This window comes from Acinetobacter sp. NIPH 2699 (assembly GCF_022549355.1).
Classification (GTDB): Bacteria; Pseudomonadota; Gammaproteobacteria; order Pseudomonadales; family Moraxellaceae; genus Acinetobacter.
This window is the reverse complement of the sequence record NZ_JAKZGL010000015.1, coordinates 1-57,671: the sequence shown is the minus strand read 5'-3', so window position 1 is coordinate 57,671 and position 57,671 is coordinate 1. Positions and strand designations below refer to the sequence as shown.

The window sequence follows — 57,671 nt, the reverse complement described above, 5'->3', positions numbered from 1 at the left end:
TTGATGAAGCGTTTGGTAGCTATGAAAAGTTTGCAGAGGAATTTACTGCTGCTGCAACAACTCAATTCGGTTCAGGTTGGGCTTGGTTAGTTGCTGATGAAATCAATGGTAAATTATCAATTACTAAAACTGCCAATGCAGATACACCACTTGCTCACGGTCAAATTGCAGTATTAACAATCGACGTTTGGGAGCATGCTTACTACATCGACTTCCGTAACTTACGTCCAAAATACATCGCGACTTTCTTAGAAAGCTTAGCTAACTGGGATTATGCAAATGCAAAACTTGCAGGTCAACCAGCAGGTGTTGAGAAATAAGTTTTATTTCTTGAGTAAAAAACTGCCCACACTGGGCAGTTTTTTTATCTCTAAAATCCTAAAAGAATATTTATCAAGCAAACGATTCATTTTATTTACTATTCTTATTGACGCATGAATGTTTCATGCCTAAAATGCGCATCAGATTCTCCAATAGCTCAGTCGGTAGAGCGACGGACTGTTAATCCGCAGGTCCCTGGTTCGAGCCCAGGTTGGAGAGCCAAGCTAATCTCCCATAGCTCAGTCGGTAGAGCGACGGACTGTTAATCCGCAGGTCCCTGGTTCGAGCCCAGGTGGGAGAGCCAAGTTTTTATTGGTTCGCTTGACCGTTAGTACCGATATGCATAGAATGCATATCCAGATTCTCCCATAGCTCAGTCGGTAGAGCGACGGACTGTTAATCCGCAGGTCCCTGGTTCGAGCCCAGGTGGGAGAGCCAAGATTCTAAAAACCCACTCATATTTATATCGAGTGGGTTTTTTATTAACACTTTGATAAGAACATGTCTGAATCAACTCAACTGGTTTTTCTGCTCATTGGTAGTATGAGCACAGCACTGCTACTCATCAGCTATCTGCGCCCTTTTTTCCTAAAACAAGATTTTTTCGCTCGCCCGGTCATTACTGCATTTGAATCACAAATGTTCTCTAGGCTTCAACAAGCCTTCCCTCATCACAACATATTGGCACAAGTTGCCTTTAGCGCACTGATTACCAGTAAACACTACAAGATCCGCAATCGTTTTAATCGCAAGGTGACTGATTTTGTGGTTTTAGATAAAGAAATGAAAGTTGTCGCGATTATTGAGCTTGATGACCCAAGTCATATCGGAAAAGAATTAGAAGACCAAAAACGTGATCAAATGCTACAACAAGCAGGATATCAAGTACAACGCTATACTCAAATTCCATCTATAAAGCAGTTACAGATGGATATTCGATAAATCAACAAGATCAGAAGTTCTCACTCAGCTTTCGCTGCTTGCTCTTCATTTTTCTGCTGTTCAAACTTTTTAGCTATTGCTGCCCGTTGTTGATCATATTCTTTCTTGGTTTTTGCATCGCTCTTGGCAGCTAAAAAAGCCATCCCTACAATAAAAATTGGAATCAACAACCCCAATCCCATCAACACCCACGGTACAGATTTTTTCTCAACAGCATTTTGACTCATAGCTGATTCAAACTCAAAGTTAACAATCTTAAAGAGGCAACAATATAACAAAAAAGAGCCTCTATAAAGAGACTCCCTTATTAAAATTCAAGTCTAAATAAACCTTAAGAGTTCCCCTTACAATGCAGACTTTGACTTGCATCTTTATCTTCGTCTGTCAGCACAACACCTGTAGCCGCTGACATATTTTCCTGAATAAAATCTACCGCAAGCTTATTACGACAAACGATTGCTTGAGTATGCGTTGCATTTGGTACAAGTTCAAATTTATACCCACTTGCATACTCTGGTGCTTTTAATCTCATATTTTTGAACAAATTCTCTGTAACATTAGGCAAAACAGCCTGATCTTTTTCGCCTTGAATAATGAGCACTGGCGTTTTAATGATTTGTGCGGCTGTAGCATTTGTGGCTGGCTGAGTTTTAACTAAGAAGTCACTAACAACAGGATCAGTTTTGAATTTATCCAAATCAATACCATACTGAGAAACTTTATGCGTAGGATCAGCCAAGAAAGCAAGAATTCCTGCCTTAAATTTCGCTTGTAAACCATCTGCACTATCAGGAGCAGGATAGCTTAAACATGAACCATCATCACCTGTACGACCATAAGCCAACTCTACAATTTCAGCTGCATTTGGTGTATAGATACGCTTAAAATCATAGTCAGTTTGTTGCGCTTTAATTCCAACGCTTGTAAACGCAGCATATGCCAACAACTCAGCATATCCATCAGCGAGTTGAGCAGTCAGAAATTCACCCTGCTCTGCCGTTATCTGATTGTGCGCAACCGCATTACGTATGCCCTGTAAATTTTCATCTAATCTATTTAAGCCATGGGCTTTTGGTTGCCCCTCATCATCAAGATTGAACTGAGGGTCGATATAAATTTGAATAATTTGCCCTAAACTCGATGCTGGTGCGCCAGCCACTGCCCCTTTAAAACTTGTATCTGTATTAGCAAACTCAGCTATGCCCAATGAAGCATGCCCACCTTGTGACTGCCCAATAGACATCCAACCACCTTGCAGTTGTGAACGATAATGATCTTTCACCGCTTGTACTGCCGCAATTGCAGAAACCGCTTCACTCTTTAAGTTTAAATAAGGATGAATACCTTTTGTTCCTAACCCCTCATAATCAGGTGCAACAATCACATAGCCTGCTTTTAACAGTGTTTGTGCCAAGATTGAAAAACGAGGATTCAACACATTTTGACTTGGTGCACAACCATCTCCCACACCAACCGTGCCATGAGCCCAAACAACAGTACGATAACCATCAGTTGGTCGCTCAACTTTCGGAAACATAACCAGTGCAGTCGCTTCTGAAGTTTTCCCTTGTACATCAACCATGTTATAGGTCATTACACTAATTGATTTTGCACCAATACTCTCTGCCGCCTCCACTGGAAGTTGAGTTTTATTGGCATCATAAGGCGTTTCAGATAAATAGGTTGGTGTCGCACTATCATATTGGTTTTTGCTATCACTCCCACAAGCAGCAAGCAATAAAGTTGTTGTTGAAAATGCTGCCAAAGCAATATTAGACCGTTTCATAAAAATATCCTTTTAGTCTTTGTCTTATTTTTTGTGCATGAAACTACATGCGATCTTATTAAGACATAAAAAAAGTGCCCTGCATAGGACACTTTTCAACTAATAAGTCATTTTTAAATCATGAATTCTAAAAAGATTCCAATAAAAATAATCATGCCAACCCAACGATTGTGACGGAATGCCCAAAAACAAATTTGAGGATCACGATCTTTAGTTTTTATTGCTTGATAAACAAAATCTGCTGCAACTACGAATAATGCAATCAGTCCAAATGGAATTAAAAGATTTTCCAAATAAAGTGCAGCACCAATTAACCCCAAGCTTGCAAGCTGCAATAATCCTATAATTTGTATATCAAATCGACCAAATAAAATTGCAGTAGATTTCACACCAATTTTCAAATCGTATTTACGGTCTGTAATTGCATATTGAGTATCATAAGCTACTGTCCAAGCCAAATTACCAAAATACAAAAGCCAACAAATCAAATCAGGAGTTTGTCCAACTGCGGTATATGCCATTGGAATCGACCAAGAAAATGCAGCCCCCAAAAACACTTGTGGCAAATGAGTATAGCGTTTCATAAAAGGATAAATAAACGCTAAAAGCAATGCACCAAATGACCAATAAAAAGTTTCAATAGGCAAGAAAAACAATAGACAGGCACTTGCCGCAACCAACCCCAAAAATACAAAAACAGCTTCGCGCGCTCGAATAACACCTGTGGCTAAAGGACGGGTTTTAGTGCGCTCAACATGGGCATCAACTTTACGATCTGCAAAATCGTTGATCGCACAACCTGCAGCTCGCATAAAGAGCACACCCAGCGTCATCACCAACAATATTTTTAAATCAGGAATGCCTTTTGATGCAATCCATAACGCCCACATGGTTGGCCAGAACACCAATTCTGTACCAATCGGCTTATCAAAACGACACAAATAATAATATGCCGCTAAACGCTGTCGCCATGTTGTTTGTTGCACTGTTTCCATGTTGCCCCTTAGAGTCAATGCTGTCGAATAAACTGTTCAAATGCAGGCAAGAATGTTTCCTGTACGATAAATTTGCAACCATGCCACGTATAGCAACTTTGCCGCGTCCAGCCATCCGTGAGATAAATCACGCGACGTTCGCAGGCTGGGTTAGTTCGCTGAAATAAAAACCAACCAATTGGCTTATTTCTAATATGTTTAAATAATCGTGCTTTTTTTTGTAAGCTTAAAATTGGAAAAATACTTTTTGCTTTCACCCAAGCCTGCTGTTCTGAACCATATAAGTAAGTTTCTCGAACCCATGAAATATGCGTATGTGGCATTCTCATCCACTGACTATCGGCAAATAATAAGCGTTGATACTGCTCTTTAATTCGTTCAACACGAAACTCTCCTGCGCCAAGGCCAGTGAGCTGTTGAGTGAGTGAACCCGATGCATACAACCATTTTTTTAATTCAGGTGGAATATCCCTGCCCTTTATTCTACTTGGTTGTAAATTACGCATGCTCAGCTCACTAAAAACATCGCAATTAGTTTACATGAATTTTTCAATAAAAAAGCCCGCCGAAGCGAGCTTTTTGAATCGGAATGTATTACAAGCTGTAGTACATATCGAATTCAACTGGATGAGTCGTCGTGTTAAGACGGCGTACATCATCAGTTTTAAGTTCGATGTATGCATCAAGCATTTCTTTAGTGAATACGCCACCTTTCAACAAGAACTCATGATCCGCTTGAAGTGCTTCAATCGCCATATCTAAGCTATGCGCCACTGTTGGGATTTTCGCTTCTTCTTCAGGAGGAAGATCGTACAAGTTCTTATCAGCTGCTTCACCTGGATGGATTTTGTTTTGAATACCATCAAGACCCGCCATTAACAATGCCGCGAAACCCAAGTACGGGTTCATCATTGGATCTGGGAAACGTGCTTCAATACGCTTACCTTTAGGGTTAGAAACGTATGGAATACGGATAGAAGCTGAACGGTTACGTGCTGAGTAAGCAAGCATAATCGGTGCTTCATAGTGAGGAACTAAACGCTTATACGAGTTTGTAGAAGGGTTAGTAATCGCATTTAATGCACGAGCGTGTTTGATTACACCACCAATGAAGAATAATGCCATTTCAGATAAACCAGCATATTCGTCACCAGCAAACAAGTTCTTGCCATCTTTAGCGATAGACATGTGAACATGCATACCAGAACCGTTATCACCAACCATCGGCTTTGGCATAAATGTCGCAGTTTTGCCATATTGATGAGCAACGTTCCAAACTGCATATTTGAACTGTTGAACTTCGTCCGCTTTACGAACCAAAGTATTGAAGCTCACACCAATTTCTAACTGGCAAGATGCAACTTCGTGGTGATGTACTTCAACACGACCTGGGCCCATGATGTCTTCGATACGTGCACACATTTCAGCACGCATATCTTGATGAGAATCAACTGGAGGAACTGGGAAGTAACCACCTTTCACACGTGGACGGTGGCCAGAGTTACCTGCTTCAAAATCTTTACCTGTAGACCAAGCAGCTTCTTCAGCGATCAATGTATGGCGAGCACCAGACATGTCGATATCCCATTTTACTTCGTCAAAAACGAAGAATTCTGGTTCTGGACCAAAGAATGCAGTATCACCGATACCTGTAGATTTTAAATACTCTTCAGCACGACGAGCAATCGAACGTGGATCACGCTCGTAACCTTGACCAGTAGATGGCTCGATTACGTCACAAGTCACAACAACTGTTGGCTCAGCAAAGAACGGGTCAAGAAAACCTGTTTCAGCATCTGGACGTAAGATCATGTCAGATGCTTCAATGCCTTTCCAGCCAGAGATTGAAGAACCGTCAAACATTTTACCGTCTTCAAATGTATCTTCATCAATTGTATCGGCTGGGTAAGTTACGTGTTGTTCTTTACCTTTCGTATCAGTAAAGCGAAAATCGACCCATTTCGCGCCGCTTTCTTTGATGAGTTGAAGGACCTTGTTCGCCATGCTCATTTGCTCCAATGAATTTTTATGCACTCGTTAAGTGCGTGTTAGTTGTTGGTGTATAAATAGCAATTATCATACCAACAATTTAAAATCATTCCTAAAACATTGAAATTCTTTGCAGAAAAAATGATTTAAGCTCCATGTTCAATATTTATATATCTTGCCCATTATTTGCAAATGCACCATATTTAAACATTTCTATTTTAAGGCATCCCCAAAATAGACAATGCGATCCAAAATGGTGCAAAAATATATATCAAAGAACTAATGTAGTGCCAATTACGCCATTCGTTAGCATAAACTGAGTTTTTATATCATTCTTTTCAACTTGATTCCATTCAATTCATTTAGACTTTCCATTCACTGGTCACTTATTTTTACAAACCCTTCAATTATAAAAATTTATTGTTCATTTTAAACACGATTTTGCTCAGTCACTTTATGCGTGTGGAAATCGTATTTTCTCGAAATATTCAACATTGATCATTTGTTTTTGTTATGATTATTTCCTACGATCTGTATCGCAATCCTTTTCCATATAAGTGGATACTGGACAATGCAAAATTTTAGATAGATTCATCGAAATCAAAAACACAATAAAGTGTTTATTTTCAATAAGGTTATAGTCATGCTTCTAATGGTGGATAATTACGACAGTTTTACTTATAACATCGTTCAATATTTTGGCGAGTTAAATCAAGAAGTAAAAGTTGTTCGCAATGACCAAGTTACATTAGAGGATATTGAGCGATGGCAGCCTAAATACCTCGTGATTGGTCCTGGTCCATGCTCTCCAAGTGAAGCAGGGATTTCTATTCCAGCCATTAATCATTTTGCAGGGAAAATTCCTTTGCTCGGTGTCTGTTTAGGTCATCAAGCCATTGGACAAGCCTTTGGTGGTCATATTATTCGTGCAAAAACAGTCATGCACGGACGTTTATCAGATATGCATCATAGTGATAAAGGGATTTTTAGCGATTTACCATCACCTTTTGCTGCCACACGTTACCACTCATTGGTGATTGAGCAAGAAACGCTTCCTGATTGTTTAGAAATCACTTGCTGGACCAATCAAACAGATGGCACGATTGAAGAGATTATGGGCGTAAAACATAAAACACTTCCAGTTGAAGGTGTTCAGTTCCACCCAGAGTCTATTTTGAGCCAACATGGTCATCAGATTTTCAAAAACTTCCTAGATATTTACGCTTAAACTGAAATTTTATTTCAGATTTAATCCTTAAACAGCCTATTTAAATGAATAGGCTGTTTTTATTTTGAACATATAAAGAATATATGCAACTTATACATACAGGTGAATTTTTCAGTTTTAAAATGAATGAGGAAAGTTCCATTTAAAAACAAATCATTATTTTTCAACAATTAATACACTTTTCATTCTTTTAAAAAGCGAGCTTCTCAAAAAAATTTAAGCTAAATCAGCTTCTTCTTTATTTTTTAGATTAAGTATAGTGATAGGAATGATTAAGTTTAACAACAATCGAGTGCTAAAATCCGAAATCATTTTTTAGCACACTTCGCCTGAAGCAAAGATCAGGATACTTATTGTGAATACATTAGTTTTATTGAATATTCTTGTTTTTATCTTGCTATTAGCAGGATTGTTTTTCACGTACAGGCATGACTGGAGTCTTGCCAAAAAAGTACTGATCGGTATGGTGGTTGGTATTTTCTTCGGTTTAGCGCTCAAAACCATTTATGGTGATGGTCTAATTCTGGAACATTCGGTCGCATGGTTCAACATCGTCGGTAATGGTTATGTGCAACTATTACAAATGGTGATCATGCCACTCATTTTCATTTCAATTTTAAGTGCGGTCATCAAATTACACCAAACCACCTCACTCGGAAAAATCAGTGTATTGGTGATTGGTATTTTATTAGCAACCACTGCAATTGCTGCTTTTGTTGGTGCAAGTATTACCAATTCATTTGGCCTAACCGCAGAGGGTTTAGTCCAAGGTGCCCAAGAAACCGCTCGTTTAGCAGCAATTGAAAGCCAATATATTGGACAAGTTGCTAATCTAGATGTACCCAAATTATTGCTTTCTTTGTTTCCACAAAACCCTTTTGCTGATTTAACTGGCATTCGTCCTACAGCAATCATTAGCGTCGTCATCTTTTCTGCATTTCTAGGCGTTGCAGCATTAAAACTCATCGAAAAAGATACCGTGAATGGTGAACGAATTCGTCATGGAATCGAAGCACTACAGGCGCTCGTCATTAGCCTCGTCCGCTTGGTTATGCAATTTACCCCTTACGGTGTACTTGCCTTGATGACCAAAATGGTCGCTACTGCAAACCTAGCTGACATTATTAAATTAGGTGAGTTTGTAATTGCATCGTATTTAGGACTGGCAATTATGTTGCTTGTGCATGCGCTTATTTTGCTGTTGGTAAGAGTTAACCCAATCGACTTCTTCAAAAAAGCATTCCCTGTTTTAAGCTTTGCATTTATTAGTCGTTCGAGTGCAGCCAGTATTCCACTCAATATTGAAACACAAACCAAGCAACTCGGTGTACCTGAAGGGATCGCCAGTTTTTCTGCATCGTTTGGCGCAACGATTGGCCAAAATGGTTGTGCTGGCTTATACCCCGCGATGCTTGCAGTGATGGTCGCACCAACAGTCGGGATCAATCCACTTGATCCTTTATGGATTGCGCAACTGATCGTCATTGTTACGCTCAGCTCGATTGGCGTTGCAGGTGTGGGTGGCGGAGCAACCTTTGCAGCACTGATTGTGTTACCAATCATGGGCTTACCCATTACGCTTGTTGCCTTGCTGATCTCAATCGAACCGCTCATTGATATGGGACGTACTGCCTTGAATGTCAATGGCTCTATGACTGCTGGCACAGCAACCAGCCAACTATTGGGCGTCAGAACGCCTGTAGAAGAACATTCTCAATAACCATGAGTAACAATGCCAATCCACGCAAATCGGATTGGCATTCTCTTATTTAACTGATATATAAAATATAAATTCTAGTCAATTACACCGTCTTTATAATTTGGACTTCTTGTCCAAGTGCAATCGTCCCTTCTCCTCGATGCAAAGCATTTTGCCCCATCATGACTTTATTACCTTGTTTTCGATAAGCCAACATGGCTTGCATGACTTCGGGTTGCTTTTGACTTGTCTCTAAATCAATGGTTGGAATAACACAACGCGAGCATGGTTTAACCAAATCAAATTTCACCTCACCAATTTGAATCTGCTTCCATTGATCTTCGGCAAAAGCATCACACCCTGAAATCACAATATTAGGTCTAAACCTTTGTACATCGAGCCTATAACCAACTTTATCGGAAAGAAAATCAACTGAAGCCTCACTGATGATCAAAAATGGAAAACCATCTGCAAAACCAACTCGATCACCGACCTGAGCATAGTCTAAGTCAACTTGTCTAATGGTTTCTTGTGGCATGTAAATCAATCGCACGTGTCGCTCGAGTATCAAACTTAACCAATCATTGACTGCATGTTCAATGCAATTTCCTTTTAATTGATCTTGCCAAACCGAAACCAATCGATCATCGGCCTGCCCTTGTGCCTCAGTCAGGCTCAGTTCAATCTGTTCAGATTGATAGTCAAACCGCACCACATCAGATGAAATCGTTACACCAATTTGCCCCATCTTTGCCACTTGTCTTTGTGTAATAAAACGACCATCTTTATCAACAATCATCCATCGGCGATCCCACTTTGGTCCAAAGGAATCTATTTCCATTTCAAAGCATTTATTAGCTCGACAGGACTTCACTGGGTAATGAAAAAGTTGACTGATGCGCATGTTAAAATTCCCACAAAGACAAACAAAATAGTTCAGTAAAGAAATTCATTGATCATAATAGTTGAATATTATAGCAATATGTCTAAATTTAAGGCACAGCATAGTTTTTATCTAAAGCGTATAAAATCTGCATTATTTTCTGATAACATAACTCGCTCGCTTTTAGATTATGTATCAGACCAAAGTCATACCAAACCGATTGCGATCAAACTATTTCATTCTCAAACTTTTAATCCATCATAATGCTGTAACTCATGACTATGAACATCCAACAGGCACTCAATCACATTACTAAAAATATTCATCTTACCCAGCCTCAAATGGAAGATGTCATGCGCGGCATCATGCAAGGTGAAGCAACCGATGCTCAAATCGGTGCGCTGATGATGGGCTTGCGTATGAAAGGTGAAAGTATTGATGAAATCACTGCCGCAGCTCGTATCATGCGTGAGTTCGCCATTAAAATTGATGTAAGCGATATTCCTCATCTCGTAGATATTGTTGGAACTGGTGGTGATGGCCAAAACTTATTTAATGTTTCTACTGCATCAAGCTTTGTGATTGCCGCTGCGGGTGCAACCATTGCCAAACATGGTGGACGTGGTGTTTCCAGCAAATCTGGCTCGTCTGATTTACTGGAGCAAGCAGGAATTCACCTAGATTTAGACATGCAACAAACTGAACGCTGTATCCGTGAAATGGGCATTGGCTTCCTCTTTGCTCCCAATCACCATAAAGCAATGAAATATGCTGTTGCGCCTCGTCGTGAGCTAGGTATCCGTAGTATTTTTAATTTACTGGGCCCTTTAACCAATCCTGCTGGCGTGAATCGTTTTGTGATTGGCGTATTCTCAGATGAACTTTGCCGTCCAATTGCAGAAGTTTTAAAACAGCTTGGCGCGGTACATGTGTTGGTTGTCCATTCTAAAGATGGTCTAGATGAAATTAGTCTCGCAGCACCGACAGCAGTTGCTGAATTAAAAGATGGTGAGATCACTGAATGGATGCTGACCCCTGATGATGTCGGGATTCCATCTCAAACGCTGACAGGTTTAGTGGTCAACAGTTCTGAAGAAAGCTTAAAACTGATTAAAGATGCGTTGGGTCGAGACAAATCAGATATCGGTGAAAAAGCAGCCAATATGATTGCACTGAATGCTGCCGCAGGGATTTATGTTGCTGGCGTTACCAAGACCTATAAACAAGCAGTTGAACTGGCACAAGATATTCTGTATGGCGGACAAGCTTTAGAAAAAATGAGTATCTTGTCAGAATTTACCAAGACATTGAAACAATATCAGGCAGACTAAGGATTTCTCATGATCGATATTCAAAATACCATTCTCGGTAAAATTGTTGACCGCAAACATGAGGAACTTGCTGCACGTTTAAAACAACGTAGCTTGCATGATGTTGAACAATGGGCAGAAGAAGCAACACCTGTGCGTGGTTTTGCCAATGCACTTCAATATAAACGCCCTGCTGTAATTGCCGAAATAAAAAAAGCATCACCCTCTAAAGGTGTGATTCGCGCAAACTTTAATCCTGCGGAAATTGCACAACAATATGAACAAGCAGGTGCAGCATGTTTGTCTGTGCTGACGGATGTAGATTTCTTCCAAGGTGCTGATGAAAATATCGCAATTGCACGTAATCACTGTGCTCTACCTGCTTTACGTAAAGATTTCTTGGTTGATCCGTATAACGTGGTTGAAGCACGTGCTTTACAGGCAGACTGTATTTTATTGATCGTGGCATGTTTATCTGATCAACAACTTGAAGAAATGTCTAAAACCGCATTTGAGCATCAACTTGATGTCTTGGTTGAAGTACATGACGAATATGAATTAGAACGTGCATTCAAGCTGTCTGAACAATGTATTCTAGGTGTGAATAACCGTAATCTAAAAACCTTTGATGTTGATTTAGAAACCTCATTGCGTTTAAAAAAATTACTGCCCGCTTCTCGTGTATTGGTCACTGAAAGTGGTATTGCCACGCCTGCGGATGTTGAAATGATGCAAGCCAATGATATTCATACTTTCCTTGTTGGTGAAAGTTTTATGAAACAGCCTCGTCCTGATCGGGCATTTGCTGAATTGTTTGGAAAGCCTGAACAAATTTAAGTTGATCAATTCAGGGTGAGAGCTCACCCTGAATACCATTACTTAAGCTGTCAATCATTCAATAATTAATCATCATTGTACTGATCAAAATAATGTATCTCTTTTAAAAAATTCTTAAAAATAATATTTTTAAACATTGAAAAATACTTTTTATAAAATCGTTTCTTATGTTCATTCACTATATCTTTTTGACCGTTTAAGCTTTGTATTTTAGGAGGACCCATTGATTATTCAATTTGACCGTTTAAGCAACATTCATTATGCCGAAATTATTGAATTAAATACCAATAACCTTGTCCTGCAACAAATGCCCTTAGCAAAAGGTATCATTTTTGATAAAGAACAATGTATTGCTTGGGTTGATGCTAAAGAGAAGCATTGGGAAGAATACGGTTACGGTGTTTGGGCATTTTTAGTTGACAATAAATTTGCTGGATGGGGTGGATTACAATATGAAGATGGCGATGCAGATTTAGCCTTAGTCTTACATCCTCGATATTGGGGGCTAGGAAAACAGATTTTTAATCGAATTATCAATAAGGCTTTTAACGAACTAAACTTTAGATCAATAACGATTTTATTACCCCCGACAAGAAATAAACTCAAAGCGATTTACTCATTAGGATTTAAATTAGAGGGTGAGATTACAATAAATCATGAACCTTTTATCAAATATAGATTGTATAAACATCAATCTAATGAAAGAAGCGCTTCACCAATTAGAGAATCATCCAATCAGGCATGATTTATTTCTTAGCTTAGACTCCATACAACATCGCATGAATGCAATTCAGTTCAAATCACAGCAGATTCAGACTATAATTTCCCACCTATCTCGTATCTTGCATATTTTACTGAAATTATGAGCAAACATGATTCATCGCTTTCTAAAGATCAGTTTAATTTACTGAAGCAATTTAAAAAGCAAATCTCCCAGCCACAGGCCAACAAGATCACACCACAAGCTGAATCGAAAAAGGCTGTCGCTGAAGAACTGGAAGACACCGAGCTTTTTAAAACAGCACTACAGGGTGTAAAGCCTATCGCCAATGACAATATTGCCGATATTAAGCCTGCTCGTCGCAAAAAAGTAGATGCACAAACATTGGCAAAACGCGCCGCGGCTGAAGGTGCGGCTGAGCAAGAGTTCACTGAAATTTCAGATACCCAAGCCATTTTAAATCCTGTCGCAAGCCAAGCAGCTCTGAGCTACCGTATTGCCACTTTGCAACACAAAGTCTTTGAAGATTTAAAAGCAGGTAAAATTCGTTGGTTTGAAGCAGTTGATTTACATGGTTGTACCGTTGAACAAGCACGCGCTGCGGTTCTGCAAATCATCCAAATAGCAAAAGATGAAAATCAAAATGTCATTAAAATTGTACATGGTAAAGGCCCTGAAGCCATTTTAAAAACCTATGTCAATGGATGGCTCAGACAGCATCGTGATGTACTTGCTTTTGTCAGTGCACCTGAGACTCAAGGCGGTACTGGCGCGGTGCTCGTGCTGCTTAAACGTGCAGAAAAGAACCCAAAGTACAAACAATAATCGGCATTTGGTTCAAAATTAATTTTTTCAATCGTTTTCTGATACAATTCCCGTTTTGTTCAACCCACCTAAGTGAACATTTATATGTCTATGCAGCAATCGTACGCAAACATCTTAACTGCCGTTGGTGAAGATTTAACTCGCCCAGGCTTACAAGATACTCCAATGCGTGCGGCTAAAGCTTTTTCTTTTTTAACCTCTGGTTATAGTAAAACGCTTGAAGAAGTGACCAATAATGCGGTTTTCCCTTCCGATAACCATGAAATGGTGTTGGTTAAGAACATCGAGTTTTACTCGCTTTGTGAACACCACCTGCTGCCATTCTATGGTCGTGTGCATATTGCTTATCTGCCTGAAGGTCAGGTTTTAGGTCTATCAAAATTTGCGCGTATTACTGAAATGTTTGCACGTCGTTTGCAAATTCAGGAAAACTTGACCCAGCAAATCGCAGAAGCCGTGGCTGAGGTCACTCAAGCGCGTGGTGTGGCTGTTGTCATCGACTCAGCACATATGTGTATGATGATGCGTGGTGTTGGCAAACAAGAATCAACTACCCGTACCGTCTCTTTCGTCGGTGAGTTTAAAACGGATAAAGATGCTCGTCGTGAGTTTTTGAGCGCTGTTCCTGAAAGTTATTAATAACCGATCTGAGCATTCAGAAAATGTCATCTATTTACTTAGCAGGTTATGGTGATTTAACACCGAATCAAGCCAGCATTGACTACCCTCGTCCTGACCGTTTAATCAAAGGTAATCCTGAACGTCTGACCTATAGCCTATATGAACACGCACATATGAGCTGTGGTATTTGGCAATGTGAAGTCGGTGCTTGGAATATCCAATTTGCAGACAATAAACAAGAGTTCTTTCAGGTCATTGAAGGTGTGGTGCGTATACACGATGCCAAGACCCATTCTTTTATTGAAGTGACGGCTGGCAGCGCAGGCATTATTCCGCCTGCATTTATCGGTACATTTGAAGTGATTGAAGCGGTTAAAAAATACTATGTTATTGTGGAAGTGTGATCATTAATGACCACACAATCACTTCTAAACCGCTAGAAGAACCGAACATAACCTAAACCTAGTTTTGTCCAATCTTTACGGTCCTGCTGTTCATATTGCCAATTCAAACGCAGTGCGTTATTCGCATTCAAACTATACTGAACATGTGTTCCTACTCTCAGATTCCATTGACTTTGATCCTGCCAATAAGGCAACTCAACTTGTAGCAGACTATTCCATTGATCTGACCATTGATTCATACAACCTAGCGTCGGTCCGACACCTATACGCCAACCTTTATCTAAAGCTTGTCCAGCTTGTAGATGACCTTGCAATTGTGCATAACATAGATGCTGACGATCATAATCCGCCAAACTATATCCCGCTTGCATATTCAAATTCATGACACCGTGTTGCTGATCTTCGCTAAACTGTCCTTCATCGACAGCTTCTTGCTTCCACCCCAAATTAAATCCCCATGTGAGTGGTGCTTTAAAGGGTTGAATCGGATTATAAGAATTCACAGCCAATACATCTAAGTGTTCAAGTTTCGGTTTGTCATCACGGTATTGTAGTGCACCATTTAAAAAGAGCAGTTGTGTACCTAAACGATAGCCACCAGATGGATCTATTAAATCGTGATAGGCCTGCCGATGTCCTAACTCAACGAACTTTTGTCCTTGCACCTCGCCAACATTAACAGAGAGATTACGTGCACGATGACCTTCAACAGGCTGAATCTTGGGTCGTTCAGGTTCTTGACGTTGCTTATCAATTTGGATTTGACTGCGTTTAGCTAATAATTGTCGCAAATGAACTTGAGCTACATCACCATCGGCTTTATGGCTGATATATTGCAAATACAAGTCATCGTAAGCCATTTCTAAGATTTTAGCCTGATCTTGTGGGCGGTAAGATGCCAAGATAGTCGAAACCTGTTCCATCTGTGCAAATGCAACTTGATGTGCTGCCTTCGCTAAAGCAGTGCCGTGCTGTTTTGCTTGAGCAAGCAATTGTGTTTCTAAAGCTGGACGATAGACCACATCTTTAACCAACTGTTGCTGATCGACCGCTTTTAATGTTTCGATGGGAATCGCAGCATAATTAAATTGGTCTTTTAGGTTTAAGTTTGGGCGAACCAAATCAATTAAACCGAGCAAACGATAAGCACAATTATCACTGACAAAATAATATGGAAAACTCACGTGTTGCATTTCCCAAATATGTTCAACCAAGAAACGGGTTTCTTCAGCAGTTAAATTAAGCTCATATTCCCACAGATCACGACTTTCAAAATCACCATACTCTTTTACTTTACGATAGTACGGCATCAATGAATATTCACCAGGATACTGCCCTGTTAACCCTTTCCAAGCATAGGACCAGTTATCTTGATTATTGACAGTTGCAGCATAATTCACTGCATAAGAAACCAAATTTAATTCTTTTTGATCTTTTGGGTCTAAACGCAATAGCGTATGTCCAAACATTGAGCTTGGATTTCCCATAAAATCGGTTGCATAAATCAGTGTCGCTTTATAAGGATTAATCTGATTGATCCATTCATCAAATTCAGGACAACTCACTACTGGAAGTTGCTTGGCATCAATATTTAATTGTTGCATTAACCAACGACTGCGTGCAGGAAATTTGCATCGAAAAGACTGATTATCTGCTGACGCTAGAAATAATGCTTTTATATCTGCTTTTAATTCTTTATTTAAATTGCTTTTACCTTCTTCTGCATAAAAGTAACCTTGATAGTCAACCTCACTTTTTCCAGAGCGATCTGCATACATTAAACGTTGCCAAGTCACCTGTTGATCTAATCGTTTTTGTTCAGCAAGATTAAGGTAGTTTTGAATATTCGGTTCAATCGCAGCATGTGCAATATGAGATAAAAAGGCAGTAATCGCAAAGGTTAAAAATTTCATTCAGCAACAAATATTTTAAATATAATTAAGTATTATAAGAAAACCCTGTCACGAGGACAGGGTCTCATCATGCAACAAGTTAAACGTATGCTTTTAATACGTCATCATTTGCCATTACATTCTGTAAAGAATCTAAAACTTGAAGTGTATGTTGATTTTCACTTGAATAAATCTCAGCAAAGTTTGCTTTAGATACAGCGAAGAAGCGCGCTTTGTCTTCTGATTTAATTTGCATGAGTTCAGCCAGTACATTTAAGCTTTCGCCTTGGCCTACTGCCATATCACGCGCTAAAGACTCAGCATTTTCATTGGTAAAAGTCACCACTTGTGCAGTAACAGTTCCACCTTGACGGCAACCTAAAGTACCAAAAGTAATCCCTAACAATTGGTTGGTAAAGATACCATTAGTGGTTGCAGCAAGAATTTTTGGACCAACACCTTTTTTACCAGCCCATACTTGGGTACCAACACCACAACCGACATCATTATCAGCCATTGCCATGGTTGAACCAGCAGCGAGTAATGCAGCTAATGCAATTTTTTTTAACATAAGAAAGTCTCCAGTATCAATTATTCTTTAGTATTTGTTATTACAATTGTGCAGTGAAAGCTCACGCACAGGAGTTAAAATAACGAGGTTAGCTCGCTTTAGCAAATAAATTTTGAAATATATCTGAAATATTCATAATAAAGGGAAATCAAAAAAGTCTGTTAAGAGAACTTAGCGGGTCTAATTTAACTGCCAAGACCCATTTTTATCTCTCGTTCCCAAGATTTTTAATACCAAGACCAAACTGAGTAATAATAAAAGATACCATGAACCGAGCTTGCCCCAACCCACCATATGCCAAGCACTCACCTGACTTGGATAAAGCCAAATTTTATAAAAGGTACTGATATTTTCCGCAATCCATATAAGAAATGCGAGCAACAGTAAAATAGGCAACATTGGCACTTTAAAACGATACTGATCAAGCTGGAAATACAATTTAGTTTTCCAAAAAATCACCACACTCCAAATAAACAGCCCCATCCGAATATCTGGAATAAAAAATTTGCTCATAAAATTGAAATAAGACAACACTGCTAGCAACATCATATTGCCGAAAGTCGGTAAATTCGCAAAAGAAACTTGATATAATCGCAAGGATCGAGCAAAAAAACTGCCTACGGCTGAATACATAAAACCAGCAAATAAGGGCACGGTTAATAATTTAAACACGGCAGGTTGCGGATAGTGCCAAGATGCGATCGCAGGATGGGTCAGAAAAATCTCCATTCCCATTGCCATGATATGAAACAAAGCAATAACCTTAGCTTCTTCCCACGATTCAAGCTTTAAATATAGTAAACAAATCTGAATCGCTATGGCATAAAACAACAGATAGTCATATCGAAAGAAACCATAATATTCATGACTACCCATCGGGGCGGTGAATGCAAATGCAATTAAAAGCAACAAACCAAATAAGGCAGCCGAAGCTGCCTTAGTCATAAAATTGAGTGGAAATAGGATTAATTGCACAAAACCAGCCCTTCAAATGCTTTTAAAATATCAGCCTAAATATTTGCTACTGTATTCATGTACAGTATCAACGAATATTTTAGGTTGTGCTGGATCTACCCATTGCGTAATGCCATGGCCTAGGTTTGCAACATAACCCGTTTTTTCACCATTGGCATAAGCATCATCCAGCATGGCTTTCACAGCCTTTTCAATTGAAGCTGCTGAACCATAAAGTACCGCTGGATCTAGATTTCCTTGTAAAGCAACACGACCTGCAACCACATCACGCGCTGTATAAAGGGGTGTCGTCCAATCCAGACCCACCGCATCTGCGCCAGTCGTAAGGATCGTTTCTAACCATTGTCCACCACCTTTAGTGAACACAATAATTGGAATACGACGTCCGTCTTTTTCACGTTGCAGTCCAGCGATGATTTTGGTCATGTAGTTCATTGAGAACTCGACATATTCGCGGTGTGCAAGTGCACCGCCCCAACTGTCAAAGATTTGAATTGCCTGTGCACCCGCATCAATTTGCGCATTGAGATAATCAATCACGGAATCGGCAAGATGATCCAGCAAAGTATGTAACACTTCTGGTTGGGCATACATCATCTGCTTAATGAAACGAAACTCTTTGCTTGAACCACCCTCAACCATATAGGTGGCCAAAGTCCAAGGGCTACCTGAAAATCCGATCAGAGGTACTTGCCCATTTAATGCTGATCGAATGGTCGATACCGCGTTCATCACATAAGCGAGATCTGATTTGGCATTTAGCTTTGGTAAATTTGCGACATCTTGTTCGGTACGTATGGTTTTATGAAACTTTGGACCTTCTCCAGTTTCAAAATACAGACCTAGACCAAGCGCATCAGGTACAGTCAAAATATCCGAGAATAAAATCGCAGCATCAAGCTCATAGCGACGTAAAGGCTGTAATGTTACCTCACAGGCAAATTCAGCATTTTTACATAAGGAAAGGAAATCCCCTGCTTGCCCACGAGTTTCACGATATTCTGGTAAATAACGCCCTGCTTGACGCATCATCCATACAGGCGTGGTGTCTACAGGTTCACGTAATAAAGCTCGTATAAAACGATCATTTTTCAACGTTGTCATTACCAATCTCTAAATTTTTCAGATGGAAGGCATGATAGCAAAAATCGAACAAGATATATAATTCTATACCGTACATCCGTTGAGCTGACGAAAAAATCGCTTGGTCACAAAATTGCTACTGCAAGCGTGTTCATTTTCTGTAATACTTGCAAAGTCTTATATCTCAATATGAATAATTCTTAAGGTTGAATTACATGTTTGTTCGCTCATTACTCGCTATGAGTTTAAGTTGTATTCTTGCTAATGTTGCTTTTGCTGCGCCAACAACTGAGCAAGCATTAAATCCCCAAAAGATTTCTGCAGTCCAAGATCCGATTGATCCTTTGGCAATTGATTTCGCAGCATCAAGTAGCAGTGCTGTTGCACCCGCTGCATCTGAACCACAGCTCAGTCAAAACCCAGCAGCAGATGTCGCTCAAGAAATAGAAAATAGACCAGAAGTTGCTGTTACAGCAGCTCCAGCTCGTGAAGCGACATTAGATACCGCAACCACAGTATCCAAAACGCCATCACAAGCACCCGAAGTTCCTGCATCGTGGACAATGGATGCCATTAACTCGGCTGAATGGTATGAAGATATGCCAAGACGTCAATTGCCAGCCTATGCTCGTGCACATGTGATGTTAAACAATGCACATGCATCACCTGGTGCAATTGATGGTTCTAACGGTCAAAATACATTAAAAGCGATTGCGTCATTTCAACAAATGAATGGATTAGCGCCAACAGGACAGCTCACCAAAGAAACGTGGGATGCTTTAGTTGCAAAACAAACTAAACCTGCATATGTTGAATACACTATCACTGAAGCCGATCTAAAAGGCCCTTATGCGGACTCAATCCCTTCTGACTATGCTCAACAAGCAAAAATGAAAGGACTGTACTACACTCGTGTCGCTGAAATGCTCGCTGAAAAGTTCCATATGGATGAACGATTCCTCAGACAACTAAACCCTAAAGCAAACTTTAACAAAGCAGGCGAAAAACTGGTTGTTGCAAATGTTCGCAATGATTTACCTGAAGATATTCATTTAATTGTGGCACACAAAGGTGCAAAACAACTTTACCTGTTTAATAGCCGTAATCAAATGATTGCGTCATTTCCTGCAACAATTGGCAGTACAAGTACGCCTTCTCCGACGGGTACTTATAAAGTAACAGGTGTTGCTAAAAATCCTTGGTACAGCTATTCACCATCGAACTTTGTACAAGGAAAAAATCTTAAACCATTATCACTTCCACCAGGTCCAAATGGTCCTGTCGGTAATATTTGGATTGGATTAAGCAAGAAATCTTTTGGTATTCATGGCACACCAAACCCGTCACTCATTTCTAAAACTGCATCGCATGGTTGTATCCGTTTAACCAACTGGGATGCCAATGATTTAGGTGGTAAAGTACGTTCTGGTGTAACTGTAAGATTCCTAGAATAATCTTCAATTATTCTGATTCAATGAAACCGAAGATCATGCATATGATCTTCGGTTTTTTAATTTTCTATATTTTCTTCGATATTTGGTAAAGGTTGATAATAAATCTGATTGCGTCCTAATTGTTTAGCGCGATATAACGCTTTATCAGCAGTGTGAATTAACACTTCTTGGCTAATTTTTGGATTTCCATTAAAAACCGTAATACCCAAACTGATAGTCACGTGATTTGAAACTAAAGACTTTTCATGTGGGATCATCTGCCGATCAATGGCACGATAAATATTGGTCGCAACAGCATAAGCGCCTTGTGCAGATGTCTGTGGTAAAAGCACCACAAACTCCTCTCCGCCATAGCGTGCAATAAAGTCCATATGTCTAATTGAACCTTTTATTGTTTTAGCAATTTCAGAAATAACTTGGTCGCCCATCTGATGACCATAAAAATCATTATAATTTTTGAAATAATCAATATCGATAAACAGTACGGATAAAGATGTCTGCTCTTGACAGGCTAAATCATAATAATAAGAACACATCTCTTCAAAAGTACGACGATTTGACACATTGGTAAGTTCATCATGCTGACTGAGGTGCAACAACTCAGATGCTTGTAAGCGTAGGATTTTTTCATCTATTTCAGAGATTTTTGACTTTATAAATATTCTTCGCTCTTTGGAATTGAGCATTACACTGATTGAGAAACCAAGCAATATACTGCCAATTAACGTTCGCCCAATCATGAGGAAATCACAAGGAATATTAAATAAATACAGGAAGAGTAGAATCACAAAGGCAGCAAAAGTGCCTATCGCCAACATATGTAATGGTTTAATGCCACTTAGAATAAAGCCCAACATATATAAGAAAGCAATCAGGACCATCGCCTGATTTTGAAGAACCATATTTGAAACACTCATCATCAATAATGAGGTGAAAACAATGGTGCAAAAAACAAGAGAACACGATGCAGAATAGAATAAAGCGTTCAAACTTTTAAAACGTGCAAATACCCAAAATAAAAACAGTGATATACCGACCACAATTAAACTCAAAATGCTATATACAAAATCCGAGATAAAATCGACACTTTCACGGATCACAATAAAGTTCGAGGGTAAAATCAGTAATATAAAAATGGCATAGGTGATCACACCTTGACCAAAAAATTGAATCGCATTGACCCGTGTTCGATCAATATTAAACGCCCAGAACTCATTTTCTAGTTTTGCAGGTAAAGCCTGATGCGTTTTTTTTGACTTAAAATGCTGGACAATAAGCTGCTCCAGTGCTTCTTTAGACCTCCTTAACTGCTCAAGATCATATTGATTTTCCATCCTTTTTACTCTTCTTATAATGCGCTATTTTTATGCTGGATAAAAATAGCATAAATTCTCATTCCGTCGTGCACTTTACTTAACCACTTATCCGTAATTGTAGTTACCATTTTCACACTTTATGCATTATTATTTGTATTATTTTTAAGTTTGAAGTACACCTTGAATACTCTTACACTTTTACAACCAGATGATTGGCACGCACACCTGCGTGATGGTTTAGCTTTAAAACGCACAGTACCAGATTTAGCAAAACAATTTGCCCGCGCGATTTGCATGCCAAATCTTGTTCCACCAGTCAAAACTGTAGAAGAAGCTTTAGCGTACCGCGAGCGTATTCTTGCCCATGTTCCAGAAGGAATCAATTTTGACCCTCGTATGGTGCTTTATTTTACCGACCACACCTCTCCTGATGAAGTTCGTAAAATCAAAGAATCTGAATATGTAAATGCCATCAAACTCTACCCTGCTGGTGCAACGACCAACTCAGATAATGGTGTAAGTGATATTCGTAAAGTCTATGCTGTGATTGAGCAACTTGAAGAACATCAAGTCCCGTTACTACTTCATGGTGAAGTCACGCATCATCATGTGGATATTTTTGACCGTGAAAAAAGATTTCTAGATGAAGTACTTTCACCGTTACTTAGACAATTTCCAAAACTAAAAGTTGTTTTAGAACATATTACCACCAGTGATGCCGCAAACTTTGTCGTTGAACAAGATCGTAATGTTGCAGCCACGATTACCCCTCAACATTTATTATTTAATCGTAATGACATGTTGGTGGGTGGTGTAAAACCGCATTTCTATTGCTTGCCGATTTTGAAACGTCAAACGCATCAAACCACGTTATTAGAAGTCGCGACCAGTGGTAGCCCTAAATTTTTCTTGGGTACTGACAGTGCACCGCACGCCCAAGATGCTAAAGAAAATGCTTGCGGCTGTGCAGGTTGTTATAGCGCACCAACAGCAATTGAATTATATGCCCAAGCCTTTGATCAAGTCGGAAAATTAGAGCGTCTTGAAGGTTTTGCCAGCCATTTTGGTGCTGATTTTTATGGATTACCACGTAATACCACCACGATCACATTGGTAAAAGAAGAACATACCGTTCCTGAGTCTCTTGATTATCTCGCAGACCAGAAAATCATTCCACTTCATGCAGGTAAAACGCTGCAATGGAGAAAAGTGTGACACAAGAAAATAAAGCCCCCGTTATAGGTCAGCGCTTCCGTGGTTTTTTGCCTGTTGTGGTTGATGTTGAAACAGCAGGTTTTAACTGCCAGACCGATGCGCTGCTTGAGATTGCGTGCATTCCAATCGTGTACGATGAACAAGGTCAGTTTGTACCGGGTCCATCTTTTCATGCACATATTAACCCTTTTGAAGGCGCAAATCTTGATCGCCGCTCATTAGACTTCATTGGTATTGATCCATTTAATCCAATGCGTGTTGCAATGGCTGAAGATGAACGTAGTGCTTTACGTCGTATTTTCAAATCACTCACGGAAGTACGCAAAGCACAGCATTGTACGCATGCCGTACTGGTCGGTCACAATGCGCACTTTGATTTAGGTTTCTTACAAGCAGCTATTGCACGTACTGGAACTAAAAATCAGAATCCGTTTCATAGCTTCTCTGTGTTTGATACCGTTACGCTCAGTGCAGTGATGTTTGGTCAAACCGTTCTAGCAAGAGCGTGTATTCAGGCTGGGATCGAGTTTGATGGTAAAGAAGCGCACTCTGCTTTATATGACACCCAGAAGACGGCTGAACTGTTTTGCTATATTTTGAACAAACTGTCTCCTCATCTTCTTGACAGTTTGGTGACAGAACCCTAATATACACCCACCTCAAGAAGTCCCTATCGTCTAGAGGCCTAGGACATCGCCCTTTCACGGCGGTAACCGGGGTTCGAATCCCCGTAGGGACGCCAAATTCTAAAAAGCCACTGCCCAACTTGAATAAAAAGTTAGACAGTGGCTTTTTTTATTCCCCAAAATAAAAAGGACTCCGAAGAGTCCTTAAAACATTATGCTGATTTTCGAGAATTCACACGTCCTTTCACCACTGCTTTGATATTTCCTTTTGCATAATTCAAGAATACCAATAATGGTGACAGTTTAGGATTTGGCTTTTTGCCCTGTCCAATCGCTTTGAACTGTGCGGCATACCAAATGATTTCCATGATTGCCATTTTATCGACAAAAGGAATCCCTGTTTTGATTTGATTGACGGCATAACGAACATCATGACCAGCGATCAAACGATCTGTTAAATCTGTTTCTACCGCCAATGGACGAGCAATACCAATAAAATCACATGCACCACTCTCAAGTGCTGCATTCATGCCTTCCACCGTACGGAAACCACCTGTCACCATTAACTGACAAGAGACATGCTGACGAATCTTTTCCGAAAACTCTAAGAAATAAGCTTCACGTGCAATCGTGCTAGCCTTACGAGATTCAGCTTTTGCACCTGCCATTGCAGGCGCTTCATAAGTACCACCAGAGATTTCGATAATATCAATACCAGCGGCATCAATGACCTTGAATACTGTAATCACATCTTCTTCAGTAATCCCACCACGCTGGAAATCAGCTGAATTGAGTTTTACAGAAATGATAAAGTTTTCAGAGGTTGCTGCACGGACTGCCTTATATGCTTCAACCAAGAAACGCATACGATTTTCAACCGAACCGCCCCATTGATCGGTCCGTTTATTGGTGAGTGGCGATAAAAACTGACTAATAAGATAACCATGTGCGCCATGTAATTGCACACCCTCAAAGCCTGCTTTCTCACAAATTGCAGCAGCAGTGGCAAAACGCTGAATAATATCTAGAATTTCCTCATGCTTAAGTTCACGCGGTGTACCAAACATGGTGGCCAACATTGGACTAAATGGAACAGCAGAAGGTGCAACGGTTTCTTTATTCAAACCTTTTGGACATTGACGACCCGGATGTGACAATTGAACTAACTGCACCATACCGTATTTTTTACCGACCGCAGCCCATTGTTGTAATCTTGCCAAATCACGTTCAGTTTCAATTGCAACGACACCCGGCTCATTCTTCGCGCCAATATTGACCATTACATTTCCTGTAATGGCGCAGCCTAAACCGCCTTTCGCCCATGCTTCATATAAGCCAATATGTAAATCATTGGGTTGCCCTTCATAATTGGCCAATCCTTCACTCATCGCACCTTTAATGATACGGTTTTTGAATATGGTATTACGAATCGTGATACTGTCTGCAATCTGACTCATGGTCATCCTCTGCTACAAAAGTTAGAGTACTTATTCAAGTATAATCTGATCGTTTGACAATACCACATGTCAACTTAATTACAAGTTAGTACTGACTGGCAGCAATCAACTGACGGGTATATTCTGTTTTTGGTTGCGAAAAAAGTAACTCAGTGGCTTGATATTCCATTACTTTTGCATGCCGCAACACCATGACTTTTTGGCATAAGGCTTTGATGACTTGTAAGTCATGACTGATAAAAATATAGCTGATCTGCTCTTGCTGTTGTAATCGTCTGAGCAATTTCACGATTGCACGTTGTGTTGTTCGGTCTAAGGCTGAGGTTGGTTCATCCAAAATCATGAGCTTAGGTTGTAAAACCAATGCGCGTGCCAATGCAACACGTTGTCGTTGTCCTCCCGACAGCTCATGCGGATAACGATTTTTAAAATCAATCGGAAGTTCCACTTTCTCAAGTGTTTGCTCAATCTGCTGATCTACAACAGATTGATTCAGCTCTTTAAGCGCCAATCCCTCACCGACAATCTGTCCAATCGTCATACGAGGATTTAAGCTACTAAATGGATCTTGAAACACGATCTGAAAATCGCTACGTAAAGGGCGTAATTTTTTCTCATTGAGTTGATTCAGATCTTTCCCTAAGAAAACAATCTGTCCTTCACTCTCGATCAACCGTGTAATTGCCAAGGCTAAGGTCGATTTACCTGAACCACTTTCCCCTACAACACCTAAAGATTCACCCTGCGCCAGCATCAAATCAAGTGGTTCTATCGCAATAAAATAATCTTTCACACGATTTAATAGACCCTGTTTAATGGGGAACTTCACGGCGAGTTGTTTTATTTCAAGAATGGTTTGCTGATCTGCGGATGGTAGTGCTTGACCAAAATCATGATCCAGTAAATGCTGCGTATAAGCGGCTTCTGGTCGGGCAAAAATTGTGGTGACTGCACCTTGCTCCTCCACTCGGCCTTTGTTCATTACAATCACATCATCGGCATAGTGCTTGACCAGATTTAAATCATGGCTAATCAAAATCATCGCCATATTGCGTTGCTGCTGGAGCTGTTTCAGCAAATTCAAAATTTGTGTTTGCAAGGTAACATCTAATGCAGTTGTCGGTTCATCTGCTATTAAAATATCAGGCTCTAGCGCCAAAGCCATCGCAATCATCACACGTTGCCGTTGTCCACCTGACAACTCATGCGGATAGCGTCTTAATTTCTGTTCAGGCTCAGTTATTCCAACGTCATTCAACAAAGTAATAACTTTTTCTCTAACTTTGGTCTTCGACCATCCTTGCAATAACAAACTTTCTCCAATGATTTTTTCGACTCGATGCAAAGGATTTAAAGCGGTCATCGGTTCTTGGAAAATCATGGCAATTTTTTGTCCACGAATTTGTCGCAAAGCTGGCGTGTCTAAAGCCAATAGGTTTTGATCATTTAACCAAGCTTGTCCTTGAATGTTTAAATGGCTTGGCAATAGACCTAATAGTGCTAAACTACTCACAGATTTGCCTGAACCGCTTTCGCCAACGATTGCCACGGTTTCACCAGCAGCTAAGTTGAAGCTCAATTGATCAACAAGAATCTGACCTGTCACCGTAGAAACAGTCAATTCTTTAACGTTGAGCACATCATTTTTTATAGCGCTATTGTCTTGGATCGAATGCATCACGTGTCGCCTCCCCAATATAAATCAATAATGACAACACGATTGCAAGCGTAAAAAAGCCAGACAATGCCAACCAAGGCGCATTGAGATTATTTTTACCCTGTAATAGTAATTCACCCAACGAAGCAGCATCAGGAGGCAAACCATAGCCTAAAAAATCCAATGCAGTTAATGCCGTGATATTGGCAGTCAACATAAATGGCAATTGCGACAAACTCGAACTCATCGCATTGGGTAAAATATGCCGAAAAATAATCGTTCGATCAGTCACTCCAAGCGCTCTTGCGGCACGAACATAGTCAAAGTTTCGGGCGCGTAAAAACTCTGCACGAACCAATCCCACTAAAGCCGTCCAGCCGAATAACAGCATAATCAGAAACAGCCAATACACATTGGGTGTAAACATACTGACAAGGATCATCACCATAAATAGCATCGGCAGTCCCCCCCAAACCTCAAGAATACGCTGTCCAAGTAAGTCAATCCAACCGCCATAATAGCCCTGAATTGCACCAACGATGATGCCCAAAACTGCCGCACAAAGGGTTAAGGCAAAACCAAATAATAGAGACACTCGTAAACCGTACAGCACCCGTGCCAATACATCTCGTCCCTGATCATCGGTTCCCAACCAGTTTTGTGCCGTTGGTTGAGATGGTACAGGTACCGTTAAATCAAGGTTCGGTGTCTGAAATGAAAATGGAACGATTGGGGAAATCATCCAGCCTTGGGCCGAAATTAATTCACGTACTACAGGATCTTGATAATCGGTTGCTGTCTCAAACACACCACCATACGTGGTTTCTGGATAATTTTTAAAGACTGGAAAATAAAAGCTGTCTTGATACTTCACGATCAATGGCTTGTCATTGGCAATAAACTCAGCCGCTAGTGACAAAGTAAAAATGATCGTAAATAGAATAAAACAGCGGAAGCCTAATTTATTTTTCTTAAAACGCGCTAAGCGTGCTTGCATCACAGGCGACATTACTTCATTCCTCGCGCATCAAAGTTAATACGAGGATCAATCACCTGATACAATACATCACTGACCAGACGTAAAATCAGACCAAGTAAAGTGAATAAGAACAAAGTACCAAAAATCACAGGATAATCGCGTTGAACGATGGCCTCAAAACCCAATAATCCAAGCCCATCCAAATTAAAGATGATTTCGATAAATAAATTACCGACAAAGAAAATTCCAATCAAGGCTTCAGGCAATCCAGCAATCACAATCAACATCGCATTACGAAAAACATGTCCATATAACACCCGATTTTCGGTGAGTCCTTTAGAACGTGCTGCAAGTACATATTGTTTATTTAACTCTTCCATAAAGGAATATTTAGTGAGGTAAGTTAAACCTGCAAAACCACCTAATACGATGCTGAGTAAAGGCAAACTCATATGCCAGAAATAATCTTTAATTTTTTCTAGTGTGCTGAGTTGAGTAAAGTTTTCAGAGACAAGTCCCTGTAAAGGAAACCATTGAAAATAGCTGCCACCTGCAAAAAATACAATCAATAACACCGCAAAAACAAAAGACGGAACCGCATAGCCAACGGCCAACAATAACGATGTAGATTTATCAAATATTAATCCATGCTGTTTGGCCTTACGGATTCCCAATGGAATAGACACCAAATAAATGAGCAGCGTACTCCATAACCCCAGCGAAATGGTGACGGGCATTTTTTCGTAAAGCAATTGGGTAACAGGTTTATCTTTAAAAAAACTGGTGCCAAAATCAAAAGAAAGATAGCCTTTGAGCATGAGCCAAAAACGCTCAGGTGCTGATTTATCAAAGCCGTATTGTGCCTTAATTTGCTCCACCATCTCAGCACTCAGACCTCTTGCCCCTTGATACTGAGTTTGAGAACTCTGTGCGGTTTCGCCCCCAGACAATCCCATCCCTTGAAAAGTTTGCGCTTGCTGGATTGCTTGCTCAACTGGCCCACCTGGCGCAATTTGAATCACGGCAAAATTGATCAACAGAATAAAAAACAAAGTTGGAATAATCAGCAGTAGCCGTTTAAATATATATGTTCCCATCAATCTTATCCCTATTGTTTAGACTGATTATTTTTCCGCAAATATTGATCTACTTTTTTTGCTTTTTCAGCATCCACCCACCAATAATCGGTGCCGACTGATAGTTTAGGTTTTACTTTAGGTTGTTGGTACATATCCCAATAGGCTAACCACGTTTCTGCCTTACCATAGGTCGGAATATGATAATAACCTGCTCGTAATAACCGATCCAATACACGTGTATGTAGTACCACTTGTTCTCGACTATCAGATACAATTATTTTTTGAATCACTTGATCAATGACGGGGTTTTTTATTCCTGCAAAATTATAGTTCCCTTCTTCATCAGCAGCTTTACTACTCCAAAATTGTGCTTGCTCTTTACCTGGGGAAATCGATTGGGGTAGTCGCATGGTGATCATATCAAAATCATTACGGCGGCGTCTTTCAATATATTGTGGCACATCCACATGTCGAATATTGACCGTAATACCTAGGCGCTTCAAATTACGAACAAAAGGCATTAATGTTCGTTGTAGCCCATCTTGGTGAATGAGAATCTCAATTTTAATTGGCTTGCCTTTGCTATCAAATAAATGCCCATCTTTAACAACATAACCTGCATCTTTTAGAACCTGACGGGCTAAAAGTAAATTTTTCCGATTAAAACCACTAGCATCTGAAGCTGGAAACTTCCAATCTGCCAATACACCTTTTTGCATCAGCGGATTTAATTTTGCGACATAAGGCTGTAAAACAGCACGTTCTGCCGGAGATGGCTGCCCTACTGCCGCCAACTCACTGTTGGCGAAATAACTTTGTAAGCGTTGATATTGACCGTAGAATAGCGCTTTATTTTGCCATTCAAAATCATAGGCATAACTCAATGCTTTACGTAAATAAATATCATCTAAAGGTTTACGTCGCGTATTGAAAACAAAACTCTGAAAATCTAAAGGTTTCGCTAAATTGGCATTGTATTTCTTGACCAAACCGACCTGAACCGCAGGAAATTTATATTCAGTCACCCAGCGACGCGATATATTTTCTTCGTGTAATGTGAACTGCCCAGATTTGAAGCCTTCAAAGGTCACATCCAAGTTACGGTAGTACACATATCTGAGACGATCGAAATTATGACGCCCACGATTTACAGGTAAATCTTTCGCCCAATAATTCGGATTACGTTTGTAGGTAATACTTCTCCCCGCATCAATACGATCAATCAAATAGGGTCCAGATCCTAAGATCGGTTGCATAGTCACACGGGTAAAATCTTTGTCCTTCCAATCCTGTTTAGAATAAATAGGCAGACTGGCGACGATTAAAGGCATTTCGGCATTATCATCAGATTTAAAAGTAAATTTGACTTGGTACTTAGACAACACTTCGGTTTTTTCTAAATCTGACAAATACATTTTTAAGCCTGGATTGGCTTTTTCTTGATAGGTATCAAAGGTAAATTTGACATCTTCGGCTGTCACCGCTTGAGCATTGCTAAACCGAGCCTTGGGATTAAGATAAAAAATAACAAATTTTGGTTTATGTGGATCGTAGGTTGCCTTCTCAGCAAGCAATGGATACATGACATTTGGTTCATCCAGTGAATGATCCATCAAGGTATCAAATAAATAGTTGACCCCATCTGTTGCATTGCCTTTACCATTCATGCTGTTTAGGTTATCAAATGTTCCATTACTTGCTTGGCTAAGCACACCGCCTTTTGGTGCTTGAGCATTGGCATAAGGCATAGCCTGCAAATGCGTATATTGAGGGTTGGCATGTACAGCCAAAAAAGGGGTGGTTTGTTGAGCTGCCAAACTATATTGACAGCCAAACCCTAGACCAAACAAAAGGATGAGGTGTTGTGCTCTTCCATGAGACCAATTCATATATATCCTTATAAATTTGGTACTTTGATAACATCACCAATACGGAGTTGAGTGTTCGGCTTCAGATCATTCATTTCCGCAAGGACATTGGTTTGCATACCATATCGACTGGCTAAACCAATCAACGTATCCCCCCGTTTGACTTTATATTCAGTCACGGTTTTAGGTATTAAAATCGTTTGACCACGTTGTAAACCAGCATTGGCACGCAATTGATTTAAATCAGCAAGTTCACGACCAGACATGCCTATACGACTGGCAATACTGTTCAACGACTCACCTGCTTTAACAGTATATTGCTCTGTGTTTGCAGTGTTTCGGCTTACAGGTGCACTACTTACTCTGCTTGATTCAGGCTGTGCTGGTGCTTCTGCCTTAGCAACATCGCCTGTTAATTTCAAACGTTGACCTATACGTACACCTGAAGTCTGTTGCAAACCATTCAGGTCTGCAAGATAGCTCACTTGTAAGTTGTATCGACCTGCAATTGCATTCAAACTATCACCTGACTGAACCACATACTGATCAGGAACAGTTGAACCAGCAGGAATCTTTAAACTTTGACCTAAACGAACACCACTATTTGATTTCAAATTATTCAGTTCAGCCAATTCATTCAATGTAATTTTCGATTTAGCTGCAATACTAGATAATGTATCACCACGTGCTACGGTGTAATTTTCCGTCTTATAGCTGGTCGATGCAGTTACATTGTCAAATTTAACGGTATTTTTAGTCTCAGCAACTTCTTGCAGAGGCACATTAATTTTTTGTCCGACGAATAAGCTACTACTTGCTGTTAAACCTGAAGTTAGATCAGCGAGTTCCTGATTAGATAATGCATATCGATCAGCGATCAATTTCAAATATTCGCCACGTTTAACAGTATAAGAGGTGGTGGCAACTTTTTGTGTCGGAGCCGCTTTTGTCTCAGTCGCACGGGCTGTTTGTTGTGGAGCACGCGTATTACTCTTTGACTCTTTAAGCGTTAATTTTTGCCCTACAAATAAACCATCTGTCACCGCCAAGTTATTGTAGTCGGCCAATTGCTTTAGCGTTAAATCAAAACGAGCAGCTAAGCTCGTTAAACTATCTCCTGATTGCACAACATAGCTCTCAGGTTTGGTTTCAACCGCTTTTACAGCTTCAGCTTGTGGTTTTGCATCATATAAATACAAACTTGTACCCACAAATAAAGTTCCTGCTGGATCAATTTGGTTCCATTTGGCGATATCACGCCAACTCACCCCATTTTTCTGTGCAATTACAGCCAAAGTATCGCCAGGCATGACCGTATAAGTACTGCGTTTACCTTTTGGTGCGACCACCACAACATCGGTGTCAGTGCTGATATAAGGTTTACCCTGATTACGTTTCGCGTCATCACTATTGGCAGTCGCCTTGTCTTCAACCAAATTTTTCGGGTAAGCAAAACCTCGACTCACCTCTTGGCCTTTTTCATCAGAGACAGATTGGCTGGTCTGAATCGCAGTTAACTTAATCTTGCCATCAAATGGATCTACGATTTCGGTACCTTTCGGCGCAATGGCTTTGATTTCAGCAACAACCTGATCTTTTTCAGCTTGCGTTGCTTGAGGTTCTAATACTTGTGTAACTGATTTCGGCTCACCTTCAACTTTCATCGCTGCAACAATTTGCTCACGCTCTGTAGTTGAAATTGGCGGCTCAATGTTTACAGGTTTCACATTTGCGGCTGGTGTGATTGCAACAGGAATACGTGGTGCACTGGGTACATTAGCGGCAGCAGCAAATGATGCCAAAGCATCAGATCCGCGCGGGGTATTCACCTTAACATTGGTCGCTGCTGTGGCTGACGGTGATCGCGGAGTATTACTTGCACTTGCAGTCAATGGTGCTGTGGTCTTTGCCGTTGTGCTGACTGACTGTGCTGGCGTGGTTGTGGTACGAATCGTGGTTGACGCTGCTGATGAATTATTCAACACAGGAGGTGGCGTTTTACTTGCCCAGAAACCACCTGAACCTGCTTTATTAGAACGTAATCTCGCATCTATTGAAGGACTGAGATCAGCTGGGATTAAGATCCGCAATGGACTCATAGGGTCCATCGTCTCGCCACGATGTGCAGGGTTTAAAGCATACAATTCCGAGCGGCTTAAACCTGTAATGGATGAAATTTCATTCAATGACAAAGGTGCAGCTAAATTAACTTCGCGAAAGTGAGGTCGATTGGCAATCGGTGGCAAAGCGACACCATAAGCATTTGGATTTTTAATAATTTGTGCCACTGCCAAGAAACGAGGTACATAATTCATGGTTTCTTGTGGTAGTTTCAAAGACCAGTAATCTGTCGGCAAACCTGCGGCTTTATTACGGTTAATCGCTTGTTGAATACGTCCTGGTCCTGCATTATAAGCCGCTAAAGCCAGTTCCCATGAACCAAATTGATTATAAAGACTGCCTAAAAACTCGTATGCGGCACGCGTAGATTCCACGACATCACGGCGACCATCATATAAGCTGGTTTGTTGTAAACCATAAATACGTCCAGTACTTGGAATAAACTGCCATAAGCCTGCTGCTGCTGCACTACTGGTGGCTGCTGGATCATATGAACTTTCAATCACAGGCAATAATGCTAATTCGGTGGGCATGCCACGACGTTCTGCTTCTTTCACAGTGTGATATAAATATCGGCTGGCACGCGCACTCAAACGATCTAAATAAGGCTGGCGTGAAATAAACCAACCACGCTGTGCTTCAATCCGAGAATCCCGACGATTCAAATCCATCTTGAAGCCTACGGTCATCCGTTTCCACACATCACCGTGTTTCAATACCAGTAAGCGATCACCTTCTACTGCTCGCATATCCGTCGCAGAAAGTAAATCTTCAAGTGAATCTAAACTACTTGCATCTAAATAACCTGAACTGAGTTGCTTCGAAGACGAAGCCTTATTTGAATGAGGTGTTGAGGAACATCCCGTTGTAATTCCCAACGCAGCCAGAGCAGAAGTAAGTACAGTAATTTTGAATAATGATGTTGCAGATGCTTGCCACACCAATGTGTTCGATTTATACATAAAATCTTCCAGTCCACTTACGCTAGTTTATTACTTTGATTTGCCATTGTAGTAAAGCATGTCACTTAGACAAGGCAATAATTTAACGTGATTTGCATGGAAATGTTACAAGAAATTAAAAAAGATGAGTTTTGTAACGCTCACAATCAAAATTTAGCATTTACAATGCACGTTCTCATGTGGGAATGCTAATATTCCCTATTCACTTGATGTCTCTTTATGTGTATTGGCATACGGAGATACGTCAAGCTTTTCATCGGTTTTATTGTTCAGGTTCAAATATGTCACAGACAATCACGCTTTATATTGATGGCGCATGTAAAGGTAACCCAGGTCTCGGGGGTTGGGGGGCATACATCATTACGGAACAAGGTGAACATAAAATCTGTGGTGGCGAGCCTGAAACCACCAATAATCGCATGGAGCTTCAAGCTGCCATTGAAGGTGTTTCTTTTTGTCCAATCGATGCCCACCTGATCATTTGGACAGACTCTAATTATGTAAAACAAGGCATTACCGAATGGATCCATGGTTGGAAGAAGAAAAACTGGAAAGATGTTAAAAATCCAGATTTATGGAAAAAACTCGATGCTGTTTGCGCCAATCGCAACATCGAATGGAACTGGATCAAAGGTCATGCTGGGCATGAAGGCAATGAAATGGCAGACCAATTGGCAAATTTGGGTGCTGAACAAACGGCCCAACAATTGAAATCACCCACACAGGCTAACGCTGATACAAAAAAGCCTGAAGCTGATTGGCTCTTAAATGATCCGTTTGGATTAGATATAGACGCTGATACGAATGATGAGATGATTGAAACGTCAGAGATTGAAGAAATAGTGGACGATGTAGAGGAAACCGAAGTATCTACTGATGTGGTGCTAAGCACATCGCCCTCAAATCAACACCCACATATTGTGATTACAGAGGCAAAAGTACAGCTTCAAGGCCCTCGCCAACTTATTCTTGATACAGAAACCACGGGTTTTTATTATCAAGATGGTGATCGTATTATCGAAGTGGGTGCGATTGAGATGATCAATCGTAAACTGACAGGCAGCTCGATCCACATCTATATCAACCCAGAAAAACCTGTCGGTGACTCAGAAAATGTGCATGGTATTAGCGATGACTTTTTAAAAGACAAACCTAAATATGCAGAAATTGCCGATACACTATTCGCCTTTTTAAAAGGTGCTGAAATTATCGCGCACAATGCCGCATTCGATATGAACTTCTTAAATATGGAGTTTAAACGCGTTGGCTTGCCTTTACTCTCTGATGTGTGTGAGGTTACAGATACCTTAGCGTTAGCGAAAAATAAGCATCCTGGACAAAAGAACTCCTTGGATGCATTGGTAAGACGTTATGAGATTCCTGCACGTGATCGTACCTTCCACGGTGCGTTACTCGATGCTGAAATTTTAGCAGATGTCTATCTAGCGATGACGGGTGGACAGGTCGCTTTTGATATGGATACCCTCACTCAAGCAGAGCAAGATGAAAAGAAAATAACGCGTCAGCGTGTTCAAGTTGACTTAGCGATTATCAAACCATCAGAACATGAATTAAATGAACATGAGACCTGGGTCAAACAATTCGAAGAAAAACATGGAGAACCTTGCCTTTTCGCAAAATAAATTTTCTGATCAAGCTCGGTTTTTATATTTCAAGTGCTCAAAGTTAAGTTATATTAACGATTAGGGTCTGATGACGTTTCATAGATGCTTGCGACAGAAGACATTTTTTAGACGATACCAGGCATGGTTTGTGAAATTTAGTCATTCTAAATAAGCAAAGCATAACGCAGTAGCGGCAAAAAATATCCCTGTCCCGCAGGGTTATGGCTAAAACCTCCCCAAACTTCGTTATGAAACTTGATAAGGGGATAACCATTACCTGCGTTTCATGCCTTGTTTGAGTCGTTTTAGCCTATAACGCAAGACATATATGAAATGTCAGCAGCCCCTAAATGATTTAGACCTCCTGCAAAGGAGGTACATGGATATAACAACTCAGGAAAGGTGTAGGTCATATGTCTTACCAAACCTCGATTCATTTCGACCCAACGGCATTATTAATAATAAAAAATGAGATCGATAATTCGATTAAATTGGTAGAAACAGCAGTAAATACGCTTGCCGAAGAACAAGCCCTACCCTTTGGGATTGATGACGCGCTCAATCAATTTGAACAATGTACGCAAGTACTTGCATTGATTGATATGCCACATTTGTCACAAATTACTCAATATTCTGCTGAGCTTATGCGTAAAATCATGACTCAACCTGAACAAATCAAAATTAGTGATGTCGTTGCGCTCAGCGAGGGAACAACGATGCTGAGACGTTATATTGAATTTATCTGTCTCCGTGAAGTTAAAGTTCCACAATTCTTACTGGATACGCTCAATCGTTTAGAGCTCGCGTTGGGTAAACCAATGACCAAAGAAGGGCAAACCATCCAACCCTTACTTGGTTTCATCACACCAAGCTTCAATCTGCCCCAAGCACCAAGTTTAGAACAATCCCAATACATTCATCAGCTTTATAAATTATGTTTAAACAAACTGATTAAACAAGTCGAAACACCATTAGACTTACAAGGGATTAAAATCGTTGGTGTTTATCTCGCTGGCTTAGCTTCAAACCTTCCAAGCCAACAGTACTGGCAACTGGTGAATGTTGGCCTAGGTCTCATTGATGAACTTTCGATTACAGAAGCACGTCTGCGTACTCTTATTCAAATCGAAACCAATATTGGTAAATTTTTAGCAGCACCACCTGCTTTTCAAAGTAACCTTGCTGATCTGGCCGATATTTTATCTATTTGTATCAGCCAAGAAGACAATGTTTCGCAGCATATTCGTGAACAACTCAACATTGGCGATGAGCTATTAAGTGACACTCAACTTCAAGTTCTAAGCCGCCATTTATATGGCCCTGACTATGAAACAATCCATACCATCAGCCAATTGATGACAGAAGAAATGGCTCAAATTCGCAATGAAATTGAGTACAATCACCAAAATATGTCAAATGAAAAAACCCAAGAGATTCAGCAAAAATTAAATCAGCTTTCAAATGTATTCAAAGTACTGAATTTAAATGAGGCATCAAGAGAATTAACACAGCAAGCTGAAAAACTGAACCAATCGAATACATTAACCGATGCAACTTCTGTTCAACAGTTGATGAATAGTATCTTAGCATCGATGAACTCGATTGGAATTTTGGAGCGTAATTATACCTCTAGCCGTTTACAGCTCCGCGTCAATAATATGCAGATCTCATTAGATCGCTTGGATGAAGCACATAAAGCCCTGTTAATTGAAACCAAATCGCTCGTGGAAACGCTGACACAAACGCTCAGTCTCTATGTCCAAGATCCAACGGCACACAGTTTAGAAGCATTGCCTAAGTATCTAAAAGAACTCTCTGGTGCTGCCCAATTCTTAGGTAGCTCTGCACAACAAACGGCACTTTTAGGCGCTGCACATTTTGCTGAACATCGTTTAGCGCAAAATCTTGTGTTCGATGCAGAACAAGTTAACTGTATTCTGAATGTTGTCGCAGGTTTAGATTTACTGGTTGATAACCTAAGAAACAAACAGCCCGTATTGCAATCTATGTTCGATGTGGCATTATCAAACAGTCAGCAATTACAAACTTTAGCAGCCTAATGTCTCAACTATCACTTGCTTATATTTTTCAACATCAAAAACTTTTAGTAGATGAAAACTTCCAACTGCCCAAGGTTGAAAAATTAGCAAGTGACTTACCGATACACCACAATGATCAAGTGATCGCACGCGATCTTTTTGATGGTGAGTCCATTCCTGAAGGGTATCAACTTATTCCCATTCGGGAACTAATCCAAAGATGGTCTACCACAGACTTTTTACAAGCAAGTCGCGCAGTTCAACTGCTTGAGTGGCGACGTAATCACAAATTCTGTAGTCATTGCGGACATGCAACTGAGATTCACCCCAGCGAATATGCAATGGTTTGCCCCGCTTGTAGTTATCATCAATACCCGCGTGTACAGCCTTGCATCATCACCATCATTACCAAAGGTCATGATGAAGTGCTACTGGCTAAATCAACGCATAACAAAAGCAATATGTATGGGTTAATTGCTGGATTTGTTGAAGTGGGTGAAACCTTAGAAGAAGCGGTACAACGAGAAACGTTAGAAGAAGTGGGCTTGAAACTTAAAAATATTCGCTATATGTCGAGTCAACCTTGGCCCTTTCCAAGTAACTTAATGATCGCATTTCATGCTGAATATGAATCAGGGGAAATCCAGTTACAAGTCGAAGAAATTAGCGAAGCCCAATTCTTTAAATTCGATCAACTACCAGAGATTCCATTCAAAGGCAGTATTGCACATGCAATGATTATGCAAATAATCGAAAATAAAAAAGCATCTTAATCGATGCTTTTTTTCTCTAAGGCTCTAATGCCTCTTCCATAAAATTCAAAATCGTACGCTTGGTTTTAAAATAATGACTCATCAAACTGGCCAACGTCGCCAAAATCGTAACATGCCCTGTCTTCGGGATAATCGCGATATGACTGTGGTTGCCCTTTTCTCTTAAAGCATTATCAAGCGCATAACTATTTTCTTTACCCACTAACTGATCTTGTTCAGCCATCAGCAAATAATGTTTAATTTGATTCGATTCAATAAAATAGCAAGGCATGACTTGTTGATAAGGAATATTTAAATTAAAAGCATGTTCCGATAAAGGATCACCAACATAATCAAAATGGTAAGGCCCAGCCAATCCAATAATCGCTTTAATATTGTCTTTATATTTAAAACTTTGTGCTTGAGCAGAATACACGACCGACATGACATTAAAAGCACCAGCCGAATGTCCCATCAAAATAATGTTGTCAGTCGAAATATCGAGCTTACTTTGATTCTGGCTCAAATAATGAATCGCTTGAGCAATATCATCAATAAATGCTGGAAAGATATGCTCAGGTGCAAGGTGATAATTAATCACAGCAACATCATAGCCTTCTCGCGCAAAGGTCTCGCCTATAAACAAATAATCTCGTTTATTGCCATGCTGCCAAGAACCACCATGTACAAATACAATTAACGGTCGCTGTTTCTTCGGATTTTTGGTGCGATATAAATCTAAACGCTGTCTTGCCTTTAACCCATACGCGAGATGCTCTTCTTTTTCAAAAGTATCTTTAGGAGTCAAATAGTTAATTGAATAACTTGCAAAATCATACAGACGAAATTCTTGATAAAAGTTTTTCGCCCGTATCACGTTTTGTTGCACTTGTTGAATAATTTGTTTCATAAATTAAGGATTAACTGGCGTAATAGTCACAGATTCCTGATCAGGATCAATGGCAACTGGTGTTTCAACTAAAGACTGTGTTGATGCTGAACCCATCATCGGCGTTGCAGCTCCTGAAGATTGATCGATATTATCAACTAAAGTCACTATTCTACTTACATTACCGACTTTTTGTAAAACATCATCTAAATCTCGGATTTCAGCAGTATTCAAACGTCCCATCACATACAGCACACCATTTTCAGTATGTACAAGAACTTTACTGTCAGAAACAACTGGGGCTCTCATCAATAAACCACGTGTATTCGCAGTCACCGTAGAGTCTTGCATAATGGTGCTATAAGCGACTTTATCACCAACAGTAATGTAGTTATGCACTGCTTTTACATCCGTCATTGCACGAACATTGTCTTCAGCCAATTGTTTCAAATAAGGATCAGGCACTTGTCCAGTCAATAAAACATTGCTGTGGAAGCTTTCGATATTAATCCGAGACTGTCGAAAGCGATGATCAAGTTTATATAAATTGACATTTGCAGTACGTTTGATTGAAGAATCAATAAAAACCTGCCCTAGACTACGCTCACCGCTACTTGTTCCAACAGGTGCCGTTCCTGTTCCACCAGAAATAAAACTTGCACATCCAGATAAACTTGCAGCACAAAGCAGCGTAATCGATAAACGTTTTAACACTTGGCCAGACTCCCTATTCACACATTTTCTCAATCTTCCACATTTATCTTCAGACCGTTTTTGCCACAATTAATCTAAAATAAATGCATGTTCAATCCATTGCTGATCATACTGCAATTTTGAAAAATCTGGTTGTACTGTTTTTGCAATTTTCTGTGGAAAATCAAAACAAATCACATCAAAACGACAATCAAAGTCTCCATAACTTGGATATCTTTGTAAAAAGAACTGAGCAGTCTTAATAATCTTACGTCGCTGTGTGTTTGAAATCACTTCGAAAGCTTGTGCATAACTCCCAGCCGATCTTGCTTTTACTTCAACAAAAACAAGCTCTTTTCCACGTTTTACAATTAAGTCAATTTCTCCAAAACGTGAATGATAATTTTGATTTACACATTGATAACCATGTGAACGGAGCAATGACATAGCGGTTTGTTCTGCCCATTGCCCCAATAAATTTGACTGTTGTTTCATCATTCAGTGATCTTATTTTAAAATATGAATCCCATTTTTTTGTTGTTCATAACAAAATGGCTGTCTGTTGATGATGCCAGCTTTCACATCAATTGCACCAGTACGCCCTACAAAAGAAAATTGTTTATCTGGGCTAGATAAAAACTGTTGACTGATCGTCCATGTATCTCCACCAAAGGCAAGTAATCGTTGAAATGCCATATTTTCAGGTTGCTCTTTATAGGCTTCGATTAGATCTGCCCATTGCCCATTGTATAAAGCTGGTGTATCACAAAAACGCAGCCCTATTGGTATATGTTTGTCTTGTTCGATACTCATTGGTGTTGCATAAATATTTTGTTTGGGCAATGTCCCTAATTGCGCCATCCATTGATGATCGCCAAGTAAAAGTAACCCTGTTTTCTTAGGTAATTTTTTCGGTAGCTCACTGACCACTTGGATCTCAATTTTAGACTCAGACATTAATGACATCATAAATAGTTCAGTGGCAGACTCTGTTCCAGCTTGGCGCAAGATAAATAATTTCTTGATCTGGTCTTTTTCAAGTAATTGGTTTAAAGCCACAGCATCATGTTGTTTGGCTAAACTAAATTGCCAGACATTGTCCGCTTGCGTATTGACATCATTTAAGCTTAGAACTGGAATTTTCGGCTTCAACTTCATCACCGTTTCAATTTCAGATCGTGCCAATGGTCCAACCACCAACCGCGTCTTCTTATTTACCCTTGTCTTAAAAATCTGTTCGATGCTACTTTTTGCTGAATCAACAAAAATAATTTTTTCTTTACTGCCTGATGCTGTATAAGCACTCAAGTAACCTCGTTTGATGCTGTCACCAGCTCGCGCCATTGCACCAGATTCAGGTAGAATCACCAACACGTCCGCATAAGCAGGGCTAATCAATGCTGCCAAACTGAGTAGCAGCCAATATTTTTTTAAATACATTATGGAGTTACCTTTTATGAGTGCTCAATTATTTGTTGTAGCAACCCCGATTGGGCACTTGGATGATATGACTTTCCGTGCAATCGATATTTTAAAATCCGTCTCGGTGGTTGCAGCAGAAGATACTCGTCAATCTGCTCAGTTATTCAAGCACTATAATATCGCAACTCCGCTTACGGCGTGTCATGATCACAACGAAAGTAACAAAATTGATCAACTTCTCCAAAAAATGTTAAAAGGCGAATCAGTTGCTTTAATCAGTGATGCTGGCACGCCCCTTATTAGTGATCCCGGTTTTAAATTGGTTCGTGCTGCGCAAGCACACGGTATTCGCGTTATTCCTGTACCAGGTGCATGTGCGGCTATTGCTGCTTTAAGTGCAGTTGGTTTACCAAGTGATCGTTTTAGTTTTGAAGGGTTTTTACCATCAAAGGCATCGCAGCGTATCATCCAACTCGAAAAACTTAAAAATGAAACGCAAACCTTGATTTTCTATGAAGCACCGCATCGAATCTTAGACAGTATTAAAAATATGGCTCAGGTCTTTGGTGAAGATCGACCCGTTGGTTTTGCACGTGAAATTACCAAAACCTTTGAAACCATCGAAAAAATGACTCTCAAAGAATTGGTCAGTTTTATTGAAAATGATCACAACCAACAAAAAGGCGAAATTGTCGTTGTTGTTGGTGGAGCATTAGAAGTTAAAGACATGGAGCAAGAAAAATTAGACGAGTTACTCAAGCGTTTATTGCAAGATCTCTCGGTCAAAGCTGCATCACAATTGGCTGCGGATTTAACAGGGATTAAAAAGAAAATTGCTTATCAACGTGCTTTGGAGTTGACCCAAGCTTAGTTATGTAAATTCATGCAAGGTAATGAACACTGCATAGCATTACCTTGCATCCCACATACAACATCATAGATTTCTTAGAAAATCCCGAACAACTATATCAATAATTTTTTAGCTGCCTGAACAATCGTTTCGGTCAAGATATCAAGTTGTTTAGACTGCCGTTTCCAGTGGTGCCAATATAAAGGTATGTCGAGTTGAGCTTCTGGCATGATCTCTACAAATGCACCACTGCTTAATAAAGATTGAACCTGAATTTCAGGTGCCATTCCAAAGCCTAAACCGAGTTGAATTGCTTTGACAAATGCATCTGTTGACGGAATAAAATGATAAGGATAACTTTGCATTGGCAATCCGAAACACTTCAATAGCATCTCTGAATGCATCAGATCTTTATGGTTAAAAATCACCGCGGGCGTTTTTCTTAAGCTTTCCCTATTCACCCCCAGTCGAAACCAATACGCAGCAAAATCAGCAGAAGCCAACATTTTATAACGCATTTTGCCTAACGGCTGAGCCAAGCAACCTGACATGACCTGCTCTTCCGCAGAGATACAAGCATTAACCTGTCCTGTTTCTAATAACGTATGCGTATGCGACTGGTCGTCAATTTTTAATTCCAATACGATTTTTTCTTTAAACAGTGTGGGCTGAATACTCGGCAAAAGCCAAGTTGCTAATGAGTCTGCATTTGAAGCCAACGCAATCTTATAAAATTCGGAGTCAGATGTTTTCCCCATCAAACCTTGTAAAAGATTTTGTTCCATGAGCCGCGTATGACGTAAATGCTGCAACAAGGTTTGCCCAGCTTTGGTGAGCACACTTGGTCGGCCACGGATAATTAAAATCTGACCTAAATATTTCTCTAAAGCCTGTACGCGTAACGAGACGGCGGAAGGCGTAATATATAATTGCTCGCCAGCAGCATCAAAACTTCCTGCTTCTGCGACTGCAAGAAAGGCTTCACATTGCTTACTATCTAACATAGAAAAACCTAAATTATTTTTAGCTAAACCTAAATATTCTTAATTTTACTTATTTTGCATTTAAAAGTCAGATAATTCTCACATCTGATTTTTTCGTTTTATTGTCATGCTCTCTCTTAGCGTTTTTATGAAAGGTTTTGGTATTGGCAGCGGCCTCATTGTTGCAATTGGAGCTCAAAATGCATTTGTCCTCAAACAAGGGCTCAAGCAACAATACATATTCTGGTTGTGCTTACTTTGCGCACTCTCTGATTCCATCTTAATTGCACTTGGTGTTTTGGGTTTTGCTGAAATTATGACGACCTCCCCGCTGTTAATTACAGTCGCCAAATATTTAGGTGCGACTTTTTTATTGGTTTACGGCACTAAAGCCTTTTATGGCGCATTTAAAGCCACCCATAGTATGCAACTTGATAGTAACCATCAACAGACTTTGACTCAGGTACTCTTAACAGGTCTTGCCTTTACTTGGCTGAATCCTCATGTTTATGTAGATACCATCGTATTGATTGGATCAGTGGCGACTCAATTTGAGGACAAAATCAGTTTTGCGCTCGGGAGTATTGTAGCTTCATGGATTTTCTTTTTTAGTTTAGGGTATGGCTCAAAGCTCTTAAAACCGTTATTTAGCAATCCAAAAGCTTGGAAAGTTTTAGATTTTATGATCGGCTGTATGATGTGGAGTATTGCAGCATCACTGCTGCTCTAATTCATTTCAAAGCAAAAAAGTATCATGTCGGTATGATACTTTTTTTTGCTGACTATATTAAATTTCTTTATACATTATGACCCATCACCGCTTTTGACTGCTTTCTTTCTCGAAGCGACTGTTTAATCACAGAATATCCAGAAGACACACCCAAATAGGCAATAATAAATGCCACGATTAAATCAGGAAACATCGTTCCAGTTCCAAACACCCCAACTGCGGCAATAATAATCGCTAAATTCGCAATTGCATCATTACGGCTACAAAGCCAAACTGAACGCATATTGGCATCACCTTCACGAAATGCATAAAGCATCAAAGCGACACTAACATTTACAATCAATGCAAGTATACCAATGACGCCCATCAACATCGGCTCAGGAACAACCCCCAGCCACCATGACCAAAGCACTTTAGCGATTACAAACAGGCCAAATGCCGCCATGGTAATCCCTTTAAGTAGTGCCGCAGTTGCTCTCCAATACAAGCTCATAGAGAGCACTGCCAAAGAAATTGCGTAGTTTGCAGCATCACCAGCGAAATCCAGCGCATCTGCCCATAAAGCAACTGAACGTGCATGAGAACCACCAATAATTTCCACAAAAAACATCCCAGCATTCAGAAACAAAGCAATCCACAATGCTTTTCTAAACCTTGGACTAATGATTTGAGTTGAAGGTGTTGTATTACATCCACATCCTGCCATGACTTTTCTCACACTATGTTTTATAGTGATTTAAAACCCTAGAGTAACTCCAGAGTCAAGCATGGTAAATTTTACAATTGGGCAATTGGCAAAAAAGTCAGGCATATCTGTCGATACACTTCGTTATTACGAAAAAATTGGGCTTTTAGAAAAAGTACAACGTACATCAGGAAATTATCGTTATTATTCTGAACAGATACTTTCAGATTTGTTTTTTGTTAAACATTGCCGAGAACTTGGAATCACCATACAGGATATCCAAAGGTTAAAAGATTTAGCAAAAAATCCAAAACAAACCTGTATAGAGGTCGATCATCTCATTGATCAATATCTTGCGGAAATTTCCCAAAAAATTAAAAACTTAGAACATCTGAAGCAAGATTTAGCTCATCTCAAACAGCAATGTTCACAGCATCGTACCATTGAACAATGTGGGATTTTAAAAGAATTAAATCATCCACTTGAATGTGAGCATGAATCGCATCAATACAAAAAAGCATCACATCGATAGACACCCTACCAACCTCCCTTGCTAAAAGGGAGGAGTCCCACTTGAATAAAGATGGGGTGCACTGTGATAACCGCAGTGCAAGGGAGATAAAAACTTAATCTTCGTGTTCACCTGGTGGTACTTCGACAATTCGCCCACCACGTGCTAAAAATGCAGCAACTTCATCTTCTAACGCTTGACGTTGTTTTTGCTTGGCAGTCACCGTTAAGCTTTCTGCTTCTGCAAGATCAATATCATTGGCAGCAGAAGATTCTTCACTATCTGCACCATTTTCGGCAGCTTTTGCCTCATCATCGTCAACAGCAGAATCTTCTGTGTTTTCGTCGTAATCATTTATTTCCGTCATATTACTCTCCCCACAATGACTGATCTTTCATCATCGTTATTTGGTCATCAGAACTTGGTGAAATTTAACAAGCTCTCATCATTTCGCAAAGCACAATATTTGTTAAATCGTATTTTTTTCGACCAAATTCACTCTGATTTATAAATGATTGTTTAAAAAATATCTACTATTTTTTTATAGGGGCTATTGGTACTTCATCCATGCTTGCGTTATAGGCTAAAACAAGGCAAACAAGGCATGAAATGCAGGCAATGGCGAGACCCTTGTCAAGTTTCATAACGAAGTTTGGGGCAGTTTTAGCCATAACCCTACGGGACAGGGACATTTTTTGCCGCTACTGCGTTATGTCTTGCTTACTTAGAGTCACTAAGTTTCACAAGACATGCCTTGTATCGTCTAAAAAACAACCTCTGTCGCAAACATCAGTGAAATATCAATAGCCCCTCGCGTATCTCGTCGCTTGTAAAGTCTTTAATCCATTGGCTTGCTGCATAAAACGATCTTTGAACCAGTCGAATTGCTCGACCTGTTTTAGGCCAAAATTTCTCGCCCAAACAAAGGGAAATAACTCAGAACTTTCCAACCAACCAATCGCAGACATGCTGTGCATCATGGCATCATTCTGCCCTTTACGTTGGTGCTCATAACGCAACAACGTTTGCTCATTTGCCCACACACCACGTTTTAAATCATGCAGTAATACATCACAAAGTACCGCTGCATCTAAGCAACCAATATTGACACCTTGCCCTGCTAAAGGATGAATCACATGTGCCGCATCACCAATCAATGCCAAACCTGATTTTACATAGCGTTGCGCTGCGCGAGCTTTGAGTGGAAACTGTGCGCGTGAACGTACATCAACCACCTCACCCAGCATGTGTAAGCTTTCATGGGCCAACAACTGCATAAATTCCTGATCAGAGAATGCTGAATATTCATCGGCATAATCATCTGGCAAGCTCCAAACAATCGACTGCCAATAGCCATTTTCTTGTGGATCAAGACTTGCCATTGGCAAATAAGCAAGCGGTCCTGTCGGTAGGAAAATCTGCCGTGCAACATATTGATTCGGTTGTGCTGTTTTAATCGCACAACTGATCGCAGCCTGTTGATAGTCCAATATATCTAAATCAATATAAGCCTGTTCACGCACAAATGAGTTGGCCCCATCTGCACCAATCAATAATTTGGTTTTTAGCGTCGTGCCATCAGCGAGTTGAATCAACCAACCTTGTGGAATGTGTTCGATACGAACAACTTTGACTTGAGTGCGGTAGTCTTTGAGTCGCTGTAGCATCTTTTGTTGAATCGCAACATTCAAAACACTCGGTTCAACCATTGAGCCTAAAGCTTGATCTGGATTCGGTTGCTGTTTAGATGCATGTCCAAAATTGATTTCACCATAGCCATTTTTATTCCAGACTTGCATGCCTGAATATGGCATTTGACGCGCTAAATCATCCCAGACATCGACTGTTTTCAGCAAATGAATGGTAGCTTGACTGAGTGCTAATACTCGTGGATTCATTACCCCAAGCGTTTTGTCTTGATCAAGTATAGGTGCAGCATCTAATACTGTCGCTTGCACGCCACCTTGGGCTAACAGCAACGCGGTTAAACCACCAACTAATCCACCACCAACGATGACCACATCTAACATTTCACTCATGCTTTTAGTCCCATCGCATAGTTGGCAACCAAAGGCTTAATCCCCGGAATTACATCAAATGCAACCAAACCTGTATTGCGTATTAATTTTAGAATTGGGTTTTGATTGCTAAAACCGCGCACTACTGAATCACAGAACTTAATCACGCGTTGCTGATCCTTCAAACGAGCTTGTTCATAGGCAAGGAGGTTTTCTGGGTTGCCAATATCATCAGATTTGACAAGTTGCTCAGTTAAGAAGCGGACCAATACATCTGCATCACGCAAACACAAATTAAAGCCTTGCCCTGCAACAGGGTGAATGGTGTGTGCTGCATTTCCCATCAACACCACACGCCCAACCGCTTGTTTATCTGCTAAGACTTGAGACAATGGATAACTAAAACGCTTACCTGTTTTTTCAAATTTGCCTGCACGATCACCATAAGTTTCTTGCAAGGCATCGAGGAAATGTTGGTCATTTTCCTCACCTAACCATTCAGCCTCAGTGCCTTTTTTCACTGGCCACACCACGGAACGGCGATACTCACCCGGCAATGGCAATAATGCCAATGGTCCTAAAGCACTAAAACGTTCAAAGCCGACTTGTTGATGTGGCTTAGAGGTTTGTACGGTAGTGACGATTGCCACTTGGTCATAATCATGTTCATCTACGCCCACGCCTATCGCTTGTCGACAGAATGAATCACGACCATCCGCAGCAATCACGAGCTTGGATTTTAAGGAATGAATATATTCACCATTTCGTATGGCTTCAATTTGCACATGATCTGCATCTTGCGTTAGCGATGTCACTTGTACGCCATCAATCAGCTCAATCAATGGCTGCTGACGGACTTGAGTCAGCAATACACGACCCAACCAAGCATTCTCAATGACTTGTCCAAAGCTTTCTACCTTTTCTTGTTCGGCAATTAAGCGAGCCTTACCAAAGCTACCCTGTTCAGTGATATGGACTTGAAGAATTGGCGTTGCATGTTGTTGCAAGGCATCCCACAAACCTAGTTTTTGGTAAATCTGCACACTACGGCGTGACAATGCAGTATTTCTTGCATCAAAACTAGAATGATAAGGCGCAAGGTTTTCATCGTCATAATTTGGATATTTCACAGCTTCTAATAGCTTTACCTCGATATTAGATTTTGCCAACATTAAAGCAAGGCTGAGTCCAACCATACCCCCACCGACAATGATGACTTGTTGCTGCATAATATTATTCCTTATCAGTTTTTCATGATTTGACGTTTCGGGACTATCTTACTCTAACTCAACTCAGGAAGGGAATTTGTACTTTGTTTGGTCTGTGTTTTTAAAATTACCCTACATTTTGGAAACATTACATTCTTTCTGTTGAATTTGTTCTAACCTTTTTTGATCAACAAGACTGATCTGTTTTACTGCTGTAAAATAACCAAATACAGTAAAAGCAAGTACACCCACACACCAAATTAAAAAGAAATAACAACGCCAAGTTGCCCGAAAACCATACACATACTTTGTTTTATTCATTACTTTTTTATTAGGTAAAGGATATTGTTTTAATCTATAAATTTTTAACATATCCCTTCCTTGTATCAAAACAACCATCAAAAGCATTAATAGAGGGGCAAATACCCCCATTCCATACCAAAGCGTATGCCAACCATATGGATTACATAGAATCCAATTGCTTTCTTTCAGCCATGGAAAAAAAAGTTGATCTAAAATCAGATATAGAGGTATTGCCCATAAGCAATGTAAAGTAATAATTTTGATTCTTTCTTTAAAGGTATATTGTGGTGCATATTCACTCATTATTATTCTCTTAAATATAAAAATGGGCTTAATCGATTAGCCCATTTTTATGATTATGCTTTCACCTGACCCACCAAACTTTCAATTTCCTCAACGGTTTTCACCACGTTTTTAGTGAGAACGAGTGGACCATTTTCAGTCACTACAATATCATCTTCGATACGAATACCGATACCACGCCACTTAGCATCAACCGTTTCATCATCTGGTGCAACATATAAGCCCGGCTCAACTGTGACCACCATACCTGCTTCATAAGCACGCCAGTCTTCCCCAATTTTGTAGGCACCGACATCATGCACATCCATACCGAGCCAATGACCTGTCCCATGCATGAAGAATTGACGGAAAGCTTCGCTTTCAACCAACTCTTCTACATCACCATTGAGTAGACCAAGATCAACCAAACCTTGAGTTAAAATCTTTACAGCGACTTCATGCGGATATTTATAATTATTGCCAATACGGGTGGCATCGATTGCAGCAAGCTGGGCATCTAAAACAATATTGTAAAGTGCTTTTTGCTCTCGACTAAATTTACCATTTACAGGGAATGTACGGGTAATGTCTGAGGCATAGCATTCATACTCACAAGCCGCATCAATTAAAACCAGATCACCATCTTTTAATGGCTTATTATTCTCAACGTAGTGCAAGATACAGGCATTTTCACCACCGCCAACAATACTGTTATACGCTGGCACACAGCCATTTTTACCAAAGATATAATTCAGTTCCGCTTCGAGTGCGTATTCCATCATCTCAGGTTTAACCGTTTGCATGGCACGGGTATGCGCTTCTGCGCTGATATTCGATGCGATCTGCATCAGTTCAATTTCGTGCGCTGATTTTTTCAAACGCATTTCATCCACAATACGATCAAGTTGGATCATTTCAGCAGGTGCAGTACCACCACGACGCTGTTGTGCGTCCACTTTCTGAATCCATTGGCTTACTTTCGCATCAAATTCAGCATTTTGCCCCATACGATAGTAAAGACGCTGTTTATTTAACAACTTCTCGATAATTTCTTCATCTAATAAATCAATTGCATAAGCTTCATCTGCATCATAGATTTCAATTGCGCCGTCGACTCCCGCACGATAGCCATTCCAGATTTCCATTTCACGGTTACGTTCACGACAGAACAGGCTATAGCTATATTCTTCACCTTCTTCAAAGGTTTCAATAATGGCAACTGCTTCTGGCTCTGCAAATCCAGTGAGATAATAAAAACTACTGTCTGCACGATATTTATAATCAGCATCACGATTACGATACATTTCTGCTCGGGTCGCAATCACGGCAATGCTATTACTGCCCATTTTCTCAGCGAGAAGATCGCGGCGTTGTTTAAAATCTGCTTGATTGAGTTTCATATCGCCCTACTGATGAAGATGAAGGATTGTAAGTATCTTTAATGATAAAGTTTCAAGGCAGCGCCCGAGTTAACTCGGACGATGTGGGGTAAACATTTCAACGACTGTTTGTGGATCAACTGCGGTATCTTGGTTTCTGCTTTTCGCATGAAAGTTTTGTAACAAAGAACTTTCAGCCACAGGCGTTTTTGTACGACCAATAGATAAACTGACAGGAATTAGACGTACGAATTCATACAGTTCCAGATAACTTTCTTCACCTTCTTCATCATTATCTGAATCTTCAAACTCAACGGCTGCAACTTCTTGTAAATGTTCAATCAGCTCTTGTTCATCTCCACGAATACGACCGCAAGCTAAACCAAAACCTAATACAACCCCTGCACACCAATCTGCTAATGCAGTGACACGCTCTTCGAGCACATGGGTATCATCTGGCAACATCGGTAAATAATCCAGTTCATCATCAGATAAGGCATGCGATACGTCATCAGCCTCATCAGTCAAACTTTGTAATGCTTCAGCGGTTAAAGCAGGTACATTTAAGGTGTTTAAGATTTGTGACCATTCATCAGTTGTCGGCGCTTGTGTCACACAAACTATACCTGTTAGCAACCCATGTAACTCACTTGGGCTTGAAATCTCTTCAATCCCTTGAAAATGAGCATTCCATTCGTTCCAACCTGAAATATCGTCTTGCATTCGTTTATCCAACCTCTATACTGCTGTATATATTACCTTTGATTGCAACTCTGTGCGACCTTCGTTATGTTAGAACAATTACAGCGTCTACAAGCGCATATTGGCGTATTAAAAACACGCCTACGCCATATAGAGCGAGAAAACACATCGCTTACTGAAGCTAAACAATTAGCTGCAACTGAACATCATGCACAAATTGTGCAGAAGAATAGCATCATCACGCAAAAACAGGATGAAGTTGATAACTTAACTGAACAACTGACTCAGTTACAAGATCAATTTAAACAACTGAATAATGATGCAACAACTTTAGCTGAACGCTATAGCCGTTTAGAGAAAAGTACCACGGATTTAAAAAACCGCTTCCAAGAAATCTTGGCTGAGCGTAATGATTTGCGCGTAATGAAAGAAAAGTTACAAGCGCAACAACGTAATAATCAGCAAGAAATCCAAGATCTACAACAAGATCGTGACCGCTTATTACAAAAAAATGAATTAGCGAAGGCTAAAGTTGAAGCAATTATTCAACGTCTCGCAATTTTAGGCACAGCACAAGATCAACATGCACAAGAAATTCAGCAGCTTGCCCACCCGATTGCTGAAACTCACGAGGAATCTTAATCATGAGTGAACCTATCGTTGTTGAACTACGTTTAATTGAACAGACTTTTCGCTTAAATACGACTGAAGATAAACGTGAAGAGTTAGAACGCGCTGCTGAATTGCTCAATCAAAAATTTCATGACATGCGTCGAAGTGCGCCACGTGTAGAACACAATAAGTTAGTCATTATGGTTGCACTACAAATGGCTCAGGAAGTATTTGCTTTAAATAAATCTTTACAGCAATACGCACACTGTGAACACCTGCTCCAAACGATTTTGGAAGATGTAGAGCAAACTGTTCAATAAACATGGTGATTGCACAAAGCCTCATCAATTAGTAAGTATCTTTACATGCAAACATTGTCATCAGGTTAAGATCAGTTATACTAAGTCTATCTCTAGGATGTTCGCCAGCGGGTCCGATTCCCCTGAGCCGATATCATCACTTTAGGATGGTGTTCTGTATATTTAGAGTGTATGTCTGCCCCGTGCAGAAAACCCAGCAAGTATGCGGCGCCCTCCACCTTGAACTTTAGGGTTCAAGGGTAACGACATGCAGCGGCATCTCTGGAGTGTTTTATTTAATTAAATAATAACAACTTCCCCTCCATTTATGTACCATTTTTAATAGACTTCATTTACTAAATAGACTCTTAATAGACTTCTCAATTATTGTGTTGTATCGTTGGGTATTGCTTTGTATTACTTGCATCTAAATGGCTCATCACATCAAATTTACAAAAACAGTAATAGACACCATCCCCTTCTCTGAAGATAAACAAGTCTTTTATCGAGATACTGTAACTATTGGCTTTGGTTTGTGCGTTGGAAAAACCAAGAGTTATTTCGCTGAGAAAAAAATGCCAACGGGCAAGTCTAAGCGCAAAGTAATTGGGAAACATGGTGTTTATACATTGGATCAGGCAAGAGCTGAGGCCAAAAGACTGTTAATAATGATGGATGAGGGTATAGATCCGGTTCAGAAAAAACGTAATTTTCGTGAAAATGCCATACAGTCGAATGCTTTACAAAAGCAAATCCCAACACTTGGCGAAGCTTTTGAAATTTATAAAGACAATAAGAAGCTTTCTGATTCTTCAATTACTGCATATACCTCATGCGTGAATGATTATTTTGCTGATTGGAAAAATATCCAGCTTCATAAAATCACAAAGAAGATGGTTATTGATCGTCATGCTGAATTATCAAAAAGAAGCCCAGCACAGGCTAATCTAGCAGCCAAGTTTCTACATGCGCTTTTTAACTTGGTTATCCTTCGTTTCCTTGATGATTCGGGAAATAAAATTCTGAGTATTGAAAACCCTGTAAAGATCGTCAAAGAACAAAAGGCAATGAATAAGATTAAACGGCGTAGGAGCTACATCCGTTCTGATCAGCATGAAGAATGGGCACTTGCTGTTGCTACCACCTACCATTTAGGTGAGCAAAACAATGATTATCGTGCCTATACAAACCAAGATTATTTTTTTATGTTGGCTTTGACAGGTTTTAGACGCAATGAAGCAGAATCAGCCGAATGGGAAAATGTCGATTTAAAGTTTGGCACAATCAAAGTAAAAGACACAAAAAATGGTGAAGACTTATTGTTACCAATGGGCGATATTCTGTGGTATTTGATGCGGGAACGCAAAAAGAGAGCCACACCAGGTAACAAATACATTTTCCAAGAACGTTCGGGAGATGGCCATATTATTGATAGACGCGGTGCAAAAGAGAAAATAATTGAAAACTCTGGCATTTCATTCACATTTCATGACTTGAGAAGAACATTTAGTACGGTCGCAAACAGTCTTGCAATTGGTAGCTATACAATTAAACGCCTCATCAATCACACCAGTGAAGATAATGATAATGATGTGACTGACGGCTATGTGCAGGTCTCATTTGATGACTTACGCAAAGCAATGAACATGATTGAGGATGTAATCATTCCTGAAAGCGTGCGTGATTTAATAAGAAAGAGAATTTTTATGGAGAAGGGAAACAATAGGAATGCCCAAAAATACTGGATTGAAGAGACTCAAGAAATACTAAATAATTTTCTAAAAAACAATTTAGTTTAATTGGCATGCAATTAAATAATATTTAAAAGGGTTTTCTGTCTGACTCTTTCAGCCACTGATTTCGACCCAATCTACTAAAAAAAGAAGAATAGTCATGTGCACAAACAACAAACCTTTTGCCACAAGCCGCACTCAACTACTAAATTGGGGCATCATTTGACTATTAAACCGATGAACTACCTATCCATGATGAATCCATAATCTTCTACCAAAGAGTGTTGGGAGTAGTGGTCTACTCGTTTTAGCCTTTGAGTTTTATAGGAGTCTTCCTGCTCTTTACTGAAAGTCATTGAATCATGTTTTATTTTTTATGCTGTGGCTACTCAACCAGAGGTGAACCATCAAACGGCGATTAAGACATATGCTCAGTATGTTTCTGAGAGGATAACCCTGTACAAGTAAAGACAATTATTGGCGTGTTGGTGCAAAGGCAACATCACTAAACGAAGCCCGTGAAAACTATAAAAAGTATGGAGCTATGGAGGAACGTTAAGGATGTGAGAAAGCCGAAGTATGAGGAGATTCCTAAGATTTTAAAAAGTTCTTATTAAGATTTTCAGAAAAATTATAGATTATTATGTAGATAAATTTAATTATAAATTATTCAATAAAATCACCTATAAATACATGATAAATAATGTAGTTTTTTCTTAACAAAACCATAACTCGATTAAAAATAAAATAAAAAATAAATTTAAGTTATTAATTTTAATAAACTATTTTACATATTTATTTTTATTCTTTATCATATTTCCTGATTTCAAGATAATTAAAATTATTTATTTTGAAATTATTTTTTTAATTAAATTACTGGAAATTTCATGTTAAATATAACAAAATATATAATAGCTTTAGCCACTGTATTTACAGTAACTGATAGTTACGCTGCTAGTGCTTTAGATGTTTCACCAATTTGTAAAACAGTTGGAAAGGATTTAGATAGCTATATAAATCGAGGGTCACATTGCCTGATATCAGACCAAGGTGAAATTCCTTTAACTGATGCAAAAGGACTAAACGTTGGAACGGCTAAAATTACTGCTTATGTTTATTCTGACAATCCAAAAAATGCATTAACTTGGACTTATAAGTACAAGTTACGTACGCAAATCATTGGGAAAGCTGGGGACTCTTTAAAGGTACGTCCAGAATTATATTGTTATGATTGTACTGTAAAGACCGTTTACGGTAATCCAATTAATTTAGTAAATGGCCTATCCGCTGAATCAACCACAACATTTACCCCATCTAACTCAGCTTTAGCAGATCAAAACCCATTATTTTTATCTCCAAGTGTTCGGTTTCAAATCGTGAAATCGAAAGAATCTTTTGATAATGCTGCAAATTTTGAACCAGGTATTTATAATCCTAGTGTGCGTTGTGATATTGGAAAGGCTAAAGCGAATACAAAGGGATGTGTATACCCTACCGCACCTGCTGTTATGACAACAATTAAGCTTACTGATCCTGACGTTGATGAATCGGCAAAGCATATCAAAGAAGCATTTCTTGCAGGTAAACCTGGTCAATTCATTGCAGCCTCTCCTAATTCTATTTTTAGAAGTTCAAGTGCAAGACCATTAACCCGTCTTAGAGATGCTGCGCAGCGTAAAGCTAACCGGGCTGAATCGGTAAAAATGTGTAAAGTTAAATATGGTCCAAGTGTTGGTTCAAAGTGCTTCTTTACGGGTGATTCTGATGAAGTAGCAACTGATTGTGATTGTGATGAGTTTCCTTTTGCAGCAACTAATCAAGGTGGAACTGATGCATCTGTTAAAAAGATTGATGCATCTGACAATCGTAGAGCTGGTAGTCGTTTAGGTACTTTCTTTAATGCCGAAAGGGTTCTTGATGGCGATGAATTTTTTCTAAATGTTGATTAACTATTAATTTAAAGAGGTATCTCGAATTAGAGTTACCTCTTGGGCTTATATTTATGCACAAACTTCCAGTACCAGAAGATCTTCCATATGATCTAACTACAATTTTCTATCGCCTTTTTATGCAGCTTCCTCTAGGTGAGTTAAAGGATACTGTTGATTTAGAAACAGCACTTAATCAAGTAAATGCAAGTGATGTTTATGCCTTACAAGAATATCCAGCTAATAATCTTTCAGCTTACACAGGTTGGTCAATTAACTCAGAATCGACTCAAACAGCAAGTAAACAACATCCTGTATTTATTGATCGCTTATACTGCTGGGGGCAGCAACTCTATCGATCAGTGAACCCATATAAACTGGATCTAAGAGGTGAAAATCTACTCAGAATTCCACAATATACGAAATTACCTGAATCTGTTGATGCCATTATTCCAGAAGACGATGAGCGTTTAGATGTTTCTGATTACGATAATAAAAAAATTATAGCGCCAATACCTGCAATGCAAGGCATCATTCAACAAGGAAGCGTAATTGAACAAGGTGATCTGATCTTAGCTAAAAATGAGAAAATCTCACCAGAAAAATTGATTGCTCTAAGGCGGGCTGGAGTTAAAGAACTCACAATTTATAGAGATCCACGAATTCTCGTTGTTAGTATGCATACCTTTGACGACGAGCATACCCTTTGTGAAGAAAGCTTGTATGTTAAAGACTTATTGAAAACGTGGGGCTATAAGCAGGTCGAGATAAAACGGCTTAAACCACAGCGTTATGATTCTGCATTTAATAGTCTTAAGAAGGAAGAAGATCCTACTTTAGATGATACATTAACAACAAATTGGGCCGATTATAATCAATTTTTTGAAGATCATATTCCTAATTTTGATGTGATGATTCTATGTTCGCATAAGGACTTTGGTGGTTCAGTATTTTCAATTGGTGGGCTTACTGCCTTTGATCCTGGTAGTACGACCTCAAATTTCCAAACACGTTCTATCCCTGCTAATGAAATGAGCATCATTAGAAGTATGCCTAGAACACCTCCTGTACGCGAAACGATTCAACTTTACGATGATCAGGGTAACCATAAAGGCTCAAAATTCATCACTACAGAAGATAAGACGACGATCATTAATTTACCCGGTGATATGCAAGATATTGCCTTACTCATGCATTTCATGGTGAAGTATATTTTAAATAAACATGACCCCGACTTTCTCAACAAAATATTTATAAAAGGTCGTGCCAAACAAAAAATTGAGACTGATCAAACTAAGAGAAAATTGTTATGGGGCAAATATCAGTTGCAAGATAATGGTCAATATTCATTAGAGATCGTTGAAAAACAGCAAACATATCAGGTAGAACCTTTTCTTACTGCAAATTGTATTGTGATTGTCCCATTTGCAGAGCAGCCAATACAATCAAATGAAGTGATTCATTTTATAAAGATTGATTAACTGTAAATTTAGAAATCAACTCTATGAAATGTATAAAAACCATAACCCTTAAGTTATGGTTTTTTTTATTATTGAATTTCGTCATTTATTCTTGATTGGAATCGACCTCGCGATATATGATCAATGGAATCACTGAGCCCTTCCAGTGATAAATTACTTTTTTAAGAACAACTCACGTTCGACTAAACGGCGTAGAAAAGTTACCGAAAATTTACCAACTTCCATCATTTAAATGCAAATAATCTATCACAATCAACTTCTTATTGAGATAACCTATTCATTATAAAAGTATGCACTCTTTACAATGGAGCTAATTATGTGTGCAAACTATGAACCAATTGCAAAAAGCCGCGCTCAATTACTTAATTTGTTTGAGCCTACATTCGACTATAAAACCGATATTTTTCCCGCTCATAATGGCCCTATCATCATCTCAACAGATCGGGGTTTAGAGTGGCGGTCTGCCCGCTTTGGCTTGGTGCCAAACTGGGCAGATAATCGGCTTTGTTGCACAAACCTATCTGTAAAGGCTTTTTCAGCGATATAATTTTCAAATGAAGAAGCCTACACACAAAATCTACCGCACAACCAATTGGCCCGCATATAACCGAGCACTTATGAGTCGCGGAAATATTGCCATTTGGTTTGATCCTGCTACGCAATGGTATGCTCCATCAAAAGGCAAACAAGGGCGAAATCAAACCTACTCCGACGCAGCCATCCAATGCTGC

54 protein-coding genes, 4 tRNA genes, 1 other RNA gene and 2 pseudogenes (1 of these 61 running past the window's edge) are annotated in these 57,671 nt (G+C 39.7%); 32 read left to right on the top strand and 29 right to left on the bottom strand.

The annotated features are described in order from the left end of the window. The 5 genes from MMP72_RS13330 to MMP72_RS13310 form a co-directional block, all read left to right on the top strand. Window positions 1–320, top strand: the 3' portion of a protein-coding gene (locus MMP72_RS13330; protein ID WP_241318018.1) for a superoxide dismutase. It extends 307 nt beyond the left edge of the window; only the last 320 of its 627 coding nucleotides appear in the window; the start codon falls outside the window, past its left edge; it ends in the stop codon at window positions 318–320. 147 nt (window positions 321–467) lie between these two features. Then, window positions 468–543, top strand: a tRNA-Asn gene (locus MMP72_RS13325). Window positions 544–549: 6 nt separating this feature from the next. Then, window positions 550–625: transfer RNA gene (locus MMP72_RS13320), tRNA-Asn, on the top strand. A 58-nt stretch (window positions 626–683) separates the two neighbouring features. Beyond that, window positions 684–759 (top strand) — tRNA-Asn (locus MMP72_RS13315). A 63-nt stretch (window positions 760–822) separates the two neighbouring features. Then, complete coding sequence (locus MMP72_RS13310; RefSeq protein ID WP_241318016.1) at window positions 823–1,263, top strand: DUF2726 domain-containing protein; 441 nt, start codon at window positions 823–825, stop codon at window positions 1,261–1,263. A gap of 20 nt (window positions 1,264–1,283) precedes the next feature. Here MMP72_RS13310 and MMP72_RS13305 read toward each other — a convergent pair whose 3' ends face one another. The 5 genes from MMP72_RS13305 to glnA form a co-directional block, all read right to left on the bottom strand. Further along, window positions 1,284–1,490 carry a hypothetical protein gene (locus tag MMP72_RS13305; protein ID WP_241318015.1) on the bottom strand — a complete coding sequence of 69 codons (207 nt, stop codon included), beginning with the start codon at window positions 1,488–1,490 and terminating at the stop codon, window positions 1,284–1,286. 104 nt (window positions 1,491–1,594) lie between these two features. Then, window positions 1,595–3,049: a lipase family protein gene (locus MMP72_RS13300; protein ID WP_241318014.1), complete on the bottom strand. Its 1,455-nt coding sequence runs from the start codon at window positions 3,047–3,049 to the stop codon at window positions 1,595–1,597. A 113-nt stretch (window positions 3,050–3,162) separates the two neighbouring features. Continuing rightward, complete coding sequence (gene ubiA, locus MMP72_RS13295; RefSeq protein ID WP_241318013.1) at window positions 3,163–4,044, bottom strand: 4-hydroxybenzoate octaprenyltransferase; 882 nt, start codon at window positions 4,042–4,044, stop codon at window positions 3,163–3,165. A gap of 14 nt (window positions 4,045–4,058) precedes the next feature. Continuing rightward, window positions 4,059–4,550: a chorismate lyase gene (locus MMP72_RS13290; protein WP_241318011.1), complete on the bottom strand. Its 492-nt coding sequence runs from the start codon at window positions 4,548–4,550 to the stop codon at window positions 4,059–4,061. Window positions 4,551–4,638: 88 nt separating this feature from the next. Beyond that, window positions 4,639–6,054: a type I glutamate--ammonia ligase gene (glnA, locus tag MMP72_RS13285; protein WP_241318009.1), complete on the bottom strand. Its 1,416-nt coding sequence runs from the start codon at window positions 6,052–6,054 to the stop codon at window positions 4,639–4,641. Window positions 6,055–6,676: 622 nt separating this feature from the next. On the opposite strand from glnA, the gene MMP72_RS13280 reads away from it, so the two are divergent. Together MMP72_RS13280 and MMP72_RS13275 are read left to right on the top strand one after the other, a co-directional pair. Continuing rightward, window positions 6,677–7,261: an aminodeoxychorismate/anthranilate synthase component II gene (locus MMP72_RS13280; protein WP_241318007.1), complete on the top strand. Its 585-nt coding sequence runs from the start codon at window positions 6,677–6,679 to the stop codon at window positions 7,259–7,261. Window positions 7,262–7,616: 355 nt separating this feature from the next. Beyond that, complete coding sequence (locus tag MMP72_RS13275) at window positions 7,617–8,981, top strand: L-cystine transporter (RefSeq protein WP_241318005.1); 1,365 nt, start codon at window positions 7,617–7,619, stop codon at window positions 8,979–8,981. An 82-nt stretch (window positions 8,982–9,063) separates the two neighbouring features. On the opposite strand, the gene MMP72_RS13270 is transcribed toward MMP72_RS13275, so the two are convergent. Continuing rightward, a complete protein-coding gene (locus MMP72_RS13270) occupies window positions 9,064–9,864 on the bottom strand; it encodes an MOSC N-terminal beta barrel domain-containing protein (RefSeq protein WP_241318003.1) in 801 nt (266 codons plus the stop codon). 260 nt (window positions 9,865–10,124) lie between these two features. On the opposite strand from MMP72_RS13270, the gene trpD reads away from it, so the two are divergent. The 6 genes from trpD (at window position 10,125) to MMP72_RS13240 (ending at window position 14,561) form a co-directional block, all read left to right on the top strand. Continuing rightward, the gene (gene trpD / locus MMP72_RS13265) at window positions 10,125–11,174 is read left to right on the top strand and encodes an anthranilate phosphoribosyltransferase (protein WP_241318046.1); all 1,050 of its coding nucleotides are present in this window, start codon (window positions 10,125–10,127) and stop codon (window positions 11,172–11,174) included. A gap of 9 nt (window positions 11,175–11,183) precedes the next feature. Continuing rightward, window positions 11,184–11,990 (top strand): indole-3-glycerol phosphate synthase TrpC, encoded by an 807-nt coding sequence (gene trpC, locus MMP72_RS13260; RefSeq protein WP_241318001.1) that lies wholly within the window; start codon window positions 11,184–11,186, stop codon window positions 11,988–11,990. A gap of 223 nt (window positions 11,991–12,213) precedes the next feature. Continuing rightward, window positions 12,214–12,735 (top strand): GNAT family N-acetyltransferase, encoded by a 522-nt coding sequence (locus MMP72_RS13255; protein WP_241317999.1) that lies wholly within the window; start codon window positions 12,214–12,216, stop codon window positions 12,733–12,735. Window positions 12,736–12,852: 117 nt separating this feature from the next. Then, window positions 12,853–13,536, top strand: a complete 684-nt coding sequence (locus tag MMP72_RS13250) for a Smr/MutS family protein (RefSeq protein WP_241317997.1) — start codon at window positions 12,853–12,855, stop codon at window positions 13,534–13,536. Between the two features lie 90 nt (window positions 13,537–13,626). Further along, window positions 13,627–14,175 carry a GTP cyclohydrolase I FolE gene (gene folE, locus MMP72_RS13245; protein WP_005197658.1) on the top strand — a complete coding sequence of 183 codons (549 nt, stop codon included), beginning with the start codon at window positions 13,627–13,629 and terminating at the stop codon, window positions 14,173–14,175. A gap of 23 nt (window positions 14,176–14,198) precedes the next feature. Beyond that, window positions 14,199–14,561 (top strand): cupin domain-containing protein, encoded by a 363-nt coding sequence (locus MMP72_RS13240; protein ID WP_241317995.1) that lies wholly within the window; start codon window positions 14,199–14,201, stop codon window positions 14,559–14,561. Window positions 14,562–14,593: 32 nt separating this feature from the next. Here MMP72_RS13240 and MMP72_RS13235 read toward each other — a convergent pair whose 3' ends face one another. The 4 genes from MMP72_RS13235 to hemE all read right to left on the bottom strand — a co-directional run bounded on the left by MMP72_RS13235 (window position 14,594) and on the right by hemE (window position 19,103). Further along, window positions 14,594–16,474 carry a DUF4105 domain-containing protein gene (locus MMP72_RS13235; protein ID WP_241317993.1) on the bottom strand — a complete coding sequence of 627 codons (1,881 nt, stop codon included), beginning with the start codon at window positions 16,472–16,474 and terminating at the stop codon, window positions 14,594–14,596. 79 nt (window positions 16,475–16,553) lie between these two features. After that, window positions 16,554–17,024: a DUF3015 family protein gene (locus MMP72_RS13230; RefSeq protein WP_241317991.1), complete on the bottom strand. Its 471-nt coding sequence runs from the start codon at window positions 17,022–17,024 to the stop codon at window positions 16,554–16,556. A gap of 180 nt (window positions 17,025–17,204) precedes the next feature. Then, a complete protein-coding gene (locus MMP72_RS13225; RefSeq protein ID WP_241317989.1) occupies window positions 17,205–17,999 on the bottom strand; it encodes a DUF817 family protein in 795 nt (264 codons plus the stop codon). A 30-nt stretch (window positions 18,000–18,029) separates the two neighbouring features. Next, complete coding sequence (gene hemE / locus MMP72_RS13220; RefSeq protein WP_241317987.1) at window positions 18,030–19,103, bottom strand: uroporphyrinogen decarboxylase; 1,074 nt, start codon at window positions 19,101–19,103, stop codon at window positions 18,030–18,032. Between the two features lie 194 nt (window positions 19,104–19,297). Between hemE and MMP72_RS13215 the strand changes: the two genes are divergently transcribed. After that, window positions 19,298–20,536 (top strand): L,D-transpeptidase family protein, encoded by a 1,239-nt coding sequence (locus tag MMP72_RS13215; protein ID WP_241317985.1) that lies wholly within the window; start codon window positions 19,298–19,300, stop codon window positions 20,534–20,536. 56 nt (window positions 20,537–20,592) lie between these two features. On the opposite strand, the gene MMP72_RS13210 is transcribed toward MMP72_RS13215, so the two are convergent. Continuing rightward, window positions 20,593–21,870 (bottom strand): GGDEF domain-containing protein, encoded by a 1,278-nt coding sequence (locus MMP72_RS13210; protein WP_241317983.1) that lies wholly within the window; start codon window positions 21,868–21,870, stop codon window positions 20,593–20,595. Window positions 21,871–22,032: 162 nt separating this feature from the next. Between MMP72_RS13210 and pyrC the strand changes: the two genes are divergently transcribed. The 3 genes from pyrC (at window position 22,033) to MMP72_RS13195 (ending at window position 23,809) form a co-directional block, all read left to right on the top strand. Beyond that, window positions 22,033–23,067, top strand: coding sequence for a dihydroorotase (pyrC, locus tag MMP72_RS13205; protein ID WP_241317981.1), 1,035 nt, complete (start codon window positions 22,033–22,035; stop codon window positions 23,065–23,067). Further along, a complete protein-coding gene (gene rnt, locus MMP72_RS13200) occupies window positions 23,052–23,714 on the top strand; it encodes a ribonuclease T (RefSeq protein WP_241317979.1) in 663 nt (220 codons plus the stop codon). Before pyrC ends, rnt begins: the two co-directional genes overlap by 16 nt. A gap of 19 nt (window positions 23,715–23,733) precedes the next feature. Then, window positions 23,734–23,809, top strand: a tRNA-Glu gene (locus MMP72_RS13195). Between the two features lie 96 nt (window positions 23,810–23,905). On the opposite strand, the gene MMP72_RS13190 is transcribed toward MMP72_RS13195, so the two are convergent. The 6 genes from MMP72_RS13190 to MMP72_RS13165 all read right to left on the bottom strand — a co-directional run bounded on the left by MMP72_RS13190 (window position 23,906) and on the right by MMP72_RS13165 (window position 33,816). Next, on the bottom strand, window positions 23,906–25,150 hold the full coding sequence (locus MMP72_RS13190) for an NADH:flavin oxidoreductase/NADH oxidase family protein (RefSeq protein ID WP_241317977.1): 1,245 nt from the start codon (window positions 25,148–25,150) through the stop codon (window positions 23,906–23,908). An 85-nt stretch (window positions 25,151–25,235) separates the two neighbouring features. Continuing rightward, window positions 25,236–26,828, bottom strand: a complete 1,593-nt coding sequence (locus MMP72_RS13185; protein ID WP_241318044.1) for a dipeptide ABC transporter ATP-binding protein — start codon at window positions 26,826–26,828, stop codon at window positions 25,236–25,238. Further along, window positions 26,806–27,816 (bottom strand): ABC transporter permease, encoded by a 1,011-nt coding sequence (locus tag MMP72_RS13180; RefSeq protein ID WP_241317975.1) that lies wholly within the window; start codon window positions 27,814–27,816, stop codon window positions 26,806–26,808. The genes MMP72_RS13185 and MMP72_RS13180 overlap by 23 nt, the downstream gene beginning before the upstream one ends. Next, window positions 27,816–28,883, bottom strand: coding sequence for a microcin C ABC transporter permease YejB (gene yejB, locus MMP72_RS13175; protein WP_241317973.1), 1,068 nt, complete (start codon window positions 28,881–28,883; stop codon window positions 27,816–27,818). The genes MMP72_RS13180 and yejB overlap by 1 nt, the downstream gene beginning before the upstream one ends. Window positions 28,884–28,894: 11 nt before the next feature. Next, on the bottom strand, window positions 28,895–30,754 hold the full coding sequence (locus MMP72_RS13170) for an extracellular solute-binding protein (RefSeq protein WP_241317971.1): 1,860 nt from the start codon (window positions 30,752–30,754) through the stop codon (window positions 28,895–28,897). 8 nt (window positions 30,755–30,762) lie between these two features. Beyond that, the gene (locus tag MMP72_RS13165; RefSeq protein WP_241317969.1) at window positions 30,763–33,816 is read right to left on the bottom strand and encodes a LysM peptidoglycan-binding domain-containing protein; all 3,054 of its coding nucleotides are present in this window, start codon (window positions 33,814–33,816) and stop codon (window positions 30,763–30,765) included. 281 nt (window positions 33,817–34,097) lie between these two features. On the opposite strand from MMP72_RS13165, the gene dnaQ reads away from it, so the two are divergent. The 3 genes from dnaQ to nudC all read left to right on the top strand — a co-directional run bounded on the left by dnaQ (window position 34,098) and on the right by nudC (window position 38,253). Next, on the top strand, window positions 34,098–35,459 hold the full coding sequence (gene dnaQ / locus MMP72_RS13160) for a DNA polymerase III subunit epsilon (RefSeq protein ID WP_241317967.1): 1,362 nt from the start codon (window positions 34,098–34,100) through the stop codon (window positions 35,457–35,459). Window positions 35,460–35,854: 395 nt separating this feature from the next. Next, entirely contained in the window at window positions 35,855–37,501 is a 1,647-nt protein-coding gene (locus tag MMP72_RS13155) for a chemotaxis protein (RefSeq protein ID WP_241317965.1), read from the top strand. Continuing rightward, entirely contained in the window at window positions 37,501–38,253 is a 753-nt protein-coding gene (gene nudC / locus MMP72_RS13150; protein ID WP_241317963.1) for an NAD(+) diphosphatase, read from the top strand. Before MMP72_RS13155 ends, nudC begins: the two co-directional genes overlap by 1 nt. A 16-nt stretch (window positions 38,254–38,269) precedes the next feature. Here the strand turns inward: nudC and MMP72_RS13145 are convergent, their stop codons facing one another. The 4 genes from MMP72_RS13145 to MMP72_RS13130 form a co-directional block, all read right to left on the bottom strand. After that, entirely contained in the window at window positions 38,270–39,142 is an 873-nt protein-coding gene (locus MMP72_RS13145; protein WP_241317962.1) for an alpha/beta hydrolase, read from the bottom strand. A gap of 3 nt (window positions 39,143–39,145) precedes the next feature. Beyond that, a complete protein-coding gene (locus MMP72_RS13140; RefSeq protein ID WP_130162319.1) occupies window positions 39,146–39,835 on the bottom strand; it encodes a BON domain-containing protein in 690 nt (229 codons plus the stop codon). A gap of 69 nt (window positions 39,836–39,904) precedes the next feature. Then, entirely contained in the window at window positions 39,905–40,309 is a 405-nt protein-coding gene (locus MMP72_RS13135) for a YraN family protein (protein ID WP_241318042.1), read from the bottom strand. A 12-nt stretch (window positions 40,310–40,321) separates the two neighbouring features. Next, the gene (locus MMP72_RS13130; RefSeq protein WP_241317960.1) at window positions 40,322–41,254 is read right to left on the bottom strand and encodes a penicillin-binding protein activator; all 933 of its coding nucleotides are present in this window, start codon (window positions 41,252–41,254) and stop codon (window positions 40,322–40,324) included. A 16-nt stretch (window positions 41,255–41,270) separates the two neighbouring features. On the opposite strand from MMP72_RS13130, the gene rsmI reads away from it, so the two are divergent. Next, window positions 41,271–42,107 (top strand): 16S rRNA (cytidine(1402)-2'-O)-methyltransferase, encoded by an 837-nt coding sequence (gene rsmI, locus MMP72_RS13125; protein WP_241317958.1) that lies wholly within the window; start codon window positions 41,271–41,273, stop codon window positions 42,105–42,107. A gap of 92 nt (window positions 42,108–42,199) precedes the next feature. Here the strand turns inward: rsmI and MMP72_RS13120 are convergent, their stop codons facing one another. After that, complete coding sequence (locus MMP72_RS13120; RefSeq protein ID WP_241317956.1) at window positions 42,200–43,090, bottom strand: LysR family transcriptional regulator ArgP; 891 nt, start codon at window positions 43,088–43,090, stop codon at window positions 42,200–42,202. A gap of 106 nt (window positions 43,091–43,196) precedes the next feature. Between MMP72_RS13120 and MMP72_RS13115 the strand changes: the two genes are divergently transcribed. Beyond that, window positions 43,197–43,799 (top strand): LysE/ArgO family amino acid transporter, encoded by a 603-nt coding sequence (locus MMP72_RS13115; RefSeq protein ID WP_241317954.1) that lies wholly within the window; start codon window positions 43,197–43,199, stop codon window positions 43,797–43,799. Window positions 43,800–43,866: 67 nt separating this feature from the next. On the opposite strand, the gene MMP72_RS13110 is transcribed toward MMP72_RS13115, so the two are convergent. Beyond that, a complete protein-coding gene (locus MMP72_RS13110; protein ID WP_241317952.1) occupies window positions 43,867–44,505 on the bottom strand; it encodes a cation transporter in 639 nt (212 codons plus the stop codon). Window positions 44,506–44,566: 61 nt separating this feature from the next. Between MMP72_RS13110 and MMP72_RS13105 the strand changes: the two genes are divergently transcribed. Next, complete coding sequence (locus tag MMP72_RS13105; protein ID WP_241317950.1) at window positions 44,567–45,016, top strand: MerR family transcriptional regulator; 450 nt, start codon at window positions 44,567–44,569, stop codon at window positions 45,014–45,016. A 94-nt stretch (window positions 45,017–45,110) separates the two neighbouring features. Here MMP72_RS13105 and MMP72_RS13100 read toward each other — a convergent pair whose 3' ends face one another. From MMP72_RS13100 to MMP72_RS13075, 6 genes are all read right to left on the bottom strand, one after another. Further along, a complete protein-coding gene (locus tag MMP72_RS13100) occupies window positions 45,111–45,362 on the bottom strand; it encodes a hypothetical protein (protein ID WP_241317948.1) in 252 nt (83 codons plus the stop codon). A gap of 433 nt (window positions 45,363–45,795) precedes the next feature. Next, entirely contained in the window at window positions 45,796–47,034 is a 1,239-nt protein-coding gene (locus tag MMP72_RS13095) for an FAD-dependent monooxygenase (protein WP_241317946.1), read from the bottom strand. Next, on the bottom strand, window positions 47,031–48,242 hold the full coding sequence (ubiH, locus tag MMP72_RS13090; RefSeq protein ID WP_241317944.1) for a 2-octaprenyl-6-methoxyphenyl hydroxylase: 1,212 nt from the start codon (window positions 48,240–48,242) through the stop codon (window positions 47,031–47,033). The genes MMP72_RS13095 and ubiH overlap by 4 nt, the downstream gene beginning before the upstream one ends. A 111-nt stretch (window positions 48,243–48,353) precedes the next feature. Then, window positions 48,354–48,827 (bottom strand): hypothetical protein, encoded by a 474-nt coding sequence (locus MMP72_RS13085; protein WP_241317942.1) that lies wholly within the window; start codon window positions 48,825–48,827, stop codon window positions 48,354–48,356. Between the two features lie 53 nt (window positions 48,828–48,880). Then, window positions 48,881–50,206, bottom strand: coding sequence for a Xaa-Pro aminopeptidase (pepP, locus tag MMP72_RS13080; protein WP_241317941.1), 1,326 nt, complete (start codon window positions 50,204–50,206; stop codon window positions 48,881–48,883). 69 nt (window positions 50,207–50,275) lie between these two features. Then, a complete protein-coding gene (locus tag MMP72_RS13075) occupies window positions 50,276–50,908 on the bottom strand; it encodes a UPF0149 family protein (RefSeq protein WP_121929578.1) in 633 nt (210 codons plus the stop codon). A gap of 66 nt (window positions 50,909–50,974) precedes the next feature. Between MMP72_RS13075 and MMP72_RS13070 the strand changes: the two genes are divergently transcribed. The 9 genes and pseudogenes from MMP72_RS13070 to MMP72_RS13030 form a co-directional block, all read left to right on the top strand. Next, window positions 50,975–51,529, top strand: a complete 555-nt coding sequence (locus MMP72_RS13070; protein WP_004670487.1) for a hypothetical protein — start codon at window positions 50,975–50,977, stop codon at window positions 51,527–51,529. Between the two features lie 2 nt (window positions 51,530–51,531). Continuing rightward, a complete protein-coding gene (locus MMP72_RS13065; protein WP_004670486.1) occupies window positions 51,532–51,819 on the top strand; it encodes a cell division protein ZapA in 288 nt (95 codons plus the stop codon). Between the two features lie 86 nt (window positions 51,820–51,905). Further along, window positions 51,906–52,091, top strand: a non-coding RNA gene (gene ssrS, locus MMP72_RS13060) — 6S RNA. A gap of 138 nt (window positions 52,092–52,229) precedes the next feature. After that, entirely contained in the window at window positions 52,230–53,597 is a 1,368-nt protein-coding gene (locus MMP72_RS13055; RefSeq protein ID WP_241317939.1) for an integrase family protein, read from the top strand. A gap of 442 nt (window positions 53,598–54,039) precedes the next feature. Next, window positions 54,040–54,090 (top strand): annotated as a pseudogene (locus MMP72_RS13050) (hydrolase); the annotation flags it as partial. 328 nt (window positions 54,091–54,418) lie between these two features. Then, window positions 54,419–55,480 carry a NucA/NucB deoxyribonuclease domain-containing protein gene (locus MMP72_RS13045; protein ID WP_241317938.1) on the top strand — a complete coding sequence of 354 codons (1,062 nt, stop codon included), beginning with the start codon at window positions 54,419–54,421 and terminating at the stop codon, window positions 55,478–55,480. Between the two features lie 53 nt (window positions 55,481–55,533). Further along, complete coding sequence (locus tag MMP72_RS13040; protein WP_241317936.1) at window positions 55,534–56,940, top strand: molybdenum cofactor biosysnthesis protein MoeA; 1,407 nt, start codon at window positions 55,534–55,536, stop codon at window positions 56,938–56,940. Window positions 56,941–57,256: 316 nt separating this feature from the next. Then, a pseudogene (locus MMP72_RS13035) lies at window positions 57,257–57,439 on the top strand (SOS response-associated peptidase); the annotation flags it as partial. 55 nt (window positions 57,440–57,494) lie between these two features. Beyond that, window positions 57,495–57,671, top strand: a 177-nt coding sequence (locus tag MMP72_RS13030) for a transposase (RefSeq protein ID WP_171478920.1), incomplete at its 3' end; no start/stop codon positions are given.

Bases quoted from the DNA above. Each gene is read 5' to 3' on its own strand.
- MMP72_RS13310 (WP_241318016.1), top strand. From the start codon at position 823: ATGTCTGAATCAACTCAACTGGTTTTTCTGCTCATTGGTAGTATGAGC.
- MMP72_RS13305 (WP_241318015.1), bottom strand. From the start codon at position 1,490: ATGAGTCAAAATGCTGTTGAGAAAAAATCTGTACCGTGGGTGTTGATG.
- MMP72_RS13300 (WP_241318014.1), bottom strand. From the start codon at position 3,049: ATGAAACGGTCTAATATTGCTTTGGCAGCATTTTCAACAACAACTTTA.
- ubiA (WP_241318013.1), bottom strand. From the start codon at position 4,044: ATGGAAACAGTGCAACAAACAACATGGCGACAGCGTTTAGCGGCATAT.
- MMP72_RS13290 (WP_241318011.1), bottom strand. From the start codon at position 4,550: ATGCGTAATTTACAACCAAGTAGAATAAAGGGCAGGGATATTCCACCT.
- glnA (WP_241318009.1), bottom strand. From the start codon at position 6,054: ATGAGCATGGCGAACAAGGTCCTTCAACTCATCAAAGAAAGCGGCGCG.
- MMP72_RS13280 (WP_241318007.1), top strand. From the start codon at position 6,677: ATGCTTCTAATGGTGGATAATTACGACAGTTTTACTTATAACATCGTT.
- MMP72_RS13270 (WP_241318003.1), bottom strand. From the start codon at position 9,864: ATGCGCATCAGTCAACTTTTTCATTACCCAGTGAAGTCCTGTCGAGCT.
- trpD (WP_241318046.1), top strand. From the start codon at position 10,125: ATGAACATCCAACAGGCACTCAATCACATTACTAAAAATATTCATCTT.
- trpC (WP_241318001.1), top strand. From the start codon at position 11,184: ATGATCGATATTCAAAATACCATTCTCGGTAAAATTGTTGACCGCAAA.
- MMP72_RS13250 (WP_241317997.1), top strand. From the start codon at position 12,853: ATGAGCAAACATGATTCATCGCTTTCTAAAGATCAGTTTAATTTACTG.
- folE (WP_005197658.1), top strand. From the start codon at position 13,627: ATGCAGCAATCGTACGCAAACATCTTAACTGCCGTTGGTGAAGATTTA.
- MMP72_RS13240 (WP_241317995.1), top strand. From the start codon at position 14,199: ATGTCATCTATTTACTTAGCAGGTTATGGTGATTTAACACCGAATCAA.
- MMP72_RS13235 (WP_241317993.1), bottom strand. From the start codon at position 16,474: ATGAAATTTTTAACCTTTGCGATTACTGCCTTTTTATCTCATATTGCA.
- MMP72_RS13230 (WP_241317991.1), bottom strand. From the start codon at position 17,024: ATGTTAAAAAAAATTGCATTAGCTGCATTACTCGCTGCTGGTTCAACC.
- hemE (WP_241317987.1), bottom strand. From the start codon at position 19,103: ATGACAACGTTGAAAAATGATCGTTTTATACGAGCTTTATTACGTGAA.
- MMP72_RS13215 (WP_241317985.1), top strand. From the start codon at position 19,298: ATGTTTGTTCGCTCATTACTCGCTATGAGTTTAAGTTGTATTCTTGCT.
- MMP72_RS13210 (WP_241317983.1), bottom strand. From the start codon at position 21,870: ATGGAAAATCAATATGATCTTGAGCAGTTAAGGAGGTCTAAAGAAGCA.
- rnt (WP_241317979.1), top strand. From the start codon at position 23,052: ATGGAGAAAAGTGTGACACAAGAAAATAAAGCCCCCGTTATAGGTCAG.
- MMP72_RS13190 (WP_241317977.1), bottom strand. From the start codon at position 25,150: ATGAGTCAGATTGCAGACAGTATCACGATTCGTAATACCATATTCAAA.
- MMP72_RS13185 (WP_241318044.1), bottom strand. From the start codon at position 26,828: ATGCATTCGATCCAAGACAATAGCGCTATAAAAAATGATGTGCTCAAC.
- MMP72_RS13180 (WP_241317975.1), bottom strand. From the start codon at position 27,816: ATGTCGCCTGTGATGCAAGCACGCTTAGCGCGTTTTAAGAAAAATAAA.
- yejB (WP_241317973.1), bottom strand. From the start codon at position 28,883: ATGGGAACATATATATTTAAACGGCTACTGCTGATTATTCCAACTTTG.
- MMP72_RS13170 (WP_241317971.1), bottom strand. From the start codon at position 30,754: ATGAATTGGTCTCATGGAAGAGCACAACACCTCATCCTTTTGTTTGGT.
- MMP72_RS13165 (WP_241317969.1), bottom strand. From the start codon at position 33,816: ATGTATAAATCGAACACATTGGTGTGGCAAGCATCTGCAACATCATTA.
- dnaQ (WP_241317967.1), top strand. From the start codon at position 34,098: ATGTCACAGACAATCACGCTTTATATTGATGGCGCATGTAAAGGTAAC.
- MMP72_RS13155 (WP_241317965.1), top strand. From the start codon at position 35,855: ATGTCTTACCAAACCTCGATTCATTTCGACCCAACGGCATTATTAATA.
- nudC (WP_241317963.1), top strand. From the start codon at position 37,501: ATGTCTCAACTATCACTTGCTTATATTTTTCAACATCAAAAACTTTTA.
- MMP72_RS13145 (WP_241317962.1), bottom strand. From the start codon at position 39,142: ATGAAACAAATTATTCAACAAGTGCAACAAAACGTGATACGGGCGAAA.
- MMP72_RS13135 (WP_241318042.1), bottom strand. From the start codon at position 40,309: ATGAAACAACAGTCAAATTTATTGGGGCAATGGGCAGAACAAACCGCT.
- MMP72_RS13130 (WP_241317960.1), bottom strand. From the start codon at position 41,254: ATGTATTTAAAAAAATATTGGCTGCTACTCAGTTTGGCAGCATTGATT.
- rsmI (WP_241317958.1), top strand. From the start codon at position 41,271: ATGAGTGCTCAATTATTTGTTGTAGCAACCCCGATTGGGCACTTGGAT.
- MMP72_RS13120 (WP_241317956.1), bottom strand. From the start codon at position 43,090: ATGTTAGATAGTAAGCAATGTGAAGCCTTTCTTGCAGTCGCAGAAGCA.
- MMP72_RS13115 (WP_241317954.1), top strand. From the start codon at position 43,197: ATGCTCTCTCTTAGCGTTTTTATGAAAGGTTTTGGTATTGGCAGCGGC.
- MMP72_RS13110 (WP_241317952.1), bottom strand. From the start codon at position 44,505: ATGGCAGGATGTGGATGTAATACAACACCTTCAACTCAAATCATTAGT.
- MMP72_RS13105 (WP_241317950.1), top strand. From the start codon at position 44,567: ATGGTAAATTTTACAATTGGGCAATTGGCAAAAAAGTCAGGCATATCT.
- MMP72_RS13100 (WP_241317948.1), bottom strand. From the start codon at position 45,362: ATGACGGAAATAAATGATTACGACGAAAACACAGAAGATTCTGCTGTT.
- MMP72_RS13095 (WP_241317946.1), bottom strand. From the start codon at position 47,034: ATGAGTGAAATGTTAGATGTGGTCATCGTTGGTGGTGGATTAGTTGGT.
- ubiH (WP_241317944.1), bottom strand. From the start codon at position 48,242: ATGCAGCAACAAGTCATCATTGTCGGTGGGGGTATGGTTGGACTCAGC.
- MMP72_RS13085 (WP_241317942.1), bottom strand. From the start codon at position 48,827: ATGAGTGAATATGCACCACAATATACCTTTAAAGAAAGAATCAAAATT.
- pepP (WP_241317941.1), bottom strand. From the start codon at position 50,206: ATGAAACTCAATCAAGCAGATTTTAAACAACGCCGCGATCTTCTCGCT.
- MMP72_RS13075 (WP_121929578.1), bottom strand. From the start codon at position 50,908: ATGCAAGACGATATTTCAGGTTGGAACGAATGGAATGCTCATTTTCAA.
- MMP72_RS13070 (WP_004670487.1), top strand. From the start codon at position 50,975: ATGTTAGAACAATTACAGCGTCTACAAGCGCATATTGGCGTATTAAAA.
- MMP72_RS13065 (WP_004670486.1), top strand. From the start codon at position 51,532: ATGAGTGAACCTATCGTTGTTGAACTACGTTTAATTGAACAGACTTTT.
- MMP72_RS13055 (WP_241317939.1), top strand. From the start codon at position 52,230: ATGGCTCATCACATCAAATTTACAAAAACAGTAATAGACACCATCCCC.
- MMP72_RS13045 (WP_241317938.1), top strand. From the start codon at position 54,419: ATGTTAAATATAACAAAATATATAATAGCTTTAGCCACTGTATTTACA.
- MMP72_RS13040 (WP_241317936.1), top strand. From the start codon at position 55,534: ATGCACAAACTTCCAGTACCAGAAGATCTTCCATATGATCTAACTACA.